This is a genomic window from Pseudomonas sp. ICMP 10191 (assembly GCF_001467335.1).
GTDB classification, from domain to species: Bacteria; Pseudomonadota; Gammaproteobacteria; order Pseudomonadales; family Pseudomonadaceae; genus Aquipseudomonas; species Aquipseudomonas cerasi.
Window position 1 is genome coordinate 1 of sequence record NZ_LKGW01000123.1, and the last position, 41,500, is coordinate 41,500.

The following is a 41,500-nucleotide window of genomic DNA, read 5'->3' on the forward strand; positions in this document are numbered from 1 at the left end:
CAACTATCGTGCGGCGCTCCGCGTCGCATGCCTTTCCGGACGCTCTGCGTCCGCCCTCGAGGGGCTTACTTGAACGTTACAACCCCGCCGGCCAGGGATTCAACCCGCGCCAGGGATTCAACGCGATAGCCCTGGGCGTCCAGCTCGGCGCGGCCGCCCTGGAAGGATTTCTCGATCACAATGCCCAGTCCGGCTACCGTGGCGCCGGCCTGTTTGATGATCGAGATCAGCGCCTGCGAGGCTTTGCCGTTGGCCAGGAAGTCATCGATGATCAGCACCTTGTCGTCGCTGCTCAGATGGCGCGGCGAGATTGCCACGGTGCTTTCCACCTGCTTGGTGAACGAGTACACGGTCGCCGACAGCAGGTTTTCGGTCAGGGTCAGGGACTGGTGCTTGCGGGCGAAGATCACCGGCACGCCCATTTTCAAGCCTGCCATGACTGCCGGCGCGATACCGGAAGCTTCGATGGTCACGATCTTGGTCACGCCAGCGTCGGCGAACAGTCGGGCGAATTCGTCGCCGATTTCCTTCATCAGGGCCGGGTCGATCTGATGGTTGAGAAACGCATCGACCTTCAGCACCTGATCGGACAATACGATGCCTTCTTCGCGAATTTTCTTGTGCAGTGCTTCCACTTCAATTCCTTGGCTGCGCCATTGCGCAATAAATGATCAATATTGTGTCGGCTAGCGTTTCAGCATGGCGCGAATGTCGGCAAGCGCAGTGTTGCCGCGAACCGCTTTGACTTCCGTCGGGGTGTCGTCATTGCCTTCCCAGGCCAGGTCGTCCGGGGGCAGCTCATCCAGAAAGCGGCTCGGCGCGCAGTCGATGATTTCACCATACTGCTTGCGCTTGGCGGCGAAGGTGAAGGCCAGGGTCTGCCGTGCGCGGGTGATGCCCACGTAGGCCAGGCGGCGCTCTTCTTCGATGGTGTCAGCTTCGATGCTGGAGCGGTGTGGCAGGATTTCTTCCTCCATGCCCATGATGAACACGTAAGGGAATTCCAGCCCCTTGGAGGCGTGCAAGGTCATCATCTGCACACCTTCGGCACCGTCTTCCTCTTCCTGCTGACGTTCGAGCATGTCGCGCAGGACCAGCTTGCCGATGGCTTCCTCGATGGTCATGCCACCTTCTTCGTCCTTCTCCAGCGTGTTTTTCAACGCCTCGATCAGGAACCAGACGTTACTCATCCGGTAATCGGCAGCCTTTTCGCTGGAGCTGTTCTGCCGCAACCAGTTCTCGTAGTCGATGTCCATGACCATGCTGCGCAGCGCGGCGATGGGATCGTTCTGCGCGCACTGCTGACGCACGCCGTCCATCCAGCGCTTGAAGCGCTGTAAACGGTCGGTGAATCGGCTGTCCAGATGCTCGCCCAGGCCGATCTCGTCGGTGGCGGCGTACATCGACACTTTGCGCTCGGTGGCGTAATTACCGAGCTTTTCCAGCGTGGTCGAGCCGATCTCGCGACGCGGAACGTTGATCACCCGCAGGAAGGCGTTATCGTCGTCCGGGTTCACCAGCAGCCGGAAATAGGCCATCAGGTCCTTCACTTCCTGGCGGCCGAAGAAGCTGTTGCCGCCCGACAGTCGATACGGCACCTGGTGGTGCTGCAATTTCAGCTCGATCAGCTTGGCCTGGTAGTTGCCGCGATAGAGGATGGCGAAATCGCTGTACGGGCGGTCGGTGCGCAGGTGCAGGGTGAGGATTTCCATGGCCACCCGCTCGGCCTCGGCGTCTTCGTTACGGCAGCGGATCACGCGGATCTCGTCGCCATGGCCCATCTCGGACCACAGTTGTTTTTCGAAGGCGTGCGGGTTGTTGGAGATCAGCACGTTGGCGCAGCGCAGGATTCGGCTGGTGGAACGGTAGTTCTGCTCCAGCATGACCACTTTCAACGACGGGTAGTCGTCCTTGAGCAGCATCAGGTTTTCCGGCCGCGCACCACGCCAGGCGTAGATCGACTGGTCGTCGTCGCCCACCACGGTGAACTGATGGCGCGTGCCGATCAGCAGCTTCACCAGCAGGTACTGGCTGGCGTTGGTGTCCTGATATTCGTCGACCAGCAGGTAACGCACCTTGTTCTGCCACTTTTCCAGGATGTCAGCGTGTTCCTGGAACAGCTTGACCGGCAACAGAATCAGATCGTCGAAGTCCACTGCGTTGTACGCCTTGAGCGTGCGCTGATAGTGGGTGTAGACGATGGCGGCAGTCTGTTCCTTGGGGTTGCGGGCGTTTTCCAGCGCCTCGGCGGGCAGGATCAGGTCGTTTTTCCATGAGCCGATCATGTTCTTGATTTCGTCGACGCCGTCGTCGCCGGAATACTCTTTCTGCATGATGTCGGTCATCAGCGCCTTGACGTCGGTCTCGTCAAAGATCGAGAAGCCCGGTTTGTAGCCCAGCCGCGTGTGCTCCTTGCGGATGATGTTCAGACCCAGGTTGTGGAAGGTCGAAACCGTCAGGCCACGGCCTTCGCCGCCTCTGAGCAACGTGCCAACCCGCTCTTTCATCTCGCGCGCGGCCTTGTTGGTAAAGGTCATGGCGACAATGTACTGGGCACGAATACCGCAGTTCTGGATCAGATGAGCGATCTTGCGGGTGATCACGCTGGTCTTGCCGGAACCGGCACCGGCGAGCACCAAAAGAGGGCCGCCGACGTAGTTCACGGCTTCCTGCTGCCGGGGATTGAGTCGGGACATGGCGGTATGAAGAGTCGTCTGCAAAAAAGGTCGGGCATTTTAACAGGCCCACGGTTTTGTGCAGTGCTCATCGTCGTCGGACAGTGACAGCTATCTAATTCTTCTGTTTTTGTTACATTTGCGCCGCGACGCGCGATACGTGTATTTGTCGCGCTCCTGCGAGAGTGCGGCCACCGGTTTTTCCTTTGCACTTAGGAAGTTAGATTGCCTACACCTGTCGAACCCTTGCGATTGCTGTTATTGGCGCACGAGCCCTTCTGGCAGGCGCTGCTTAGCGGCTGCCTCACTGCGCCGGGAAGCAACGTGATACTTCTGCATGGCGCGAACTGGGACGTTTTCAGCGCCCGATATGCTAACGAGCGCAATACCGTGCTGCTGACCACCCCTGATCTGCAGCCCAGGACCGGGGCCTGCCTGTTGCCTACCGTGGTGCTGCTCGAGACCGAACCATTGGTCGGACCGACCGGCGTCAGTGACTGGCTGGTGCGCGATGCCTTGACCGGTGACACGCTTCGGCGCTGCCTGCGCTATGTCCACGAGCGCAGTCGCCTGGAAGACAGCCTGCGACGCCTGGTCGGCCAGGACCCGTTGACCGGCATCGCCAACCGCCAGGGATTTCAGGCGCTGCTCTCGGCGCGCTTGAGCGAAGGCGGCAGTGTGGCGCTGGGGCATCTGGACCTGGACAATTTTCGCCGCGCCAACGATGCACTGGGGCATCAGGCCGGTGACCGGCTGATCCTGCAAGTCGTGGCGCGCTTGAAAAACCAGCTCGATGCCGGTGATCAGATCGCCCGCCTGGGGGGCGACGAATTCGCCCTGTTGATTGACACCCGAGCAACCCCCGAACGTGCCCTGCAAATGGCCGAACGTATCACTGACGTGCTGGCCGAACCCTATTGGGTCGATGGCGAAAGCCTGCTGCTGGGTTGCAGCCTGGGCATTGCGCATTCGCAAGCCCAGCCCGAAGCCGACCCGCTGATGTGGCATGCGCATATCGCCATGCGTCAGGCCAAGAGCATGCAGGGCTGTACATATCACCTGTTCGACGAGCGCATCAACCGCAACGCCCGCAGCCTCGCCGATCTGGAAGGTGAACTGCGACGCGCCTTGCGCCGCGATGAGCTGGAACTTCATTACCAGCCGCGCCTGTGCCTGGACAGCGGGCGTATTGTCGGCCTGGAAGCGCTGGTGCGCTGGCGCCATCAGGAACGCGGGCTGCTGCCGCCCAGCGAATTCGTGCCACTGGCCGAGCAAAGCGGCCTGATCGTGCCGCTCGGCTACTGGGTCATCTTCCGCGCACTGCGTGACATGCAGGCCCTGCGCGAACAAGGCTTTGCCCCACTGCACATGGCGATCAATCTGTCGTTCCGGCAGTTTCAGGACAGCCAGCTGCTGCCGACCTTGAATCGCCTCATCGCGGAACACGATGTCGACGCGCGCTGGCTGGAATTCGAACTGACCGAAACCGCCGTCATGCGGCGCAGCGACCAGGTCCGGCAGACCATGGACGCATTGCGGCAACTGGGCGTGCGCTTTTCGCTGGATGATTTCGGCACCGGCTATTCGTCGTTCATGCACCTCAACAGCCTGCCCATCGCGCTGCTCAAGATCGACATGGGCTTTGTCGCGCAGATGGAGTTACGCGAAGAGAACCGCAAGCTGGTCAACGCCATGATCAATCTGGCGCACAACCTGAACCTGGAAGTAGTCGCCGAGGGCGTGGAAACCGGCGGGCAACTGGAGTTGCTGCGCAGTTTCGGCTGCAATCAGGTGCAAGGCTATCTGATCAGCAGGCCACTGCCGGTGGAAGAACTGGTGACCTATCTGCGCTCGCAAGCCGTGCACGCAGATACATCCAGATCCGGGTGACGGTGCGCCGGATCAGCCCGGCACCGCCACCCCGGCCGCGTCCCGACGCAACAGCCGAGCCGTCTTCCATTCGAACGCGTAGGTCAGCGCCACGGCCGAGCAGAACAGGCCCAGCGCCAGCCCCCACCACACGCCCGAAGCGCCGGCATCGGTAGAGAAACCGAGCAACCACGCGGCAGGCGCGGCGATCAGCCAGTAGCAACCCAGGCCGATCAGGAAGGTGGTGCGTGCATCCTTGAGCCCACGAATGGCGCCCATGGCAATGGTCTGGGTGCCGTCGAAGAACTCGAACAGGGCGGCAATGGCCAGCAGTTTTGCCGCCAGTACGACGATCTCGGCAAACGCCGGGTCGTTGATATCCAGAAACAGACCGATGACCAGATGCGGTGCCAGCCAGAACAGCAGCCCGAACATCAGCATCACACAGCCGCCAAAACCGATGCCCAGACGACCGGCCATGCGCACCATCACCAGGTTGCCCGCGCCATAATGCTGGCCGATACGCATGGTGACCGCATAGGACATCCCCACCGGAACCATGAACGCCATGGACACGGTCTGCAGGGCGATCTGGTGCGCCGCCATCTGCGTGCTGCCCATCGCGCCCATGCAGAACGCGGCAAAGGTGAACAGGCCGACTTCCACTGCATAGGTGCCGCCAATCGGCAGACCGAGCCGCCACAGCTCGCCCAGGTGACTGCGTGAAAGCTTCGAAAGCCCCTTTCTGATCGGGTACGCCGCGTAAGCCGGATGCCACCTGATATGCAGCGCCAGGGCCAGGGCCATGCAGTTGGTGACGATCGCGGTGACCAGCCCGATCCCCATCAGCCCGAGGCTGGGCAGCCCCAGCCATTGATGGATCAATGCGTAATTGAGCACGAAGTTCGCTGCCGCACCGGCCAGGCTGATGGTCATCACCGGCCCCGCGCGACCCAGTGCGCTGGTGAAGCCACGCAATGCCATGAAGCTGAGCAGGCCGGGCAGGGCGAAGGGCAGGGTGATCAGAAATTGAGCCGCCATATGCACGTTGGCTTCGGCCTGACCGAACTGCAACAGGATGGGTTCGAGGTTCCACAGCAACAGCGCGGCAACCAGCGCCATGCCCCAGGCCAGCCACAGACCGGCCTGGGTCAGACGGGTCGCGCCTTCAGCGTCACCAGCACCGTGACGGATCGAGACCAGCGTACCGACCGCTGCCATCACGCCGACGCAAAAGAACGACACAAAGCTGTACGTGGCAGCGCCCAGACCACCGCCCGCCAAAGCCTCCGGTCCGATCTTGCCCATCATAACGGTGTCGGTGAAGACCATCAGCATGTGCGCCATCTGTGACGCAATCAGCGGCCCCGCCAGGCGCAGGATGATCCAGAGTTCTTTGGGGGCGGACGGCTGCATGGTGACGGTGCTCTACGGCAAAGGGACGATTGAGCGACGTATTCTGGGCAGTTGCTCGACTAAACACAAAACGATAAATCCGATGCTCAGCATGACTAAAACTCATCTGAAGCAATTTTCAGCATTTGCAGTAAAGTAGCCATTCATCGTCCGCAGGAAGCGCCCCATGCCTCGCAGTCTCCCCCTCTTTATGCACTAAGGGCTTTTGAAGCGGCTGCGCGGCATACCTCGTTTACCCGCGCGGCCGAGGAACTTTCGATCACCCAAAGTGCAGTAAGCCGTCATATTCGTACGCTGGAAGAGCACTTTGCCTGCCGCTTGTTTCAGCGTAACGGGCGTAACTTGCAGCTCACCGAATCGGCACGCGCGCTGTTGCCCGGTGTGCGCGATGGGTTCCTGGCACTGGAACGCGCCTGCAGCACCTTGCAGACCGAGGAGGGCATTCTGCGCATGAAAGCCCCGTCGACCCTGACCATGCGCTGGCTGCTCGCGCGGCTCAGCCGTTTCCGTCACCTGCAGGTGGGCAACGAAGTGCAACTGACCAGCGCGTGGATGGAAATCGATGCGGTGGACTTTACCCAGGAGCCTTTTGACTGCGCGATTCTGCTCAGCCAGGGTCATTTCCCGTCGGACTGGGACGCCACATTATTGTTTCCCGAGTTGCTGATTCCGGTCGGCGCACCCACGTTGTTGCAGGACCCGCCATGGGACGTGGAGCGGCTGGCAAAGGCTGAGTTGCTGCACCCCACTCCTGACCGTCGTGACTGGCGCACCTGGCTGAACCGCATGGGTCTGGCCGATCAGGTGTCGCTCAAAGGCGGGCAAGTATTCGACACCCTCGAGCTGGGAATGATTGCCGCCGCACGCGGCTACGGTGTGTCGATGGGTGATCTGCTGATGGTCGCCGAGGACGTGGCGCAGGCCCGTCTGAGTCTGCCGTGGCGCACGGCGGTGTTCAGTGGCGAAAACTATTATCTGGTCTGGCCGCGTACAAGGCCCGGCGCAGAGCGGTTGCGACGCCTCAGCGATTTTCTCAAGGCGGAGGTGGGCGCCATGAAGTTGCCGTTAGTTGAAGTACTCTATTAAAATTTAGTTTAGTATTGAACTGCCATCATTTGTTAATGTCTCGCTCCGCTCTCAAGTAACGACCTTGATGGCCGAAGCATTGCTTAACGATTGCTCGTTCAAACGGCGTAAAACACCAACTAAATCTATCAGCTGAATGATAAGCCACGGACCCGGCAACTCCAATCATTCGGCACGGAGTCTCTATGTCCAAGCCTCGTACCCGAATTGCTTCGCAACTTGGTATTGCTCTGGCCGTGATCCTGGCGGTGGTTATCAGTGGTAGTACCCTGTTCGCGTTGAGGTCTCTGGACGCGTCCAACCTGGTCATTCGTGAAGAGCACATGTCGAGTGAAGCCAGGCTCCTCGCTGACCAGCTCAACACCTTCCACAGCACGCTGCGCGACAGTACTCAGCGCCTGAGTGGACTGTTCGAAAAACGCTTCGCCGATGGCCTGAGCCTGCAACCCGACAAGCCGGTCACGGTGGCGGGCACGTCCACGCCAGGCCTGTTGCTGCGTGATGCCGTGCTGAACAACGACTTTACCGAAGTCGACGAATTCCGCTCGATGACCGCAGGTGTGGCAACCATTTTCGTGCGCAGCGGCGACGACTTCATCCGTATCAGCACCTCCCTGAGCAAGCAGGATGGCACGCGCGCCATCGGCACGGTACTGGATCGCAAGGGCGCAGCCTACGAGCGTCTGATGGCCGGGCAGAGCTATGTCGGCAAGGCGGTGTTGTTCGATCGCTACTACATGACCCAGTACAGCCCGGTTCGCGACAGCAGCGGCAAGATCATTGCGGCGCTGTTTGTAGGGTTCGATTACACCGATGCACAGAAGACCCAGTTCGATAACCTCAAGAGCTTCCGTATCGGCTCTACCGGCTCGCTGGCGCTGCTCGACGACAAGGGCACCTGGCTGGTGCCACCGGCAGGCGTCAAATCCCTCGACGGTGCCGCGAAGTCAGTGGCCGACCTTGCCAGCAAGCCGGGCAAGGCGCAGTTCTGGGATGACGGTGATGACAACTATTACAGCGTCGGCCAGCCGTTCGCTGGCGGCCCTTGGACCGTCATCGCCAGCATGCCGCGCAAGGAAATCAGTGAAGTGACCTGGCACGTCGGCACGCAACTGGCGATCGGCAGTCTGCTGGCCATGCTGATCGCGGTGATCAGTGCCATCTGGCTGTTGCGCAGCAAGCTGCGTCCACTGTCCGAACTGGTACGCCAGGCCGACGCACTGGGTGCAGGCGACCTCAGCGTACGCCTGAATGTGACCAGCAATGACGAGATCGGGCAGTTGTCGGGCAGTTTCAACAAGATGAGCGAAGCGTTGTCATCGATGGTCGCGCATATCCGTACTGCGGCGCAGGAAGTCAGCACCCGCGCCAACGCATTGTCCGGCCTGTCGGGCGGTGCGTTCGAGGGCATGGAGCAGCAATCCGGCGAGATCACCAGCATGGCCGGTGCGGTCGAAGAGTTCAGCGCCACGTCGATGAACATCGCCGACAACATGGGCAATACCGAACGACTGGCACAGGAAAATGCCCAGCAGACACGCATTGGTCGTACTTCGATGGAAGAGGCTTCGTCGTCGCTGCAACAGATCGCCACTTCGCTGAGCAGCACCGCGAAAGTCATCGACACGCTGGGTCAGCGCTCGCAGGAAATCGGCAGCATCGTCGGGGTGATTACCTCGATTGCCGACCAGACCAACCTGCTCGCGCTCAACGCTGCCATCGAGGCCGCACGCGCCGGTGAGCAGGGTCGCGGCTTTGCCGTGGTGGCTGACGAAGTCCGCAGCCTGGCCTCGCGCACCCGTGAAGCCACCGATGAGATTTCCGGCATGATCGCCAGCATCCAGCAAGAAACCGGCAACGCCATCAGCACCATGCAGCAGGGCAACACACTGATGCAGGAAGGCCTGTCGCTCAACGCCAAAGTGGCCTCCGCACTGGCCCAGATCGACGAGCAAAGCCGCTCGGCCGGTCACCAGTTCGCCGCTATCACCACCGCCACCCAGGAACAAAGCAGCACCGCGACCATGCTCAGCAGCAACCTGCAAAGCATCGCCATGGCCAACAGCGAACAGCGCCAGGTCATGTCCAACCTCGCCATCACTGCCCAGGAGCTGAATGGCCTGGCTACAGAACTGCGTCACGAGGTTGACCGGTTCCGATAAGACTGACCGAACAGTGTGCCAATGCTCAGCGTTGGCACGCTGTACCAGACGCTTGCGTCAGGTTCTGAATACTCGCCAAAGCCTGCTATGCAGCTACAGGCGCCACTCGTGTCACCAAGCGTTTCTGGTCAGTTTGCAGGATTAAAGGCCAGGCACTCGACCCCCCCTATACTCCTCCTACACCCCAATGCGGATGCTTCAACAGGATCTACGGTAAACCCCGCCTCCCTAACCATCGTCAAGGATCCAGACAATGAAGCAATATGTTGAAAACTATCAGCCTACAGAAGGCTTCGCGCCTGCAACCGGCCATGTGGAAGGCGACTCGGTCTCTCCCAAGGCGATGATTTTCCATATCCTGAAAGACCTCAGCAGCGATGTTGAAGTGCTGGATATCGGGTTCGGCTCTGGAACACTGGGCGCGTTGATCAAGGCAAACCCGGACACGGCGCACTGGTCGGTGGACGGCATCGATGGCTGGGAAGCCAACTGCCAGAATTCGCAGCTGCATGAGAACGCTACCTACCGCAACATCTGGCACGGCCTTGCTCAAGAGCTGTCATCCGAGCGGCTGGCCCAGTACCGGATAATCTGTCTGCTGGATGTCGTCGAGCATCTGACAGCCGATACGGCGAGATGGCTGGTGCGCACATTGCTTTCCAGCCTGGGGCCGGATGCCTATCTGTTCATCAGCACGCCACTGTGGTTTTACCCGCAAGAAACTCAACAGACCGGCGATCTTGAGGAACACCTGATCGGCGTGCCTGCTTCGTCGATGATGGCGCTGTGTCCGCATCTGTATGCAGTCAATCAGCCGCTCATCGGCGGGTTCGTGTTCAGTCGCCGCAGCCTGGATTTCGTGGAGTTCTTCCAGCCCACAGCAGATAAATCGTTTTCGTATGAAAAAGGCATGCACGTCGCAAAGGCCGTCGGTATGAAACTCGACCCTAACGTTGCGTACACTATGGATTGACCCTGTAACGTTTCCGCCGCCTGCGGGCGGCAGGGCGGGTGAACAGCCATGAGGCACATGCGACGGGTTCATGGCGAATGCCCGAGCAATATCAAAATACTGATTTATGACACTTTTATTTCAATGAAATCCGCGCTGTGCGATGCTGGCGCCAAGGCCCATGGCCGACTAAAAGCTTAGTAGAGCGTTTCATCCATCCCCGCTCGCTACACGCTGCATCTTTCAATTCATCGCCTGTATAGGCAAACCTCAGGGGGCTTTTCGCATGCTGACCCTGCTCGATTTGCTATCCGCCGTCGCCCTGCTGATCTGGGGCACGCATATCGTGCGCACTGGCATCCTTCGTGTTTACGGTACACAACTTCGTCGTGTGCTCAGCCAGAACATGTCCAAACGACCGCTCGCGTTCATAGCCGGCATTCTGGTGACGGCACTGGTGCAGAGCAGCAACGCCACCGCCATGCTGGTGACGTCGTTTGTCGGCCAGGGGCTGATGACGTTGACGCCTGCCCTGGTGATCATGCTTGGCGCCGATGTCGGCACCGCCTTGATGTCTCGCGTGCTGACCTTCGATCTGTCATGGCTGTCGCCGCTGCTGATCTTCCTTGGCGTAGTGTTTTTCCTGTCGCGCAAGCAGACCCGTGCCGGTCAACTGGGACGGGTCGGTATCGGCTTGGGCCTGATCGTGCTGGCCTTGCAGCTGATCGTCGCGGCTGCCGCACCGATCACCCAGGCGGCGGGGGTCAAGGTGCTGTTCGCCTCGCTGACCGGCGACCTGTTGCTGGATGCGCTGGTGGGCGCCATGTTCGCGCTGATCTCCTATTCCAGCCTGGCGGCAGTGCTGCTGACGGCCACATTGGCAGGCACCGAAGTCATTGGCTTGCCGGTGGCGATCGGCCTGGTGATCGGGGCCAACATCGGCAGCGGCCTGCTGGCCTTTCTCAGTACCAGCATGCAGAACGTTGCCGGCCGGCAGGTGGCGCTGGGCAGTCTGCTGTACAAACTGTTCGGCCTGCTGCTGATCTTTCCGGTGCTCGATCCGCTGGTTGCCTGGATCGACACGCTGGGCTTTAGTCCGCAGGAACTGGTGATCGGCTTTCACCTGCTTTACAACACGGTGCGCTGCCTGATCATGCTGCCAACCGTGGCCCCGATGGCGCGGTTGTGCTCGTATCTGCTGCCCCAGCAGAACGAAGTCGGCGGCCTGGCCAAACCGCGTCATCTGGACCTGACCGCGCTGTCGACGCCCAGCCTTGCGCTGGCCAACGCGGTGCGCGAAACCCTGCGTATGGGCGACCTGATCGAAAGCATGCTCGCCTCGATGCTGGCGGTACTGCGCGGCACGCAAACGGCGGTGACCCAGGAAGTGCGCCGCCTCAACGATGACGTCGAAGCGCTGTACAGCGCGATCAAGCTGTACCTGGCGCAGATGCCGCGTGAAGACCTCGGCGAGCACGACAACCGGCGCTGGGCCGAGATCATCGAACTGACCATCAACCTGGAGCTGGCCAGCGGCCTGATCGAACGCATGTTGCGCAAGATCCAGCAGCAGAAGACGGCACATCGCCGGTCGTTCTCTGAAGTCGGTCTTGAAGAACTTGCCGATCTGCAGATTCAATTACAGTCGAACCTGCGCCTGGGCCTTTCGGTGTTCCTCAGCGGCGATCACGAAAGCGCGCGTCAGTTGTTGCGCGAGAAGCGCCAGTTCAGGGCCGAGGAGCGACGCCTGGCGCACGCCCACGTCAGCCGGCTGCGCAACAAGGTGGTCCAGAGTATCGAAACCAGTTCGCTGCACCTGGAACTGATTGCCGACATGAAGCGTCTGAACTCGCTGTTTTGCAGCAGCGCCTACGTAGTGCTGGAAACCGCTGACACAGGAGCCTTGTCGAGCGAGGTCGAGGCCGACAGATCGCTATGAACGTAAGGGCCGAGGTGAAGTCTGTTAAACATACCGGCCCGCCAGGAAAGCTGTTTTATGCGTTGCCTGCTGTTCGCTTGTCTGCTCCTCGGTTCACTTCCCTCATTCGCCCTTGACCGTCTTCAGGTCGAGGGCTATCTGCTGCCCAATGGTTTGCAAGTCATTCTCAAGCCCGGTTATGACAAGGGTCACGTCGCCATCCGCCTGGTGGTGGGTATCGGCTTCGATGACTTCCCGTGCCAGGACAAGGAACTGCCGCATCTGCTGGAACACCTGCTGTTCAGCGGCGTGGATGACAGCGGCGAAGGCGGGCTGGAGGAGCGTATGCAGGCACTGGGCGGCGAGTGGAACGCCTTCACCAGCAACGCCGACACCACCTTCGTGATCGAAGCGCCTGCGCGCAACCAGCGCAAGGTGCTCGACCTGCTGCTGGAGATCATGACCAAAACCGAGCTGAGCCAGGCGCGGCTGGACGGCGTCAAACGCGTGGTCGAACGCGAAGATGGCGGGCATTTTTCGCACTTGCAGCGCCTGCTTGACCGGCGTGATTCCGGGCGCAGCGCCAGCAGCCAGCTGGCCGTGGAGCTGGGCCTCAAATGCGCTGAACGTCCCGAGGTGGACGGCATCCAGCTGGAGCATATCGAAGACATCTTCGCCAACTGGTACGCCCCCAACAACATGACGCTGATTGTGGTGGGTGATCTGGACAAGCTGCTGCCAGCCTATCTGGAGCGCACCTACGGCAAGCTCGCCCCCACCGATCCGATCGACCATCCGCCACTGGCGCAGGGCAGCGGCTCGGCCGAACCGCGCCGCGAGCTTGAGCGCGGCGGGCTGGGCGAGAGCGCCAAGCTGCACCTGATCTACCCAGAGCCGCAGCTCGACGACCAGCACGACGAAACCTGGGAGCTGGTCAAAGCCTATCTGGACTGGACGCTCTACACTGAGCTGCGCCTGAAACACAGTTTGTCCTACGGCCCCTCGGCAGAGCGCGAAGTGTTCGGCGATGTCGGGTTTTTGAGCCTGAACGCCGATGTCGAACGTGACGATGCCGATGAAGCCGAGCGCGACATTCGCGGTCTGGTCGAGCGCCTGCAAAAAGACGGCATGCAGCCCGCTACGTTTGCGCGGCTGCAACAGCTCGCCATTGACCGGCAGTCATGGGCCACACAAGGCAATAGCGCGCTGGCCGACTACTATTGGAGCGCGCTCAACGATTATGAAAACGGGCGCTTCGAGGATCCGGCCAAACGGATCAAGGCGGTGAAGCTGGAAACGGCCAATCAGGCGATGCGCCAATTGCTTGCCCAGCCGGGTTACATGCGCATTGAAAAGCCACTGTTCAGTTATGACGGTCTGTATTGGCTGATTGGCGAAGTACTGGGTTTCATGGCACTGCTGGCCCTGTGGCGCTGGCGTGTACGCAGCAAATAGAATCCTGACACCGAACTGCACCCCGGGTGCAGGCTCCGCGCTGCGTTTGTTACACAGCGCGTTTTTTGTATGAACAGAACCGAGTGACCCCTCCGATGCTTGACGTGAATCGCTATGTGACACCCGTGCTCAACTTGATGCAGCGCTACCCGGGGCTCATTGCAGCGTTTGGTTTCGTTTCCGGTATCGCCAGTTTCATTCTGGTCGATCGCCAGGCAGGACTGGCCACCTGGATTGCCGTGGTGATGCTGATCAGCTGGCTGTGGCTGATGGTCGAAAACACCATGGTCGGGTTGCTCAACAAGGCGCTGGGCCGCGAGATTCCGCAGGGCTTGCTGCGCTACGGCACGCAGATGATCCATCAGGAAAGCCTGTTCTTCGTGCTGCCGTTCTTTTTCATCACCACCACCTGGAACAGTGGTCAGGCGGTATTCACTGCGGTGCTCGGCGCCGCCGGGCTGATCTCAATCATCGACCCCCTCTACTACAAGTGGCTGGCGCCCAGACGCTGGCTGTTCATGACGTTGCACACTCTGACGCTGTTCGCGGCACTGCTGACCGCGCTGCCGATCATACTGCACCTGACCACCGCCGAGAGTTACAAACTGGCGCTGGGCGTGGCGATGCTGCTGTCGGCGCCCAGCCTGATGTCCAACTTCCCGCTCAACACCTGGCGCAGCGCACTGGCCGTGATCAGCATCATCCTGGCCATCGGCGCGGCGGGCTGGTTGCTACGCTCCTGGGTGCCGCCTGCGACGCTGTGGTTGACTGAAGTGGCGGTGAGCCCGGACTTCGATAACAAGAACCGTACGCCGGGCGACAGTATTTCGCTGATCAGCGCCAAGCAGCTGCGCAACGGCGGCCTGTATGCGTACACCGCCATCAATGCGCCGCGCGGGCTGGACGAGCGTATCTACCATGTGTGGTGGCATGAAGGCGAAGAGATGGACCGCATCGCGCTGGATATCCACGGCGGCCGCAAGGAAGGCTATCGCGCCTGGACGCGCAAGCAAAACTTCCCGGAGGACGTGACAGGACGCTGGCAGGTGAGGGTGCTGACCGAGGACGGCCAGATGATCGGCGTGCTGCGTTTTGTCGTCACTGACAATGACCAGCCAGCAGTCAAGCGACCTACCGGGCGGATAATCAAGCTCAAGCCGGGCGGCGACTCGGCCGAAGAGACTACGCCTGAGTCCGCACCGGCTGATGAGCCGAAGCAGGAGAAGCAGGAGGCTGCGCCTGCCGAAGCAGCCCCCGCGGAGTCTGCGCCTCAGGCTCCGGCGCAGTAATGTTTCAGGTCGCGGTCGCGCCGAAGAACCAGTAGCAGACGAAGATCGCGGCCACGACACCGGAAAACTCGGCCAGCAGCGCGCAGCCCACCGCATGGCGAGCGCGCTGAATGCCCACGGCGCCGAAGTACACGGCAAGGACGTAGAACGTGGTCTCGGTGCTGCCCTGAATCGTGGCAGCGGCCAATGCAGCGAAGCTGTCCACGCCCTGGGTCTGCATGGTTTCGATCAACAGGGCACGGGCGGCGCTGCCCGAGAAGGGTTTGACCATCGCGGTCGGCAACGCATCGACGAAGCGCGTGTCCAGCCCCAGCCACTGCACCAGATGCCGAATGCCTTCCAGGCCGAAGTCCAGCGCGCCGGATGCGCGCAGCACGCCCACCGCACAGAGCATGGCGACCAGATAAGGCAGCAGGCTCTTGGCGACGTCGAAACCTTCCTTCGCACCTTCGACGAAGGCCTCGTAGACCAGCACCTTGCGTAGCGTGCCGATGATCAGAAACATCATGATCAGGCCGAACAGCGTGAGGTTGCCCAGAATCGACGACAGACCCGCCAGCGCAGCCGCCGACAGCGTGCCGAGAAAAGCCATGAAAGTGCCCAGCAACAGGGCGCCGGGGATGAGGTAGGCGAGCACCACCGGGTCCCACAAGCGCAGACGCTGCATGAACGCGACCGACAGCAGGCCGACGATGGTCGAGACACTGGTGGCCAGCAGGATCGGCAGGAATACCAGGGTCGGGTCAGGCGCACCTTGCTGGGCGCGGTACATGAAGATCGTCACCGGCAGCAGGGTCAGGGATGAGGCGTTGAGCACCAGAAACAGGATCTGCGCGTTACTGGCGGCGGTCTTGCTCGGGTTGAGTTCCTGTAGCGAGCGCATGGCCTTCAGGCCAATCGGCGTGGCGGCGTTGTCGAGACCCAGCGCGTTGGCGGCGAAGTTGAGGGTGATCAGCCCCAGCGCAGGGTGGCCGGGCGGCACCTCCGGCATCAGGCGCAGAAACAGCGGCCCGAGAACCTTGGCCAGCCAGTCGACGATGCCGGCCTTCTCGGCGATGCGCAAAAAGCCCAACCACAGGGTCAGTGTGCCGAACAGCAGCACCATGACCTCGACCGACAGCTTGGCCATGGCAAAGATACTTTCGACCATCGCCGCAAAAATGCCGGCGTTGCCGCCCACCAGCCACTGCACCAGCGCGGAAATCGTCGCCACGACAAAAAAACCAAGCCACAGGCCATTGAGCATCGGATAAGTCCCCCACAAGAAGCGGGGATGATAGCGGCGGGGTGCGCCGGAGGGAAATCGGTAGGTGCTGAAAGAGTCGTAGGAACGGTGAGCAGGGGCCAGGCCGACTATCGTGCCAATGCTCCGCGTCACACATCAGCGCCACACGCACCTTCAGGATCGGACGCGGAGCGTCCAGAACGGCATTCCCACGCGGAGCATGGGAACGATGGAATCCTTCACACATCCGGGCCGCGGCGCACCCTCAGGATCGGCATTCCCACGCGGGGCGTGGGAATGATGATCAGGGGCTATGCGGGGTATCTTCAGCGCCCGGCCAGCAGCTCCTGGCCGCGAACGACGGCAGCGCGGACCTGTTCGGGGGCGGTGCCGCCGATGTGATTACGGGCATTCACCGAACCTTCCAGGGTCAGCACGGCGAAGACGTCCTGTTCGATCTGGTTGCTGAACTGACGCAGCTCTTCCAGGCTCATCTCTGCCAGGTCCTTGCCGGTTTCCACACCGTATTTCACCGCGTGACCGACGATCTCATGGCAGTCACGGAACGGCAGACCACGGCGGACCAGATAGTCGGCCAGATCGGTGGCGGTCGAGAAGCCGCGCAGCGCTGCTTCACGCATCATCGCGTGCTTGGGCTTGATCGCAGGGATCATGTCGGCGAATGCACGCAACGAATCACGCAGCGTATCGGCGGCGTCGAACAGCGGTTCCTTGTCTTCCTGGTTGTCCTTGTTGTAAGCCAGGGGCTGGCCTTTCATCAGGGTCAGCAGGCCCATCAGGGCACCGAACACGCGGCCGCTCTTGCCGCGAACCAGTTCAGGAACATCGGGGTTCTTCTTTTGCGGCATGATCGAGCTGCCGGTGCAGAAGCGGTCCGGCAGGTCGATGAACTGGAACTGCGCACTGGTCCAGAGCACCAGCTCTTCCGAAAAGCGCGACAGGTGCATCATTGCGATGGATGCAGCCGAGCAGAATTCGATGGCGAAGTCGCGATCCGATACGCCGTCCAGCGAGTTGCCGCCCACCACCTCGAAGCCCAGCAGTGTGCAGGTCAGCTCGCGGTCGATCGGGTAGGTAGTGCCCGCCAGCGCCGCGCTGCCCAGCGGCATGCGGTTGAGACGCTTGCGGCAATCCACCAGACGCTCGTAGTCGCGGCTGAGCATTTCGAACCAGGCCAGCATATGGTGACCGAATGTTACCGGCTGGGCCGTCTGCAAGTGGGTGAAACCGGGCATGATGGTTTCAGCTTCACGCTCGGCCTGGCCCAGCAGACCTTGCTGCAGACGTGTGATTTCGCTGAGGATAAGGTCGATTTCGTCGCGCAGCCACAGACGGATATCGGTGGCGACCTGATCGTTGCGGCTGCGACCGGTGTGCAGCTTCTTGCCGGTGATACCGATGCGGTCGGTCAGGCGTGCTTCAATGTTCATGTGCACGTCTTCCAGATCGACGCGCCAGTCGAACTGGCCAGCCTCGATCTCGGCCTGGATGGTGTTCAGGCCGTCAACGATGGTATCGCGCTCGGCGTCGGTCAGTACGCCCACCTTGGCCAGCATCGTAGCGTGGGCGATGGAGCCCATGATGTCGTGGCGATACAGGCGTTGATCGAAGGTGACGGAGGCAGTGAAACGCGCGACGAACGCGTCGACGGGTTCACTGAAGCGGCCGCCCCAGGACTGGTTGGTCTTGTCGGTGCTCATGGATTCGCTCGTTGCTGACTGAAAGTGACGTGCCCGATACCTGGCACAAGAACGAACGCGATGATAACAGGGTTGATGCATTTTTATCCCCGGACAGCTTGCCGCTGACGAGGCCAGGGCAGAGACTGGAGCCATGCGAATCGAACCTGTGAAACATGATGCCCGGCCCGCGCCCGGCAAAGACTTTTTCCTCCCTGAACTGTGCCTGCCGCAGGCATTGCTGGTGCTCGTCGTGCTGGCCGAGCTGCTGGTGCTGGTTCTGGTGCTGGTGGAACCGATGCGCAGCGGCTTCGACTGGGTACGCCTGGCGTTGATGTCGCTGTTCGTGCAATGGATCGTGCTGCTGTCGGCAGCGCTGCTGTGCGGGTTGCGCCCTTGGCTGGCGCGATTGACGCCGGGGCTGGCGGGCATGCTCAGTTGCCTGCTGGTGGTCGGTCTGACGCTGCTGTGCACAGCCGTCACCGACGTCTGTCAGCTTACCGGGCGAATTTCGGTCAGCGGCATGGTCGAGCGTTATCTGCGCTACTCGACGATTGCCCTGATCATGTCCGCCCTGATGCTGCGTTACTTCTATCTGCAGAGTCAGTGGCGCAAGCAGCAACAGGGCGAGCTGCGCGCCAGGATCGAATCGCTGCAGGCGCGCATCCGCCCGCACTTCCTCTTCAATACACTCAACAGTATCGCCAGTCTGGTGGCCAGCAACCCGGTCAAGGCCGAGCAGGCGGTGCTCGATCTTTCGGACCTTTTTCGTGCCAGTCTGGCCAAGCCGGGCAGCCTCGTGACATGGGGTGAAGAGCTGGCATTGGCAAAACGATATTTATCGATTGAGCAATATCGTCTTGGCGAGCGTCTACAGTTGGACTGGAGGGTGAGTGCAATTCCCGATGACTTGCCAATCCCCCAGCTAACCTTGCAGCCATTACTTGAAAACGCTTTGATTTATGGCATTGCTCCGCGGGTCGAAGGGGGCGTTGTAACGGTCGAAGCGAACTATGAAGGGGGAGAGTTCATATTGAGCGTCAGCAATCCCTATGAAGAAGTTGCCAATCGGCAGACTTCCAACGGTACTCAGCAGGCTCTGACGAATATAGGCGCACGAATTGCGGCACTTTTTGGCCCGCATGCCAGTCTGAGCGTGGAGCGCCGTGACGGTCGTCACTACACCTGTCTACGCTATCCTTGTGCGAGACTCACGCAGGAAGCCAGAGCTATATGAATGTCCTGATCGTTGATGACGAACCCCTGGCCCGCGAGCGATTGAGCCGCATGGTCAATGAAATCGAGGGTTATCGAGTACTGGAACCCAGCGCGTCCAATGGCGAAGAAGCCTTGGCGCTGATCGAAACCCACAAACCGGACGTAGTGCTGCTCGATATCCGCATGCCGGGTCTCGATGGCCTCCAGGTCGCAGCCCGACTGTGCGAGCGGGAAGCACCGCCTGCCGTTGTGTTTTGCACCGCCCACGATGAGTTCGCCCTGGAAGCTTTTCAGGTCAGTGCGGTGGGCTATCTGGTCAAGCCTGTGCGTCCCGAGCACCTTGTCGAAGCGTTGCGAAAAGCCGAGCGGCCGAACCGCGTGCAACTGGCGGCGTTGACCCGCCCGGCAGCCGAAAGCGGATCAGGGCCACGCAGCCACATCAGCGCGCGTACCCGCAAAGGCCTCGAGCTGATTCCCCTGGATCAGGTGATCTACTTTATCGCCGATCACAAATACGTGACCTTGCGTCACGAGGGCGGCGAAGTGCTGCTGGACGAACCGCTCAAGGCACTGGAAGACGAATTCGGTGACCGTTTCGTGCGCATCCATCGCAATGCGCTGGTGGCCCGCGAGCGCATAGAACGGTTGCAGCGCACTCCGTTGGGGCATTTCCAGCTGTTCCTCAGAGGGCTCAATGGCGATGCGTTGATCGTCAGCCGCCGCCACGTAGCCGGTGTCCGCAAAATGATGCAGCAGCTCTAGCGCCTCGCCGCTCTGGAGCCTCTGCGCCCAGACCGAGTCATGGAACGGGAGAGAATTCCGGCTCCATGTGCTTTTCGGCTGGCCTACGCGCAGCCTTTCCCATGCGCCCCTCAGACACTGCCGATTGATTGATCGGCTCAGTGTCTGACGCAAGTTGCAATCAGCGCCGAAGCCGCCCTGACCGGGATTGAGCTGTTATTATCCGTCGCATTTACTCAGTACGGATTGTTCAATGTCCTCTCGCGAAATCCGCATCGCCACCCGCAAAAGCGCGCTGGCACTCTGGCAGGCAGAATACGTCAAGGCCCGCCTGGAACAGGCCCACCCCGGCCTGCTCGTGACGCTGGTACCCATGGTCAGCCGTGGCGACAAATTGCTCGACTCCCCGCTGTCGAAAATCGGTGGCAAAGGCCTGTTCGTCAAGGAGCTGGAAACCGCGCTCCTGGAAAACAACGCCGACATCGCCGTGCACTCGATGAAAGACGTGCCAATGGACTTTCCACAAGGCCTGGGCCTGTTCTGCATCTGCGAGCGCGAAGACCCGCGCGATGCATTCGTTTCCAACACCTTTGCCAGCCTGGACCAGTTGCCGGCCGGCAGCATTGTCGGCACCTCCAGCCTGCGCCGTCAGGCCCAATTGCTGGCGCGTCGACCCGATCTGCAGATCCGCTTCCTGCGCGGCAACGTCAATACCCGTCTGGCCAAGCTGGATGCCGGTGAATACGACGCCATCATCCTCGCCGCCGCTGGCCTGATCCGCCTGGGTTTCGAAGACCGCATCACTTCCGCAATCAGTGTCGACGACAGCCTGCCAGCCGGTGGCCAGGGCGCGGTGGGTATCGAATGCCGCAGCGTCGACGCCGAAATTCATGCACTGCTTGCCCCTTTGCATCATGAAGACACTGCTGTGCGCGTGATTGCCGAGCGTTCGCTGAACAAGCACCTCAACGGTGGCTGTCAGGTGCCGATCGCCTGCTACGCCGTACTGGAAGGCGATGACGTGTGGTTGCGCGGCCTGGTGGGCGATCCGTCCGGCAGCGTGTTGCTGCACGCGGATGCCCGGGCACCTCAGACATCCGCTCAGGCACTGGGTGTGCAGGTGGCCGAAGCGCTGCTGGAGCAGGGTGCCGCCGACATCCTGAAAGCGGTCTACGGCGAGGCCAATAACGAATGAGTGGCTGGCGTCTGCTGCTGACCCGCCCGGCCGAAGAGTCGGCAGCGCTGGCCAGGGTGCTGGCCGAGGACGGTATCTTCAGCAGCAGTCTGCCCCTGCTTGAAACCGAGCCTTTGCCCTTGACGCCTGCACAGCGTTCGATCATTTTCGATCTGCTCAATTATTGTGCAGTGATCGTGGTCAGCAAACCTGCCGCGCGACTGGCCATCGAGCTGATCGACGAAGTATGGCCGCAACCGCCCCTGCAACCCTGGTTCAGTGTGGGTTCAGCAACCGGGCAGATACTGCTCGACTACGGGCTGGATGCGAGCTGGCCGGAGCAGGGCGACGACAGCGAAGCCTTGCTTGAACTGCCGCGCCTCAAACAGGCGATTGCCGTACCGGGAAGCCGTGTGTTGATCATGCGCGGTGACGAGGGACGCGAACTGTTGGCCGAGCAATTGCGCGGGCTGGGGGTGGGGGTTGATTACCTGCCGCTGTATCGTCGCTACCTGCCGCAACATGCGCCCGACGCCCTGGCGCAACGCGTCGCGGTGGAACGCTTGAACGGGCTGGTGGTCAGCAGTGGGCAGGGTTTTGAACATTTGCTTCAGTTGGCGGGGGATTCATGGCCGGTCCTGGCCGATCTGCCGCTGTTTGTACCGAGCCCCAGGGTTGCCAGCATCGCGCGGGCAGCCGGAGCAAGGACCGTTATTGATTGTCGTGGCGCCAGCGCCGCGGCATTGCTGGCAGCGTTGCGGGAACAACCTCAGCCTGCCGTCAAGGCGTAATGATCGACACCTGTCGTTTACGCTATTACGCCAAAATGCAAAGGATGGGATACGTGAGCGAAACAGCCTTGCCTAAAGACGAAGAATCGGTGTTGAAAACGCCTGCATCCAAGCCTGAGCCAGTCCGCACCGAGCGCACCGGCAGCCGCAACAGTGGCCTGGTGTTCCTGGCCTTGCTGCTGGCAATTGCCGGTATCGCCGTCGCCGGCTGGGGAGTCTGGCAACTGCGCATGTTGCAGGCCGGGCACCAGCAGCAGCGCGGACAGGTCGAGGACATCGCCGAACAAACCCTGGTACTGGCGCAGAATGACCAGCAGCTGAGCGCACGCATCGCGCAATTCCCGCCAGCCAATCAGCTGGAAGACAGTCGACGTCTGGTCGCGCAACTGCAAGGCGATCAGCAGCGCCTCAGCCAGCGACTCGAAACCGTACTGGGGGCGAGCCGCAAGGACTGGCGTCTGGCCGAGGCCGAGCATCTACTGCGTCTGGCCAGCCTGCGTCTTTCAGCGCTGCAGGACATCAACAGTGCACAGGCGCTGGTTCAGGGTGCCGACGAAATTCTGCGTGAGCAGGACGATCCGGGCTCCTTCGCTGCCCGCGAGCAATTGGCCAAGAGCCTTGCCGCACTGCGCAGCATCGAGCAGCCGGACCGCACCGGGCTGTTTCTGCAACTCGCAGCTCTGCGTGAGCAAGCTGTACAGCTCAACAAGCTGGCCCCCGAATACGAAGACAAGGGCGAGTCACTGTTGGGCCTGACCGCCGACAAGACCGAATCCAGCCGGTGGACGCAGTGGTGGGACGAGATCTCCCATTACTTCCGCATCGATTTCAACGCCGACAAGGACATCCGCCCGGTACTCGCCGGCCAAAGCCTTTCGCAGGTGCGTCTGGCGCTGAGCCTGGCGCTGGAGCAGGCGCAGTGGGCAGCGCTTAACGGCGAGCCCGAGGTTTATTCCAAGGCCATCACTGAAGCGCAAAACGTTCTGAAAGCCAACTTCGATCAGGACGATCCACAGGGTAAAGCGCTCGGCCAGGGGCTTGATGCTGTCGCCAGCCAGCCGGTATCGGTGAAGACACCGGATCTGGCACCGACCCTGAGCGCCGTGCAGGCCTACCTTGAACGCCGTCATGCCGCCGGCCAGCCAGCCGAGGCGCAACAGGGGACCAGCCGATGAAGCGCTTCTATGTGCTGTTATTCATCGCGATCGCCGCTGCGGCGTTGATCGGTGTCGCCATCGCCGAGCACTCCGGTTACGTCCTGATCGCCTATCAGAACTTCCGCTACGAATCGAGCCTGTGGGCGACCCTGGCGCTGCTGGTCGCCGCGTTGCTGGTGATCGCACTGCTGAGACTGTTGATCAGCCTGCTGACGACTTCGGGCCGCGTGGTTAACCCATGGTCGCGCCGCAACCGCCGTCGTCGCGTGCAAATGGCTATCGAGCAAGGCCAGATGGACCTTGCCGAGGGCCGCTGGTCCAGCGCTCAGCGTCATCTGCAACGCGCGGCCGAAGCCGATACTCACCCGCTGCTCTACTACATCGGCGCTGCACGCGCGGCCAACGAGCAGGGTCGTTACGAAGACTGCGATGCCTTGCTGGAACGTGCGCTCGAGCGTCAGCCACAAGCCGAGCTGGCAATTGCCCTGAATCACGCCCAGCTGCAGCAGGATCGCGGCGACACCGAAGGTGCGCTGACCACGCTGCTGGCCATGAAAGAGCGTCATCCGCACAACCCTCAGGTGCTTCGTCAGTTGCAACGCCTGTATCAGCAGCGTGGTGACTGGTCCGACGTGGTCCGCCTGATGCCGGAACTGCGCAAGGACAAGGTTCTGCCAGCCAAGGAGCTGGCCGAGCTGGAACGCCGCGCCTGGGGCGAGAACCTGAGCCTGGCGGCGTACCGCGAGGGCATCGAAGGCGCACCGACCGGTCTGCCTTCTCTGGAGAGCGCCTGGCAGGGGCTGGCCTCTGCGCAACGCCAGGAGCCGCAACTGGTGCTGGCGTACGCCGATCAATTGCGCCGTCTGGGTGCCGAAGCTCAGGCTGAAGAGGTGCTTCGTAGCGCCCTCAAGCGCGAGTACAACAGCCATCTGGCGCGTCTGTACGGGCTGGTTCGCGGCAGTGACCCGCTCAAGCAGCTGCAAACGGCGGAAGGCTGGCTCAAGCACCATCCGGCTGATCCAAGCCTGTTGCTGAGCCTGGGACGTATCTGTCTGCAAGGCCGACTGTGGGGCAAGGCGCGGGATTATCTGGAGAGCAGTCTGCGCCTGGAACGCAATCCCGAAACCTGCGCCGAGTTGGCTCGTCTGCTGGGCCAACTGGGTGAGACGGATCGCAGCAATCAGCTGTTTCAGGAAGGCCTGGGCCTGCTGGACGAGCGCCTTTTGTCGCGGCCCCTGCCGGTACTGACCAAGGCTTGAAACCACCGGAGAGTCCTAGGTCAGGGCTCTCCGTGCTGCCTCACCAGCCCGTCAAGATCAATGCGTAAGAATCGTCCTACATACATGAGTAAAAGAACCACGCAGCGGTGTGTTCTTTTTCCTCGGTAAACAGCGACGCATCCGTATGCCGCCACCTTGAATGCGCCGCACCCTTTCCTCTACCGTAATCGTCTCGTCCTTTGTTACGGATTTGCCATGTATCTGGCTCGCACACGCTTCCTGTTTTTCCTGGCATCGCTGGCCTGTGCATCAATCATTGGCGTCGCCTTCTACCTGCAGCAAGCTTTCGGTCTCGACCCTTGCGCGCTGTGCATGGTGCAACGGGCTGCATTCATCGTCTGTGGCGTGCTGGCGCTCTGTGCTGCCTGCCACGCATCTGGCCCGACAGGCACGCGACGCTACAGTCTGGGGCTTTTGCTGGTCGCCCTGGCCGGGCTTGCTGCAGCAGGCACACAGGTGTGGTTGCAGACCGCCTCGGCCGATCAATTGATACCTGTTATTACCAGACTGGAGCAGGTATTGAGCCTGCTCTCCCTGGACATGTGCATCGACCGACTGCGAAGCGACGCGCTGTTTTGCGCCGAGATCACCTGGACACTGTTCGGCATCAGCCTGCCGGAGTGGAGTCTGCTGGCATTCACGGGTCTGGCGCTGTTACCGCTGTATCCTCTTTTCAGCGAATTCAGCCACTGGCTGGCGACCAGAGATCGGGGCGGCTATTAAACGCTTGTATGAACTTTATCTCCTGCGTACCTTGATGGCCTTGTCGAGCGGGCATAATCTGGGCCGCACGCGTCACTGGAAATATGCTGTCCTGACGCATTTATCAGGCCAGGTCCCGGCCAATCACCCGGACCGGCCCAGGACTGCATGCCCCTGAAGGGAAGAGAGAAGACCATGCTGGAAAGTTGTCAGAATGCTCAGGAACGCTGGGGCGGAGTGAACAAGCTGATCGATCGCTGGCTTCAAAGCCGTCTCGAACTGGTCGAAGCCTATGACGCGCTGGGCGACACGCCCGAAGCGTTGGCAGCCGACCTTGAAGGTCTGCAGAACTTCTGCGGGATTCTTGTGGATTACGTCTCCGCCGGGCACTTCGAAGTCTACGAACAGCTGGGTGATGAAGCCCGGGCGTTCAATGACGAGCGTGGGCTGGAGCTGGCAGACACGATCTATCCACGTCTGGACGTCATCACCAAGTTTGCCCTCACGTTCAATGATCGCTGCGACAAGGGCGACTGCTCGGATGCGGCGGTAGTAGCACGGGAATTCAATCAGCTGGGGCAATTGCTGCACGAGCGTTTCGAGCTGGAAGACTGCCTGATCGAAGTGCTGCACAACTCGCACAAGGAAGAGATCGCCGCTCAGGCGTGATCTTGTCGGTGCCAGCGCTACACGCCAAGGGTGCTTATTGCACCCTTTCGCATTTCTGAACGCCGGCTTTACGCCCGCTTACTGCGAAACCGCAACCAGCTCGATTTCAAATACCAGCGGTGTAAACGGATCGATCAGATCGCCAGCGCCCTCGGCGCCATAGGCCTGATCCGAAGGAATGACCAGACGCCACTTAGCGCCGGTCGGCATGTTCTGCAAGGCGCTGGTCCAGCCGCTGATCACACTGTCGAGCCGGAACCACTGGGGCTGGGTGCTCTGATCGAAGATCGTGCCGTCCGGCAAACGACCGACGTAACGCACCTCAACCCGGCCGTCGGCACTGGGCTTGGGGCCGGTGCCAGGAGTCAGCTCGGTCATGAGAATCCCGTCAGCCAGCACCTTCACACCCGGCTTGGCCTTCTCGCTGTCCATGAACGTGCGCTCGGCCTTGAGGGCCGCCTCGGTCGGCGCATCCGTACCGGCAGTCTCGGCCTGAGCGATAGCGGCATCATGCTCGCGCAGAATCTGGTCGATGCGCTCCTGCTTGAGCGCCAGCGGCTTGCCCTGATAAGCCTGCTGCAAGCCTTCCACCAACGCCTTGAGGTCCAGGTCAGGGACTTCCTGATGCAACCGCTCGCCAAGGCTTGCGCCCAGGCTATAGGCGAGGTCGTGGCCGTCACTGGACGCAGGTGGCGACTCGGCGGCTTGAGCCAGGGGTAGCAAGAGGAACAACGACGTTAACAGGTAGCGCGACATTAATGCTCTCCGGCCTGGGAAGGCAGCGATTATGCCTGCGCCAGCGCGAGTAGTGACGAGTCTTGTGACGTGAATTTCACAATGCCTTTGCATCGTGCCGAGCAATCATTTCTCTCAGTATGCAACAGGGACCCATGGATGCTGTCAAGATGCCCTAGCGGCGATGCGCGCAGAAGCCTAGTATGAGCCGCAATTTCGTCACCCAGGAGGTAAGTCATGTCGGCCAAAAAGAAGCCAGTAAATACTCCGTTGCATTTGCTCCAACAATTATCGGGCAGCTTGCTTGAACATCTGGAAGACGCCTGCTCCCAAGCCTTGGCTGATGCCGAGAAACTGCTCGCCAAGCTTGAGAAACAACGCGGCAAGGCGCAGGAAAAACTGCACAATTCCCGCATCAAACTGCAGGATGCTGCCACCGCCGGAAAATCCAAGGCGCAGGCCAAGGCCAAAGGCGCCGTGTCCGAGCTGGAAGAGTTGCTGGACGCTCTCAAGGATCGTCAGACCGAAACCCGCACGTACATCCTGCACCTCAAGCGTGATGCCCAGGAAAGCCTGAAACTGGCCCAGGGTATTGGTCGCGTAAAAGAGGCGGTCGGCAAGATCCTGACCACTCGCGATGCCAAGCCTGTCGCGCCTAAAGCCGTCGCCAAGGCACCTGTTGCCAAGACACCTGCTGCCAAAGCCCCCGCAAAAACTGCAGCGAAAGCGCCGGTTAAAGCGGCCGCCGCCAAGCCAGTCATCAAAGCCGCAGCCAAGCCTTCCGCAGTTGCCAAGCCAGCGGTCAAAACCGCTGCTGCCAAGGCCCCGGTAAAAGCCGCCGCCAAACCTGCCGCCCGCACGACTGCAGCAGCCAAGCCTGTCGCAGCCAGGACAGCTGCCGCCAAGCCGGTTACGGCCAAGCCTGCTGCAGCCAAGACCACTGCCACCAAGCCGGTTGCGGCCAAGCCTGCCGCCACCAAGGCGCCGGCTGCCAAGGCCACCGCCAGCAGCGCTGCCAAACCTGCAGCAGCAAAAGCAGCGGCCGCCAAGCCTGCGGCGAAAGCGCCTGTGAAAGCGCCCGTCAAGGCACCGGCCAAGGCACCTGTGAAAGCAGCAGCCAAGCCTGTCGCCAAACCTGCGGCGAAGCCAGCCGCCGCCAAACCGGCCACGCCAGCGCCTGCTGCTGCAGCCAAGCCGACGACGCCTGCACCTGCTGCGCCAGCCGCCGCACCGGCAACCCCTGCCAACGGCGCAACGCCAACCAGCGCTTCCTAAGTCTGGTCGACGGCATGTCCAACCGCGATGCGCAGCACATCCAGCGCATCGCGGTTTTTTTCTGCATCCCCTTCGGCAAGTTCGAGCAGCCACTCCTCTGCATTCCTCGCCTCACCTGCCGGCCAATCCCCGGTCAGTGCCTCAAGCTTTATCATCAGGCTCTGTTCGGCCTCCAGTTCCAGCGCCTTGACCTTCATCCGTAATGTAGTCAGCAACGCATCTTCAAGCGCAGCAATGCGCCATTGGTTGCGCAAATCCCGTAGCGGACGCACCACATCGTCATGCCAGGGTGTCGCCAACTGCTTTATTTGCGCGACTCGCTGAGCGTTGCACGCCACGTCGCGCGTACCCAGCCACACCCCGCAAAGCACCATGCACACGTTGGCCCCGTTGGCTTGCAGCGTCAGACAAGCCTGTTCCACACCCGGTCGGGCGTAGAAATCGAGGGTGAAACTCCAGAGCGCTGAAGGCATAGTGATCCACCTGTTCAGGACGAAGCTGGTAGACTCCGCCGCCATTATGATTCGACTTCAAAGCCTTACCTTACAGCGTGGTCCGCAACGTCTGCTAGAAGACGCCGAGCTGACTCTGCACGCCGGCCATAAAGCCGGCCTGATCGGTGCCAATGGCGCCGGTAAATCCAGCCTGTTTGCCCTGCTGCGTGGAGAGCTGACGCCGGATGCCGGCGACTGCCTGCTGCCCGCCGACTGGCGTATCGCGCACATGCGCCAGGAGGTCGACACGCTCGAACGCCTGGCCGTGGATTACGTGCTCGATGGCGACGAGCGCCTGCGGGAAGTACAGAGCTCGCTGGCCGAGGCCGAAGCCGCGCAGGACGGCGCCGCTCAGGCACGTCTGCATTCGGAGCTCGACAGCGCCGACGGTTATACCGCCGACGCACGCGCTCGCAAGCTGCTGGCCGGGTTGGGCTTCACCAACGAACAGATGGAACGTCCGGTCGGCAGCTTCTCCGGTGGCTGGCGTATGCGCCTGAACCTGGCGCAGGCATTGATGTGCCCCTCGGACCTGCTGCTGCTCGACGAACCGACCAACCACTTGGACCTTGACGCCATTCTGTGGCTTGAAGACTGGCTCAAGAGTTACCCCGGCACCTTGCTGCTGATTTCCCACGACCGGGATTTTCTGGATGCCGTGGTCGATCACATCGCCCATGTCGAGCAACGCAAGATCACCCTCTATCGTGGCGGCTACAGCGCGTTCGAGCGGGCCCGTGCCGAACGTCTGGCGCAGCAGCAACAGGCCTACGAAAAGCAGCAGGCGCAACGTGCGCACATGGAAAAGTACATCGCACGCTTCAAGGCCCAGGCTACCAAAGCCCGTCAGGCACAAAGCCGGATCAAGGCGCTGGAGCGCATGGAAGAGCTGTCGGCCGCGCACGTCGACTCACCGTTCAACTTCGTTTTCCGTGAGTCCGACAAGATCTCCAGCCCATTGCTGGACCTGTCCGACGCGCGCCTGGGTTATGGCGACAAGACCATCCTCGAGAAGGTCAAGCTGCAACTCACGCCCGGTGCACGCATCGGCCTGCTGGGTCCGAACGGCGCAGGCAAGTCGACGCTGATCAAAAACCTCGCCGGCGAGCTCGAGCCGCAAAGCGGTCGGCTGGTGCGTGGCGAAAACCTCACCGTGGGCTACTTTGCCCAGCATCAGCTCGACTCACTGGACGCCAAGGCGACCCCGTTGCTGCACTTGCAGCGCTTGGCACCGACCGAGCGTGAACAGACGCTGCGTGATTTCCTTGGCGGTTTCGACTTCCGTGGCGCGCGCCTGGATGAGCCGGTGCTGAATTTCTCCGGTGGCGAGAAAGCCCGCCTGGCGCTGGCACTGATCGCCTGGGAAAAGCCCAACCTGTTGCTGCTCGATGAACCGACCAACCACCTCGACCTGGAGATGCGCCTGGCGCTGACCATGGCCTTGCAGGAGTTCGGTGGTGCGGTACTGGTGGTGTCTCACGACAGGCACTTGCTCAAGAGCACGACCGATGACTTCCTGCTGGTGGCCGACGGTCGCGTACAGGAATTCGACGGCGATCTGGATGACTACACGCGCTGGCTGGCCGATTACCGGCTGCGCAACGCGCCGGTCAGCAACACGCCCGTCAACGCCGACAAGACCGACAAGAAAGCCCAGCGCCAACAGGCAGCGGCCTTGCGTCAGCAACTGGCACCGCACAAGCGTGAAGCCGACAAGCTGGAGCGTGATCTCGGGCTGGTGAATGAAAAACTCGCCAAGGTCGAAGAAGCGCTGGCCGACAGCACCAACTACGAGGCTGCCAACAAGGACAAGCTACGCGATCTGCTGGCCGAACAGGCCAAGCTGAAAGTGCGTGAATCCGAGCTGGAAGACGCCTGGATGCAAGCGCTGGAACTGTTGGAATCAATGCAGGCCGAACTGGAAGCATTGTCGTGAGCGAGGCAGGGAAGTGATGGACATGTTGGGCTTGCCGGTATCCGCGTACTGGCTTGAACCGCTGCTGGTGGGTGCGCAGATTCTGCTGATCCTGTTGGCCGGTTACATACTGCAACGCATCGTCGGTGGTTTTCTGACCGGTCTGGGCGAGCGTTATCCGTTGCCGCCAGAGTTGCTGGTCCCGGTTCGCGGCGGCCTGCGCTGGTTGATCATGGGCAGCGCCTTTGTTCTCGTCCTCGGCCGACTCGGGGTATCGGCTACGGTGCTGTGGACCGCACTGTCCGGCTTCGTCGCCGTAGCGGCGGTGGCGTTCTTTGCAATGTGGAGCGTGCTGTCGAACCTGCTCTGCGCCATTCTGATCTTCACCATCGGCCCGTTCCGCATCGGTGACATGGTCGAGCTGGTCGATACGCTGGACAAGCCGGGCGTGAAGGGGCGGGTGGTTGCCATCAATCTGATGTTCACCACCCTGATCGAGACCCCGGAAGCCGGTGGCGCGCTGGTCCAGGTGCCCAACAGCCAGTTTTTCCAGAAGTCAGTGCGCCGCTGGCGTGGCAGCGATCTGTTTCCGCAGATGGTGGTTGCAAAGCAGCCGGATGAGCAGGATTAGAAATCGTTAGCCTTGCAAAGCATTAAGCACTAATTTATTGCGCATTCGACTTTGTATGAGGTGCACGATGGCGCTTGAAACGTGGCTGGGCTTTTTTGCGGCCTGCTGGATTATCAGTCTTTCCCCCGGCGCGGGCGCCATCGCTTCGATGTCCTGCGGCCTGCAATACGGTTTCTGGCGGGGCTACTGGAATGCCCTGGGCTTGCAGATCGCGTTGGTGGCACAGATCGCCATTGTCGCGGCAGGTCTTGGCGCAGTGCTGGCGGCCTCGGATATGGCGTTCACGCTGATCAAGTGGTTCGGCGTCGCGTATCTGGTCTATCTCGGCATCAAGCAATGGCGCGCTTTGCCAGCCGATCTGGCCGATGAATCTGCCGTGCGCCCAGTGGGCAAACCGATGACGCTGGTCTTGCGCGGCTTTCTGGTGAATATCAGCAACCCCAAGGCACTGATCTTCATTCTGGCGATCCTGCCACAGTTCATCGACCCGGCCGCTCCGCTGCTCATCCAGTACGCGATCATCGCAGCGACCATGGTGGTGGTCGATCTGATCGTGATGGCGGGCTACACCGGGCTGGCATCCAAGGTGCTACGCCTGCTCAAGACGCCTCGCCAGCAACGTCGCATGAACCGCACCTTCGCCAGCCTGTTCGTAGGCGCGGCAGGTTTCCTCGCGACGTTGCATCGCGGTACGGCCTGAAACGTGTCGGTCTCGAGCCCTGAACAGACATACGTTCTGTTCAGGGCGATTGAAGGCCGAACGTAAGATTCTGTAACAAAAATAGACCTCGACTATTGAGTAGTGTCGTTGCGGCGTTAACAATGCAACGCTTCGCATTCCCGTCGAGATTCTGCAATGCCCGTCCGTTCTCGTTTTCTTGCCTGGTTACTGTTGCCGCTTCTGGCGCTGGGCAGCTGCATTGCGCTGGCCGACCCGGTCGAGGGTGCCGCCCAGGCGCTGCATCTGCTGGATTACCTGGGGGCCGATTACCCGGCGACCGTGGCGGACGGCAAGGTTGTGGACACCGTCAAGTATCAGCAGCAGGTCGATAGCCTGACTGCGTTGCAGGGCCTCATCGTTGCCTTGCCGCAGCGCGCCGAGCGTGATGCTCTGGAGCAGGCGGTAAACCAGCTGAAAAGCGCTGTGGCAAGTCGACAGGACGCTACGCAGGTCACTCGTCAGGCGCGGCAGTTGAGTGCGAAGCTCGCGCTTGCCTACGAGGTCAGTCAGGCCCCGGCCATTACGCCGGACCCCACCCGTGGCGCGCCTTTGTACGCCCAGCATTGCTCGGTGTGCCATGGCGACAGCGGTGCAGGGGATGGACCGGCAGGTATCGGCCTGGAACCGCCACCCTCGAACCTGCGGGATACTGCGCGGCTGGATCGCCTGAGCCTCTACGACCTCTACAACGCGACCGGGCTAGGCATTGCCGGCACCGATATGCCCGCGTTCGCCGACCAGCTGGACGATCGCCAGCGCTGGGACATCGCGACGTATATCGCCAGCTTCAGCGCACAACCGGTCGCCCAGCCTGCCAAGACCTTCAACCTCGCCGATCTGGCTCGCCAGACACCAGCCGAAATCCAGGCTGCCGAAGGTCCGGACGCTACCGCCACCTTCCGGGCCCAGCGCGCGCAGCCACCTCAGGTACAGCGCGGCCCGGCGCAACTGCTGGATTACACCAGTGTAACGCTGGACAAGAGCCTGGCAGCCTACAAGGCCGGTGATCGCGAGCAGGCCTATGATTTGTCGGTCGCGGCGTATCTGGAGGGTTTCGAGCTGGTCGAAAGCTCGCTGGATAACGTCGACGCCAATGTGCGCAAGGACACTGAAAAGAGCCTGATGGCTTACCGGCAGTCCTTGCAGGACAGCATGCCGCTACCTCAGGTCGCGCAAAAACTGGAAGCAGCCAAAGGCAAGCTCAAGGAGTCGGCGGACCTGTTGGGCAGCGACGGCCTGAGCCTGTCGCTGAGCTATATTTCGGGCCTGCTGATCCTGCTGCGTGAAGGGCTGGAAGCGATTCTGGTACTGGCGGCGATTCTGGCGTTTCTGCGCAACACCGGCCAGCAGTCTGCCGTACGCAGCGTCAACATCGGCTGGGGTCTGGCGCTGCTGGCCGGGCTGGCCACCTGGGCACTCGCGGCGTATGTCATTGACGTCAGCGGCGCGCAGCGTGAATTGCTGGAAGGCGCCACCGCGCTGTTCGCCAGTGTGATGGTGCTCTGGCTCGGGGTGTGGATGCACGATCGTCGTCACGCCGCTGCTTGGCAGGACTACGTCAAAAGCAGTCTGGTCGGCGGCGGCGGTCGTTTCGGCTTCGCGGTGCTGGCGTTCTTCTCGGTGTATCGCGAGTTGTTCGAAGTCATCCTGTTCTACGAAACCCTGTGGCTGCAGGCCGGACCGGCCGGGCACGATGCCGTGCTGGCGGGGGGTGCCACGGCGCTGGTGCTGCTCGTAGGCCTGGCGTGGGTCATCCTGCGCGGCTCGGCGAAGCTGCCGCTGTCGCTGTTCTTCGGCATCAATGCTGCGCTGCTCTGCGCACTGTCAGTGGTGTTTGCCGGTCACGGCGTCAAGGCGCTGCAGGAGGCGGGGATATTCGGCACAAGGCCGGTGCCGTTCTTCGAGTTCGACTGGCTGGGCATTCACGCCGACCTGTACTCACTCAGCGCACAGGCCATCGCCTTGATCGCCATTGCAGTGCTGTACGGCAGAAGTCGTCTGGCCGAGAAGCGCAGGCTGCAAACGGCAGGCTGACGTTTTGCCTGCCAGGGACAAGTGGTGCTCACCGCTTGTCCCTGCTTCCCCCCCAGCGTTGTTGCGATTCGCCGTCTTACTTTCCCGCCCTGTACAAAAAACCACCTGTTACTTCTGCCAGTAGACGCCCTTTTTCTTCAGGCCTAGTGTAGCGAAACGCCAACTCGGCTATCGGGTACTGGCGCATTTACCTGACAACGGGGTGGGTGATGGCCAAGTATGAGATTCGGTTGTGGGCTGAAGACATTGAGGAACATGACCATCCTGAAATAGCCATTGAATTTTATGAAAACGATGACCTGCAAGAACACGCCTGGGTCAGGCTGCACCCGCAGGGAAAACACAAGATTCGCGGCGAACTGGGCAGGGATGAGGAAGTGCTGACGGCTCTGGCGCTGGCCTTCAGGAAAAAGGTGGCTGAGTTGGCCGATTGGTAACTCTACCGTTGATAACCTGAGGCACGGCGGGCAATAAAAAAGGTTCGTTCAAACGAACGAACCTTTCAATTTGACACCGACCGATCACGTCACTCAGGATCAACCGGCTTCTTCAACTTCGGGTTCGGGAAGAACTGCACGCCCTGAACCTTGGGATCAGCCGGTTTGACCACCGCCTTGTTGACCCGCGTACCCAACTCCTTCGGTATCGAAATACCCTGCTCGTTGAGCGTGTCGCTGTAACCGCAACTCACGCACTCGCGATGCGGCACGTCGTTTTCGTTCCACATCATCAGTTTGTCAGGCTCGCTACACGCCGGGCAAACCGCCCCGGCGATGAAGCGTTTCCTGGTAATGACTACCGGGGTATCGGTCATGCTGCCGCATCCTCACTCAAGCCACTGTGACGCAACAATGCGTCAATCGACGGCTCGCGTCCTCGGAAGTCGACGAACAGCACCATCGGTGCCTGCGAACCACCACGCGCCAGAATGGCTTCGCGGAAGGCGCGTCCGGTTTCAGCGTTGAGCACACCGTCTTCCTCGAATTTCGAGAACGCATCGGCGGACAGTACCTCGGCCCACTTGTAGCTGTAGTAACCGGCTGCGTAACCGCCTGCGAAGATGTGTGCGAAGCTGTTCGGGAAGCGGTTGTAGGCGGGTGGACGCATCACTGACACTTCGTCGCGAATGCCTTCCAGCACGTCCAGCACGCTGCGGCCGTCGCCATGCGTGGCATGCAGCTCGAAATCGAACAGCGAGAACTCCAGCTGACGCACCATCATCAGGCCGGACTGGAAGTTCTTGGCGGCGAGCATTTTCTCCAGCAGATCCTGCGGCAGAGGCTCGCCGGTTTCGTAATGACCGGAGATCAGCGCAAGGCCCTCGGGCTCCCAGCACCAGTTTTCCATGAACTGGCTCGGCAACTCGACGGCGTCCCAGGCCACGCCATTGATACCGGATACCCCGGCATGCTCGACGCGGGTCAGCAAGTGATGCAGGCCGTGACCGAATTCGTGGAACAGCGTGGTGACTTCGTCATGGGTCAGCAGCGCAGGCTTGCCGGCAACAGCGGGTGTGAAGTTGCACACCAGATTGGCCACCGGGCTCTGCAACGTGCCTTGCGCCGTACGGCGACGGTCGCGCGCGCCGTCCATCCAGGCACCACCACGCTTGTTGGCGCGGGCATACAGATCGAAGAAGAAGCGCCCGACGTGCTGGCCGTTTTCCTTGATCTCGAACAGACGAACATCCGGGTGCCAGGTGTCGAAGCCTTTCTGCTCGGTAATCTCGATGCCGTACAGGCGCTGAACGATGGTGAACAGGCCGCCAAGCACCTTATCGACAGGGAAGTAGGCACGCAGGATTTCCTGGGAAACGCTGTAGCGCTGCTCGCGCAGCTTCTCGCCGTAGAAACCGCTGTCCCAGCTTTGCAGATCAGGGCAGCCCTGTTCGGCGGCGTAGGCCTTGAGCTGCTCCAGATCCTGGGCAGCAAAAGGCTTGCTGCGTTTGGCCAGGTCACGCAGGAAGCTCAGTACCTGGTCGCTGGACTCGGCCATCTTGGTCGCCAGGCTCAGCTCGGCGTAGTTTGCATAGCCGAGCAATTGCGCGAGTTCCTGACGCAGGTCGAGGATCTGCTCCATGACCGGCGTGTTGTCGTTCTTGCCCGCGTTCGGGCCTTGATCCGACGCGCGGGTGGCGTACGCCGCATAGACTTCTTCGCGCAGTGCGCGGTCTTCGGCGTAGGTCATCACCGCGTAGTAGCTCGGGAATTCCAGCGTGATCAGGTAGCCTTCCAGATTCTTTGCCTTGGCAGCGGCGGCCATCTGCTGTTTGGCAGAATCGGTCAGGCCGGCGAGGGCGGACTCATCGGCGACCAGCTTGGTCCAGGCCTGAGTGGCATCGAGCAACTGGTTGGAAAACTGGCTGCCCAACTCCGACAGTTTGCTCTGCACTTCGGCGTAACGCTTCTGCTGCTCGGGCGGCAGATCGATACCGGACAGGCGGAAGTCGCGCAGCGACTGCTCCAGAATGGTCTTCTGGCCAACGTCGAAACTGGCGGACTCGGGGCCATTGGCCAGGGCTTCATAGGCCTGGAACAGCGCGCGGTTCTGGCCCATCTCGGTGGAGTAGGCGCTCAAGGCCGGCAGGCAGGATTCATACGCTTCGCGCAGCTCGGCGCTGTTGCACACGGCATTGAGGTGGCTGACGGGGCTCCAGGCAGCGCCCAGGCGGTCGTTCAGCTCGTCCATGGTCAGCACCAGTCCGGCCCAGGTCGGTGTCGAACCCTGTTTGGCGAGGATGTCGGCAATCGCGGCACGGTTATCCGCCAGGATCTGTTCGATAGCAGGTTTGACATGCTCGGCACGAATCGCCGAAAAGGGTGGCAGGTCGTACGATTGCAGAAGAGGGTTGTTCGCGCTCACGGTTTTGCACCTTGCCTTGAAGAAACACTCAGCCATCTTAATTACAATCGACGCCGACCGCAGCAACCAAACCCGCTCTGCACGCCTATCACTGCCAAAGAAGGAGCCTATCGTGGCCATTCGCAAGTTTCAGGAGCACACCCCAGCCCTCGGCGAACGGGCCTTTGTCGATCATTCAGCGGTGGTTATCGGTGACGTCGAAATCGGCGCCGACAGCTCCGTCTGGCCGCTGACCGTGGTACGCGGCGACATGCACCGCATCCGCATCGGCGACCGTACCAGTGTGCAAGACGGCAGCGTGCTGCACATCACCCACGCAGGCCCCTTCAACCCGGACGGTTTCCCGCTGCTGATCGGCGACGAAGTGACCATCGGCCACAAGGCCATGCTGCATGGCTGCACAATCGGCAACCGCATCCTGGTCGGCATGGGCACGACCATCATGGATGGCGCGGTTGTCGAAGACGAAGTCATCATCGGCGCAGGCAGCCTGGTACCGCCCGGTAAAGTGCTGGAAAGCGGCTTTCTGTACGTCGGCCGCCCGGTCAAACAGGTGCGTGCATTAACCGACAAGGAAATCGCCTTTTTTCCGTACAGCGCCACTAATTACGTGAAGCTCAAGGATCAGCATCTGGCGGAGGGGTTTGATAAGGGTTGAGGCCCGCTATTAATACTGCGCTCTGCACTCAGTCGACCTTCTATTCTGGCCGAAGGCCTTAGGAGCGAGCCGGGCGACGCTTCGCTTGTTCGCGAAGACCGCGGTTCAAACGCCCATTGTGTGAGCGCTGTACCGACCTCTTCGTGAGCAAACTCACTCCCACGGAGAGTTCAAGGCATCAACGCCCGCAGCGCCGCCTTGCGCGCCTCGGCAGGCATCGCGCCCAGCTTCTCCACAGCCCGATAAAAGGCCTGCCAGTCGCCATTCACCTGCCTGAACAACGCCTCGAAAGCTGGCACCCATTGATCGTAAAGACCAAAAGGCAGCAGCTTGGCGTTGTTCATCGGGCTGTTGATCCAGGCATCGAAGCGCTTGTCGCCTGCCCATTGATCATCCCGCAACGCGCGGTAATCACGGCGCATCCGCTCGAATTCTTCAGCCTTGCGGGCGCGCATCACCTCGGCCGACAGCGGCTGGCGATACAACGCCTTGAGCCGCTCCCGGGTATCAAGCACCAACCGGGTAAACTGATCACGCCGCGCCGACTGCGAAACACTCTCCGGCGGTAATCCCCGCGCCGCACGCCATTGCCGCGTACCTTCCTGCTCGACGAAACTGGCGTAGGACTCGTTGAACTCCGTGTCGTCCTTCACGTAAAAACGCTGATGCGCCAACTCATGAAAAATCAGCGTGGCCAGACGCTCGTCACCCCAGCCCATCATCGAACTGAGAATCGGATCATTGAACCAACCCAGCGTCGAATAGGCTTCCACGCCACTCAAATACACATCCTTGCCCGCCTGCCGCTGCAACGCCGCCTCGCCACGCGCCCCGCCAGGGCTGTAATAACCGCGATACGCCACACACCCAGCGATTGGAAAACAGTGCGTGACCGGCTCCAGCGAGAACTCATCCGTCGCGAACACATTCCACACCACATAAGGGCGGCCCAGGTCCGCATACAGGCGGTAACTCTTGTTATCCGGCAGATGCAAATGCTCACTGGCAAACGTCCGCGCCAACTGCGACCGGGCCAGATGCTGGCGCAAACCTGCATCCCGAGTCGGGTCAGCCACGATCTTCTCCACCGGCTCACGTGCCTGCAGCAACTGCCACTGCCCCTGAGCCAACTGCCCGTAGTAGGAAACGCTGGAGCAGCCGGCAAGCAGCGTGACGGCCGTCAGCGCTGGCAGGTGTCGAAGGCGTGGCAGGGAGAATGTGGCCATGAAGGAAGTGCTTTGGTGGCTTGGGTACGGTGATGTTATGCAGGAGGGGAGTGGGGATGTGCAACTGTTATGAGGATTGAAGGTTACAGAGACTCAAACCACGGACGAGCTGGAACGCACCAAGCTGTGCGCCCGTGTAAAAAGCTATTTTCATTAGACACAAACAGAAAACCCACCGTGCAGGTGGGCTTTAGGTATTGCTATATCATCTGTCCGTGGGGGGAGGCATAAGCCAGCTAGGCCCTCGGCAAGTGGGCAGACTATAGGGAGGTTTGCAGTTGTCGTCAATGTCAGCTTTAGAGGTCGCAAAGGCAATCAGATTGTCCATTTCCTCTGCCCGGATTTCGACGTATGAGAATGCAGCGCGCGCTGTGGGCCGGGGTCTTGATGAGGCCATCACTTTGTATGCCTGGAACGCCCTCGTCTCTGCAGCGTTCCTTACACCGCTACACCTGTGCGAGGTGATTGTTCGTAACGGTGTTGCAGACGCAATCGCTTCGGTTTACGGCCCCGAGTGGCCTTGGAGTCCCGGCTTCGAGCAAAGCTTGCCCAATGTTACAGGTCCGGTTTTCAAGCCAAAACAAGAGCTTGCAAGAGCCAGACAGAAATGTGGAACAACCGGGGCCGTTATTGCGGAGTTGAAATTCGTCTTTTGGGAAAAAATGTTCACAAAACGGTTTGAAGGCCGTATCTGGACTCCTTATCTATACCGCTTTTTTCCAAACCTCGAAAAGTGCTTCACTGTATCTGCCCACCGAGCAAAGATCGCGGCTGATCTCGAACAAATCCGATTGCTTCGAAATCGAATTGCTCATCATGAACCAATCTTTTCACGAAACCTGAGAAGCGATTTTGCCGTTATCCAACGCTTGACCGAAACACGCTGCGCAGTTTCTGCAGACTGGATGACTGGCCAACAGCAGGTCATGTCAACGGTTGCCACTAAACCTTTTTAAACAGAGGTACACCTCGGTGCCAAACCGTCTTCTGATACTGATAACCGCACTCACTCTAGCCACCCTCGCCGGATGCGCCGGTCCCTTGCCCACCGTCAATCCGGACATGGCGTGGGTCGACATGCGCACCATCACCGGCCAGTTGATCATGGGCGACAAGCTCGATGGCAAGAACACTTACGACGGCCGCTACTTTCAGGTGACGCCGGGCAGCCATGAGTTGCAGGTGCGTTATGACTACGAGTACCGCTCGGGCGGCATGGGGATGATCGGCGACGAGTACACCGAGATCACGTGTTACGTCAGTGTTCGTTACGACCACTTCGCTGCCGGGCAGCGTTATGTGCTGGAGGTACGCTCACTGGCGAACAGTGTCGATGCCTGGCTTTACGATGCAGAGCGCAAGGTGGTGGCCGAGGAGGAAGAAGAGGGCGGGGTGCACTGCATCTGATCAGCGACCGTTGAGCTGATAGATGATTTTTTTCGTACCGTTGTCGCAGCTGCCGACGATCATGCTGGGATCGGTGGCCTCTTCGTTGCCAACAATTTCCAGCGTGTAGGACGTGACGTTGTTGGCCTGGATCTTGGCTTCGATTTCAGCCTTTAGTTCTTCGCAGGATTTCGGTGCCGCCAGGGCGCTGGTTGCCAGCAGGGTGCAGGTCGCTGCCATAATAAAACGTTTCATGCTCGACTCCTGATCATAATCAAACCATGCGTCAACCAACGCATGACCGATGAAGCAAGCCAGCTTTATACAGCAGATACAGGAGCGCACAAGGCGCCCCCGCAAGGCTGGCTGTGAATCAGCTCAGCAATGTAGCGTCCAGGGTGATCTTCGCGTTCAGTACCTTGGAAACCGGGCAGCCTTCTTTGGCCTGCTTGGTCAACTCGTCGAACTTCTCCTGGGTCGCGCCTGGCACTTTGGCCTTGAGGGTCAAATGCACAGCGCTGATCGCGAAACCGCCTTTTACCTCATCCAGCGACACCTCAGCCTGAGTATCGATGCTTTCAGCAGTCAGGCCTGCACCGCCCAGGATCATGGACAACGCCATCGAGAAACAGCCTGCATGGGCTGCGCCGATCAGCTCTTCCGGGTTGGTGCCTTTGCCGCCTTCAAAACGTGCCTTGAAGCCGTAAGGCGCTTCGCGCAGCACTCCGGTTTCCGTGGAGATGCTGCCGATACCGCTTTTCAGATCACCTTCCCAGTGGGCGGATGCTTTCTTGACGATACTCATGGTGGCTCCTTTTGGAATGAATTTGGATCGTTGCTGTTACAGCATTCTGAGGATAGACGGCTCTGGAAAGTTCAACCGTCGGAAAGACCAACCATTTCAGTAGGTTTTTCTACACTGCCCATTGAAAAGCCGGACTTGCGCCCGCACTGCTGTTTCATCGTGGGCAGCTCCAGCAGCCGGCCCATCACAATTCGAGGAGCTACCCCGGCCTATGAAACGTTTGGCAGATGTAAAAATTTCCACCCTTGATCTGGTGCCGGTGCGCCACGACAAAGGGCCCGCCGATTCCCTGCGCAACTCGCTCAACCTTGCCCAGCATGTTGAAAAGCTGGGTTACAACCGCTTCTGGGTGGCCGAGCACCACAACATGGACGGCATCGCCAGTTCAGCGACCTCGGTGCTGCTCGCCTACCTGGCAGGCGGCACGTCGACCATTCGTGTCGGGGCTGGCGGGATCATGCTGCCCAACCACGCGCCGCTGGTGATTGCCGAGCAGTTCGGTACCCTGGCCAGCCTGTATCCCGGCCGCATCGACCTGGGACTGGGCCGCGCTCCGGGCTCCGACCAGATGACTGCGCGTGCCTTGCGCCGCGAGCGCTCCGGTAGTGCCGATGACTTTCCGGATGATGTCACCGAGCTGATGGAATACCTGGGGCCGCGCACGCCTGATCAAAAAGTGATCGCCGTACCCGGTTCAAACACCAACGTGCCGATCTGGCTGCTGGGCTCGAGCCTGTTCAGCGCCCAGCTGGCAGGCATGCGCGGCTTGCCGTATGCCTTCGCATCGCACTTTGCACCGCGTTACATGCACGAGGCGATTCGCGTGTATCGCAATCACTTCCAGCCATCGGAAGTGCTCGACAAGCCTTATGTGATGCTCGGTGTGCCCTTGTCGGCGGCCGACACGGACGAGCACGCCGAATACCTGGCGACGTCGGTCTATCAGCGCATTCTGGCGTTGATGCGTGGGCACAGCCTGATGCAGCGCCCGCCTGTCGAGTCGATGGACGGTCTGTGGCTGCCACACGAGCGTGAAGCCGTATCAAGCTTCCTGGGTCTGGCGATGGTGGGTGGCCCGGAAAAGATTCGCGCCAAACTGGACGTGCTGCTCGAGCAGACCGACGCGGACGAGTTGCTCTTCACCTGCGACATGTACGAGCACGAAGACAGGCTGCGCTCTTACGAGATCCTGGCCCAGGTCGCGCACGGCTAAGCGACTTTCCGAATCGGAAAAAACCAGCCAGAAACAGCATCGCCCCGGACTGAATGACAGTCCGGG

The 41,500-nt window shown here is 60.8% G+C and carries 37 protein-coding genes and 1 pseudogene; 26 read left to right on the forward strand and 12 right to left on the reverse strand.

All coding sequences use genetic code 11. The features are described 5' to 3' along the window. Positions 1–65 precede the first annotated feature (65 nt). Positions 66–635 carry a xanthine phosphoribosyltransferase gene (locus AO388_RS18205; protein ID WP_044309668.1) on the reverse strand — a complete coding sequence of 190 codons (570 nt, stop codon included), beginning with the start codon at positions 633–635 and terminating at the stop codon, positions 66–68. A gap of 51 nt (positions 636–686) precedes the next feature. Further along, on the reverse strand, positions 687–2,696 hold the full coding sequence (gene rep, locus AO388_RS18210; protein WP_003401585.1) for a DNA helicase Rep: 2,010 nt from the start codon (positions 2,694–2,696) through the stop codon (positions 687–689). Positions 2,697–2,900: 204 nt separating this feature from the next. On the opposite strand from rep, the gene AO388_RS18215 reads away from it, so the two are divergent. Next, a complete protein-coding gene (locus AO388_RS18215; RefSeq protein WP_003432664.1) occupies positions 2,901–4,565 on the forward strand; it encodes a putative bifunctional diguanylate cyclase/phosphodiesterase in 1,665 nt (554 codons plus the stop codon). A 12-nt stretch (positions 4,566–4,577) separates the two neighbouring features. Here the strand turns inward: AO388_RS18215 and AO388_RS18220 are convergent, their stop codons facing one another. Beyond that, positions 4,578–5,960, reverse strand: a complete 1,383-nt coding sequence (locus tag AO388_RS18220; protein ID WP_058416881.1) for a NorM family multidrug efflux MATE transporter — start codon at positions 5,958–5,960, stop codon at positions 4,578–4,580. Between the two features lie 141 nt (positions 5,961–6,101). Here AO388_RS18220 and AO388_RS18225 point away from each other — a divergent pair, with 141 nt between their 5' ends. The 7 genes and pseudogenes from AO388_RS18225 to AO388_RS18250 all read left to right on the forward strand — a co-directional run bounded on the left by AO388_RS18225 (position 6,102) and on the right by AO388_RS18250 (position 14,822). Further along, a complete protein-coding gene (locus AO388_RS18225; RefSeq protein ID WP_058416882.1) occupies positions 6,102–7,046 on the forward strand; it encodes a LysR substrate-binding domain-containing protein in 945 nt (314 codons plus the stop codon). Between the two features lie 185 nt (positions 7,047–7,231). Continuing rightward, positions 7,232–8,353: pseudogene (locus AO388_RS30375) on the forward strand (Cache 3/Cache 2 fusion domain-containing protein); the annotation flags it as partial. 132 nt (positions 8,354–8,485) lie between these two features. Beyond that, the gene (locus tag AO388_RS30380) at positions 8,486–9,208 is read left to right on the forward strand and encodes a methyl-accepting chemotaxis protein (RefSeq protein ID WP_371676484.1); all 723 of its coding nucleotides are present in this window, start codon (positions 8,486–8,488) and stop codon (positions 9,206–9,208) included. Positions 9,209–9,461: 253 nt separating this feature from the next. Further along, positions 9,462–10,181 (forward strand): class I SAM-dependent methyltransferase, encoded by a 720-nt coding sequence (locus tag AO388_RS18235; RefSeq protein ID WP_003367692.1) that lies wholly within the window; start codon positions 9,462–9,464, stop codon positions 10,179–10,181. Positions 10,182–10,446: 265 nt separating this feature from the next. Then, on the forward strand, positions 10,447–12,099 hold the full coding sequence (locus AO388_RS18240) for a Na/Pi cotransporter family protein (protein ID WP_003367694.1): 1,653 nt from the start codon (positions 10,447–10,449) through the stop codon (positions 12,097–12,099). A gap of 57 nt (positions 12,100–12,156) precedes the next feature. Further along, on the forward strand, positions 12,157–13,533 hold the full coding sequence (locus AO388_RS18245) for a M16 family metallopeptidase (RefSeq protein WP_058416883.1): 1,377 nt from the start codon (positions 12,157–12,159) through the stop codon (positions 13,531–13,533). 95 nt (positions 13,534–13,628) lie between these two features. Next, positions 13,629–14,822 (forward strand): DUF5924 family protein, encoded by a 1,194-nt coding sequence (locus AO388_RS18250; RefSeq protein ID WP_003367700.1) that lies wholly within the window; start codon positions 13,629–13,631, stop codon positions 14,820–14,822. A 4-nt stretch (positions 14,823–14,826) separates the two neighbouring features. Here the strand turns inward: AO388_RS18250 and AO388_RS18255 are convergent, their stop codons facing one another. Further along, positions 14,827–16,068 (reverse strand): nucleoside recognition domain-containing protein, encoded by a 1,242-nt coding sequence (locus tag AO388_RS18255; protein ID WP_003367703.1) that lies wholly within the window; start codon positions 16,066–16,068, stop codon positions 14,827–14,829. A gap of 305 nt (positions 16,069–16,373) precedes the next feature. Continuing rightward, a complete protein-coding gene (gene argH / locus AO388_RS18260) occupies positions 16,374–17,768 on the reverse strand; it encodes an argininosuccinate lyase (protein WP_024641407.1) in 1,395 nt (464 codons plus the stop codon). A gap of 133 nt (positions 17,769–17,901) precedes the next feature. Between argH and AO388_RS18265 the strand changes: the two genes are divergently transcribed. From AO388_RS18265 to AO388_RS18300, 8 genes are all read left to right on the forward strand, one after another. Continuing rightward, positions 17,902–18,984 carry a sensor histidine kinase gene (locus AO388_RS18265; RefSeq protein WP_003318424.1) on the forward strand — a complete coding sequence of 361 codons (1,083 nt, stop codon included), beginning with the start codon at positions 17,902–17,904 and terminating at the stop codon, positions 18,982–18,984. Then, positions 18,981–19,727, forward strand: a complete 747-nt coding sequence (locus AO388_RS18270) for a LytR/AlgR family response regulator transcription factor (protein ID WP_058416884.1) — start codon at positions 18,981–18,983, stop codon at positions 19,725–19,727. Before AO388_RS18265 ends, AO388_RS18270 begins: the two co-directional genes overlap by 4 nt. 232 nt (positions 19,728–19,959) lie before the next feature. Beyond that, positions 19,960–20,901 (forward strand): hydroxymethylbilane synthase, encoded by a 942-nt coding sequence (gene hemC / locus AO388_RS18275; protein ID WP_003318426.1) that lies wholly within the window; start codon positions 19,960–19,962, stop codon positions 20,899–20,901. Beyond that, complete coding sequence (locus AO388_RS18280) at positions 20,898–21,671, forward strand: uroporphyrinogen-III synthase (RefSeq protein WP_058416885.1); 774 nt, start codon at positions 20,898–20,900, stop codon at positions 21,669–21,671. Before hemC ends, AO388_RS18280 begins: the two co-directional genes overlap by 4 nt. Positions 21,672–21,724: 53 nt before the next feature. Next, positions 21,725–22,846, forward strand: coding sequence for a uroporphyrinogen-III C-methyltransferase (locus AO388_RS18285; RefSeq protein ID WP_003432677.1), 1,122 nt, complete (start codon positions 21,725–21,727; stop codon positions 22,844–22,846). Further along, the gene (locus tag AO388_RS18290) at positions 22,843–24,087 is read left to right on the forward strand and encodes a heme biosynthesis protein HemY (protein WP_003367721.1); all 1,245 of its coding nucleotides are present in this window, start codon (positions 22,843–22,845) and stop codon (positions 24,085–24,087) included. The genes AO388_RS18285 and AO388_RS18290 overlap by 4 nt, the downstream gene beginning before the upstream one ends. A gap of 216 nt (positions 24,088–24,303) precedes the next feature. Beyond that, a complete protein-coding gene (locus AO388_RS18295; RefSeq protein ID WP_054082309.1) occupies positions 24,304–24,831 on the forward strand; it encodes a disulfide bond formation protein B in 528 nt (175 codons plus the stop codon). Positions 24,832–25,005: 174 nt separating this feature from the next. Further along, the gene (locus AO388_RS18300) at positions 25,006–25,479 is read left to right on the forward strand and encodes an Rsd/AlgQ family anti-sigma factor (protein ID WP_003432684.1); all 474 of its coding nucleotides are present in this window, start codon (positions 25,006–25,008) and stop codon (positions 25,477–25,479) included. A gap of 78 nt (positions 25,480–25,557) precedes the next feature. Here AO388_RS18300 and AO388_RS18305 read toward each other — a convergent pair whose 3' ends face one another. Continuing rightward, positions 25,558–26,235: an FKBP-type peptidyl-prolyl cis-trans isomerase gene (locus AO388_RS18305; protein WP_003367726.1), complete on the reverse strand. Its 678-nt coding sequence runs from the start codon at positions 26,233–26,235 to the stop codon at positions 25,558–25,560. Between the two features lie 216 nt (positions 26,236–26,451). On the opposite strand from AO388_RS18305, the gene AO388_RS18310 reads away from it, so the two are divergent. Continuing rightward, positions 26,452–27,489: an AlgP family protein gene (locus tag AO388_RS18310; RefSeq protein ID WP_058416886.1), complete on the forward strand. Its 1,038-nt coding sequence runs from the start codon at positions 26,452–26,454 to the stop codon at positions 27,487–27,489. On the opposite strand, the gene AO388_RS18315 is transcribed toward AO388_RS18310, so the two are convergent. Further along, the gene (locus AO388_RS18315; RefSeq protein ID WP_003351458.1) at positions 27,486–27,962 is read right to left on the reverse strand and encodes a TIGR02444 family protein; all 477 of its coding nucleotides are present in this window, start codon (positions 27,960–27,962) and stop codon (positions 27,486–27,488) included. The two genes, AO388_RS18310 and AO388_RS18315, sit on opposite strands and share 4 nt — an antisense overlap. A gap of 46 nt (positions 27,963–28,008) precedes the next feature. Here AO388_RS18315 and AO388_RS18320 point away from each other — a divergent pair, with 46 nt between their 5' ends. The 5 genes from AO388_RS18320 to AO388_RS18340 all read left to right on the forward strand — a co-directional run bounded on the left by AO388_RS18320 (position 28,009) and on the right by AO388_RS18340 (position 33,721). Further along, positions 28,009–29,919: an ATP-binding cassette domain-containing protein gene (locus AO388_RS18320; protein WP_003432693.1), complete on the forward strand. Its 1,911-nt coding sequence runs from the start codon at positions 28,009–28,011 to the stop codon at positions 29,917–29,919. A 16-nt stretch (positions 29,920–29,935) separates the two neighbouring features. Continuing rightward, the gene (locus AO388_RS18325; protein ID WP_058416887.1) at positions 29,936–30,529 is read left to right on the forward strand and encodes a mechanosensitive ion channel family protein; all 594 of its coding nucleotides are present in this window, start codon (positions 29,936–29,938) and stop codon (positions 30,527–30,529) included. A 67-nt stretch (positions 30,530–30,596) separates the two neighbouring features. Further along, on the forward strand, positions 30,597–31,229 hold the full coding sequence (locus AO388_RS18330; protein WP_011266152.1) for a LysE family transporter: 633 nt from the start codon (positions 30,597–30,599) through the stop codon (positions 31,227–31,229). Between the two features lie 156 nt (positions 31,230–31,385). Continuing rightward, the gene (locus AO388_RS18335; RefSeq protein ID WP_058416888.1) at positions 31,386–33,284 is read left to right on the forward strand and encodes a cytochrome c/FTR1 family iron permease; all 1,899 of its coding nucleotides are present in this window, start codon (positions 31,386–31,388) and stop codon (positions 33,282–33,284) included. A 209-nt stretch (positions 33,285–33,493) separates the two neighbouring features. After that, positions 33,494–33,721 carry a hypothetical protein gene (locus tag AO388_RS18340; protein WP_003367743.1) on the forward strand — a complete coding sequence of 76 codons (228 nt, stop codon included), beginning with the start codon at positions 33,494–33,496 and terminating at the stop codon, positions 33,719–33,721. Positions 33,722–33,810: 89 nt separating this feature from the next. Here the strand turns inward: AO388_RS18340 and AO388_RS18345 are convergent, their stop codons facing one another. Both AO388_RS18345 and prlC read right to left on the reverse strand, forming a co-directional pair. After that, positions 33,811–34,098, reverse strand: coding sequence for a YheV family putative zinc ribbon protein (locus AO388_RS18345; RefSeq protein WP_003367746.1), 288 nt, complete (start codon positions 34,096–34,098; stop codon positions 33,811–33,813). Continuing rightward, positions 34,095–36,146, reverse strand: a complete 2,052-nt coding sequence (gene prlC / locus AO388_RS18350) for an oligopeptidase A (RefSeq protein WP_058416889.1) — start codon at positions 36,144–36,146, stop codon at positions 34,095–34,097. The genes AO388_RS18345 and prlC overlap by 4 nt, the downstream gene beginning before the upstream one ends. Positions 36,147–36,258: 112 nt before the next feature. Here prlC and AO388_RS18355 point away from each other — a divergent pair, with 112 nt between their 5' ends. Further along, positions 36,259–36,804, forward strand: a complete 546-nt coding sequence (locus AO388_RS18355; RefSeq protein ID WP_003352238.1) for a gamma carbonic anhydrase family protein — start codon at positions 36,259–36,261, stop codon at positions 36,802–36,804. Between the two features lie 170 nt (positions 36,805–36,974). On the opposite strand, the gene AO388_RS18360 is transcribed toward AO388_RS18355, so the two are convergent. After that, positions 36,975–38,030 (reverse strand): aminopeptidase, encoded by a 1,056-nt coding sequence (locus AO388_RS18360; protein WP_003367755.1) that lies wholly within the window; start codon positions 38,028–38,030, stop codon positions 36,975–36,977. A 287-nt stretch (positions 38,031–38,317) separates the two neighbouring features. On the opposite strand from AO388_RS18360, the gene AO388_RS18365 reads away from it, so the two are divergent. Together AO388_RS18365 and AO388_RS18370 are read left to right on the forward strand one after the other, a co-directional pair. Next, positions 38,318–38,986 carry a hypothetical protein gene (locus AO388_RS18365; RefSeq protein ID WP_003432705.1) on the forward strand — a complete coding sequence of 223 codons (669 nt, stop codon included), beginning with the start codon at positions 38,318–38,320 and terminating at the stop codon, positions 38,984–38,986. A gap of 16 nt (positions 38,987–39,002) precedes the next feature. Then, on the forward strand, positions 39,003–39,437 hold the full coding sequence (locus tag AO388_RS18370) for a PA0061/PA0062 family lipoprotein (RefSeq protein WP_072365283.1): 435 nt from the start codon (positions 39,003–39,005) through the stop codon (positions 39,435–39,437). Here the strand turns inward: AO388_RS18370 and AO388_RS18375 are convergent, their stop codons facing one another. Both AO388_RS18375 and AO388_RS18380 read right to left on the reverse strand, forming a co-directional pair. After that, positions 39,438–39,671: a DUF1161 domain-containing protein gene (locus tag AO388_RS18375; protein WP_003367761.1), complete on the reverse strand. Its 234-nt coding sequence runs from the start codon at positions 39,669–39,671 to the stop codon at positions 39,438–39,440. It abuts the gene before it with no gap. Between the two features lie 118 nt (positions 39,672–39,789). Continuing rightward, positions 39,790–40,221: an OsmC family protein gene (locus AO388_RS18380; RefSeq protein ID WP_003367763.1), complete on the reverse strand. Its 432-nt coding sequence runs from the start codon at positions 40,219–40,221 to the stop codon at positions 39,790–39,792. Between the two features lie 211 nt (positions 40,222–40,432). Between AO388_RS18380 and AO388_RS18385 the strand changes: the two genes are divergently transcribed. Then, positions 40,433–41,434 carry an LLM class flavin-dependent oxidoreductase gene (locus AO388_RS18385; protein ID WP_003432707.1) on the forward strand — a complete coding sequence of 334 codons (1,002 nt, stop codon included), beginning with the start codon at positions 40,433–40,435 and terminating at the stop codon, positions 41,432–41,434. The last annotated feature ends 66 nt before the right edge of the window (positions 41,435–41,500 follow it).

Bases quoted from the DNA above. Each gene is read 5' to 3' on its own strand.
- AO388_RS18295 (WP_054082309.1), top strand. From the start codon at position 24,304: ATGTATCTGGCTCGCACACGCTTCCTGTTTTTCCTGGCATCGCTGGCC.
- AO388_RS18245 (WP_058416883.1), top strand. From the start codon at position 12,157: ATGCGTTGCCTGCTGTTCGCTTGTCTGCTCCTCGGTTCACTTCCCTCA.
- AO388_RS30380 (WP_371676484.1), top strand. From the start codon at position 8,486: ATGGCCGGTGCGGTCGAAGAGTTCAGCGCCACGTCGATGAACATCGCC.
- AO388_RS18335 (WP_058416888.1), top strand. From the start codon at position 31,386: ATGCCCGTCCGTTCTCGTTTTCTTGCCTGGTTACTGTTGCCGCTTCTG.
- AO388_RS18315 (WP_003351458.1), bottom strand. From the start codon at position 27,962: ATGCCTTCAGCGCTCTGGAGTTTCACCCTCGATTTCTACGCCCGACCG.
- rep (WP_003401585.1), bottom strand. From the start codon at position 2,696: ATGTCCCGACTCAATCCCCGGCAGCAGGAAGCCGTGAACTACGTCGGC.
- AO388_RS18255 (WP_003367703.1), bottom strand. From the start codon at position 16,068: ATGCTCAATGGCCTGTGGCTTGGTTTTTTTGTCGTGGCGACGATTTCC.
- AO388_RS18220 (WP_058416881.1), bottom strand. From the start codon at position 5,960: ATGCAGCCGTCCGCCCCCAAAGAACTCTGGATCATCCTGCGCCTGGCG.
- AO388_RS18320 (WP_003432693.1), top strand. From the start codon at position 28,009: ATGATTCGACTTCAAAGCCTTACCTTACAGCGTGGTCCGCAACGTCTG.
- AO388_RS18310 (WP_058416886.1), top strand. From the start codon at position 26,452: ATGTCGGCCAAAAAGAAGCCAGTAAATACTCCGTTGCATTTGCTCCAA.
- AO388_RS18375 (WP_003367761.1), bottom strand. From the start codon at position 39,671: ATGAAACGTTTTATTATGGCAGCGACCTGCACCCTGCTGGCAACCAGC.
- AO388_RS18385 (WP_003432707.1), top strand. From the start codon at position 40,433: ATGAAACGTTTGGCAGATGTAAAAATTTCCACCCTTGATCTGGTGCCG.
- AO388_RS18330 (WP_011266152.1), top strand. From the start codon at position 30,597: ATGGCGCTTGAAACGTGGCTGGGCTTTTTTGCGGCCTGCTGGATTATC.
- AO388_RS18280 (WP_058416885.1), top strand. From the start codon at position 20,898: ATGAGTGGCTGGCGTCTGCTGCTGACCCGCCCGGCCGAAGAGTCGGCA.
- AO388_RS18240 (WP_003367694.1), top strand. From the start codon at position 10,447: ATGCTGACCCTGCTCGATTTGCTATCCGCCGTCGCCCTGCTGATCTGG.
- hemC (WP_003318426.1), top strand. From the start codon at position 19,960: ATGTCCTCTCGCGAAATCCGCATCGCCACCCGCAAAAGCGCGCTGGCA.
- AO388_RS18300 (WP_003432684.1), top strand. From the start codon at position 25,006: ATGCTGGAAAGTTGTCAGAATGCTCAGGAACGCTGGGGCGGAGTGAAC.
- AO388_RS18250 (WP_003367700.1), top strand. From the start codon at position 13,629: ATGCTTGACGTGAATCGCTATGTGACACCCGTGCTCAACTTGATGCAG.
- AO388_RS18345 (WP_003367746.1), bottom strand. From the start codon at position 34,098: ATGACCGATACCCCGGTAGTCATTACCAGGAAACGCTTCATCGCCGGG.
- AO388_RS18340 (WP_003367743.1), top strand. From the start codon at position 33,494: ATGGCCAAGTATGAGATTCGGTTGTGGGCTGAAGACATTGAGGAACAT.
- argH (WP_024641407.1), bottom strand. From the start codon at position 17,768: ATGAGCACCGACAAGACCAACCAGTCCTGGGGCGGCCGCTTCAGTGAA.
- AO388_RS18270 (WP_058416884.1), top strand. From the start codon at position 18,981: ATGAATGTCCTGATCGTTGATGACGAACCCCTGGCCCGCGAGCGATTG.
- AO388_RS18235 (WP_003367692.1), top strand. From the start codon at position 9,462: ATGAAGCAATATGTTGAAAACTATCAGCCTACAGAAGGCTTCGCGCCT.
- AO388_RS18365 (WP_003432705.1), top strand. From the start codon at position 38,318: ATGTCAGCTTTAGAGGTCGCAAAGGCAATCAGATTGTCCATTTCCTCT.
- AO388_RS18265 (WP_003318424.1), top strand. From the start codon at position 17,902: ATGCGAATCGAACCTGTGAAACATGATGCCCGGCCCGCGCCCGGCAAA.
- AO388_RS18325 (WP_058416887.1), top strand. From the start codon at position 29,936: ATGGACATGTTGGGCTTGCCGGTATCCGCGTACTGGCTTGAACCGCTG.
- AO388_RS18360 (WP_003367755.1), bottom strand. From the start codon at position 38,030: ATGGCCACATTCTCCCTGCCACGCCTTCGACACCTGCCAGCGCTGACG.
- AO388_RS18290 (WP_003367721.1), top strand. From the start codon at position 22,843: ATGAAGCGCTTCTATGTGCTGTTATTCATCGCGATCGCCGCTGCGGCG.
- AO388_RS18380 (WP_003367763.1), bottom strand. From the start codon at position 40,221: ATGAGTATCGTCAAGAAAGCATCCGCCCACTGGGAAGGTGATCTGAAA.
- AO388_RS18305 (WP_003367726.1), bottom strand. From the start codon at position 26,235: ATGTCGCGCTACCTGTTAACGTCGTTGTTCCTCTTGCTACCCCTGGCT.